Source organism: Lewinella sp. (genome assembly GCF_050633125.1).
In the GTDB taxonomy this organism is placed as follows: Bacteria; Bacteroidota; Bacteroidia; order Chitinophagales; family Saprospiraceae; genus Lewinella.
In genome coordinates this window covers 1-50,212 of record NZ_JBOEFX010000085.1, presented here as the reverse complement: position 1 = coordinate 50,212, position 50,212 = coordinate 1, and the positions used below count along the sequence as shown (strand labels likewise).

Here is a 50,212-nt window from a genome sequence, read left to right as displayed (position 1 = left end):
CGCTAGGGCTGTCAGGCGCATCCTTGTCTTGTAGCAAAATAGAGAGATACAACTGGGCATTATTCAGGAATGGGCGGATTTTATCCTTCACCAACAACACCGGCTGCACAAAGGGAAGCATGTGATCCCGGAAATAATCTTCCACGAAGAGTTGCTGATCCTCATCGAGGTCCATCCTTCGTTTGATGATAATTTTGTGCTTACGCAATTCAGGGATAATCTGAGTCGCAAAAATGCGGGCAAACTCCTCCTGCTGCTCATCCACAATCTTCTGGATCGTACGAACAGTCTGCTTAGGACTAATGTGTAATTGCCGTTTGGTTTTCCTCCCAATCCGGATCAGGTTCCGATGATTAGCCATTCGCACCCGGAAAAATTCATCCAGATTAGAACTGTAGATCGCCAGAAACTTTATTCGTTCAAAGAGCGGCACCGAAGGGTCTTTGGCCTCTTGGAGTACACGGTAATTAAACGATAACCAGCTGATATCTCTGGCTATGAAAGGAATATTACTGTCAAAAATATCCATACGATTAGAAGAGTAAGATTTGATCACCTTGCTGCGGCCCAGTACTGATTGGATCAGGCCCCCGAGTTGTGATAGAAGTCGTTTCATGAAGGTACTGAACTAAATAATGGGCTAAGTCAGGAGCCAGAATATTATCCGGTTCATGAGGAAAAAAATACACGGTCTTTAAGCCCAGTTCTTTCCAAGCTGCCAACTGCCGTACCCAGGCATGTATCCGATCATAATCAGTCGGATGCAGGCCATTCCCGACAAATCTAATCATTGTCTGTTGATTGGTCAAATGCTGATGCAAAACATCTCGACGACCAGCAACATCTGTTAGTACTACAGTAGTACCGTAACGAGTCAGTACCTCCGTCCATTCTGTAATGTTTGCCGTTGCTGCAAACCAACTTTCGTGGCGAAACTCTACCGCCAGCGGAAAATCTTTTGGCCAAACCGACAAAAATTGCGCTAATTGCGGTAATCGGTCTATCCCATAATACGGAGGCAGCTGCATAAAACAACTCCCCAACTTTTCACCAAAATTATCCAACGCTTCCCAAAAGAATGGCAACTGATCGCCTCCTAATCCCAGGTTTTTACTGTGGCTGATGGTCTGTGGCAGCTTTGGGCAAAACCGAAAATCATCAGGCACCTGGCTACACCATTTCGCCACCAAATCCGGATCAGGAATACGGTAGTGAGTAGTATTCAGCTCGATGGTATTAAACTGCTTGGCGTACACCGACAGAAAATCCTTGATCTTCGTTCCCTTTGGGTACCAGCGGCCTATCCATTCTTTCATGCTCCAACCGGTGCAACCGACATAAACAGCCATTGGTTGCTCATCCTTTGGAAAGGACGCCAAAAGTGCTGCGTTGCCGACAGGATCAACAGGCAACGTGAAGTCTACGCTTTCAATATTTTGTAGTTTGCCAAATTTCATTTTTGGACTGTTCTTAAATCGCAAAGGGATGCCTATGGCAATATTCAGCCTAATCCATCAAGGCCTTGGCATCCTCTGCAGTTTGCACAGGCAGCTTACAAATTTTATTTCGGCAAACGTAGATAAAGGTCTCTTCCTCAACGGCTTTATTCTCCAACAAAGCAAGGCTTCCTTCATCAGGTCCTCCCAAGAAAAGGGCATTAGGCAAGTAAGAAGCTTGCAGCTCATGGTTTAACGACTGCCACCTCTCCCCTACAATAGCGACTTCATAAGGTGGATAGACCATTTTCAACATCAACTCGCCCCAACTGGCATAAAAACTAGGTGTTTGTATCGCCTCTGGGCTCGCGAGCACTGCCGCCAACATCTTCTGGCTCTGCTCACTAAAGTCTTCCCGATCGAGAAATAACCCCAGTTGCCATAAAACCTGCGCAAACGCAGAGTTGGAACCCGCTATTACATTGTCTTTAATCTCTGTACGGCGGGTAATCAATGGTGGATCAAGATCTGACGTATAAAACAACAAATCACTTTCCGGATTCGAAAAATGCTCCAAGGCGTAAGTCGTCAACTGTTCTGCTTTGCGCAACCAGCTTTCATCAAACGTGAGCTCGTAAAGTCGCAGGTAGGCCTGACTGGTCAATGCATAATCATCCAAAAATGCGTTGATGGATGATTTTCCATCTTTATAGTTCCGCCACAAGCCTCCGTCCTTTCGCTTCATCTTGGTATCGATGAAATTCGCAGCGGTTATAGCTTTTTTCAGATAATCTTCGTTTTGCAGTGCGGCAGCAGCATCGGCATAACCTTTTATCATCAAGCCATTCCAGGCAGTTAAAACCTTGTCATCAAGACCTGGTCGTACGCGCTGCGCGCGCGCATCAAGCAATAAGGCCTTCGCTGCTTTTAATGTACTAAGTTCTTCCGCAGACAAAGGGTCAGCAGCAGGATCATAGTGCATGATATTCATCTCCTCCTCCCAATTGCCATGTTTGGTAAAACGGTAGTGCTTTTTTACTAATTCAGCCGATGCGGGCGATAGCAAGCTATCGATTTCCTGTGTTGTCCAGACGTAAAACTTACCTTCTTCACCTTCGCTGTCTGCATCCAGGCTGGAATAGAAAACGCCTTGCTTATCCATCAATTCCCTTTCAATAAAGGTGAGAGTCTCCTCTACAACTTCTTTATAGCGTGATGTTCCCGTTTCTGCGAAAGCATCTGAAAAAAGACTCACTAGCTGGGCATTGTCATAAAGCATTTTTTCAAAATGCGGCACCAACCATTTATCATCCGTCGAATAGCGAGCAAAACCGCCGCCCAATTGATCGTTGATCCCTCCTGCGGCTAGTTGATCAAGGGTAGTTTTCCAAACACCGCGAGCCTCTTCATTGCCTGTAAAAAAGGCATACTCTTGTAACCAGGAAAAAATATCCGGCATCGGAAACTTAGGGGAACCTTTGCGGCCTCCCCGTTCAGCATCCAGACCTAAGAGCATGGATTGGGCAAAATTGTCGGCATTCTCTGGCTTCAATTCTGGCATCTGGCCGACTGGCGCGAGGGCGCTTACTGCGTTAATGGTTTTCGTAAGATTAGCAGCGTAATCCTCCATTTTAGCCCCATTCTCCTCTTTTTCTTTGACAAAGTACTCCAGAATTTCCACCCACTGCTTGCGCGGAAAATAAGTACCTGCCCAAATCGGACGCCCATCTGGTAAAGCGATCGCATTCAAGGGCCAACCACAACCCTGCTCGGTGGCCAGCTGGCAAGCCGCCATGTACACATCATCAACATCCGGGCGTTCCTCGCGGTCTACTTTTATTGAAATAAAGTGCTCATTCATAATGCGCGCCACCAAGGTATCTTCAAAGCTTTCATGCTCCATGACGTGACACCAGTGACAAGCGGCATAACCAACACTGATGACCAATAATTTATCTTCTTCCTTGGCTTTTGCCAAAGCTGCTTCTCCCCAAGGATTCCAATTAACAGGATTATGCGCATGCTGTAGCAGGTAGGGGCTACTCTCATTAACGAGTGCATTCGTATACAAATGCCCCCCTTCCTGAGAGGTAGAAGTACAACTATAGATGGTTAGTAATCCTAGAATACCGACCCAATGTTTTAACATTACCTTCTTCATTATTAGGAATTATTCTTTCGTAAAATTGTCCTTAGGAACAAATCACTTCCTAACGGAGCCAATAAACAAACGGTGTTTCGCCTGCTTTTTACAGTAGTTCAAATAATTACCACCGGGAATTAACGATAAACCCTTGGTTTCACCTTGGTAAGTATAGGTCCATACCTCCCCATATTTAGGATGAAGTAATAACTCCCTTTTATAAAGTGGAGGCTCCTCATCAAGGCCTTCATATTTATCAAGACAATCCAAAGCACTCTCACGTTCAGAAAGACGATGTATTTCTCCAACAACAGCACCTACTATTTTTTCTCCAAGTACAAAACCAGGGTAAGACCCTAAATCATAAAGTACACCTGGAAAGCTGGCTTGCTCACACAACTGAGCATTTTCAGAAAGCCACTTACTGGCCGCTGAAGGAATCGTGCTCAACAAAGTACCATAAACGAAAACATGATCTGACAAAACTCCTTGTTTATATTCAAAAATCCCAAAGCGTAAACTTTGGGATTTTTGAATTCGTCTATATTAAATGACCTATGAAATTCCGAGAAAGAAAACCGTTCCTTTTAATCGGTAACTGGTCATACCTTCCGGCACTTCTTCTTCAGCAGAAATTTTTTGCCGGATCAATCGATAGATACCGTAATAAGTATTACCATCCATTTCGAGGGTTCCTTGCTTTCCTCCTACTGAATCATTTACACAGAACACAAGTAGGTACCCCGTGGTGCCAAATCTTGGCCTGACAGTAAAAGCGCCAGCCTGAATAGCATCAACCATCCCTAAGGAACGGATAGGGTCTTGGTATTTAGCATCCCCCGGAGGGCGTTGCGGGCTATGGGTTGAATCAAAGGTTCCATCGGTAACAATAATAGAAATACCGCTTTTCTCCATTTGAGAAAACTGGGCACAAACAAAGCCCGGAATAAGTAGGGCTAGAATAATGAATAAATTTTTCATGTCGCGTATCCTTTAATAATAGATGATGTGTACTTAAGCCAAAATACAAAAGTATTACAATACTACTCTTTCTAGCTTGCAAGATAAAAAAAAAGAGTCGTCTGTGCTTTTATACACAGACGACTTCTTATTCTTTAGGGATGAGAAAGTAAATAATCTACGCAAAGGACGTAGTATTTCATACTAAGCCTCCTGGCTGTTCATCACCTTCTCCTGGTGGTCAATCGACTCTTGGTGAATCGCACGCAGGAAAGTATTGACAAAGTTTTCGCTTAATCCTTCCGCGTTGGCTTTGACCATCACCTGATCAAGGATTTCATTCCAGCGAGAAGTTTGCAAAATAGCAATGTTGTTACGCTTTTTGTATTCGCCAATTTTCTCAGAAACCTTCATTCGATTGCCCAAGAGCTTTAGCAAATCATCGTCAATTTCATCAATCTTTTGACGCAGATCATCAATATGAGCGAGGTATTCAACATCGTCGCTGTTTTCCTGACGTAATACCAAGCTACTGACCAGATCGCGGAAAGTATCTGGGGTAATCTGCTGTGCGGCATCACTCCAGGCCTCATCCGGGCGAGGGTGAACTTCCGTCATAATTCCATCGTAGTTGAGATCCATCGCCTCTTGGGCGACTTCCTGCAACAAATCACGGCGGCCACAAATATGACTGTTGTCACAAATCATCATCAAGTCAGGAAAATTACGCTTCAATTCAATAGCCAGCTGCCACCTTGGAACGTTGCGAAATTTGGTTTCTCCATGAAAAGAAAAACCTCTGTGAATAACACCAATCTTAGTGATTCCCGCCTTGTAAATGCGCTCAATCGCTCCCATCCAAAGGGGTAAATCCGGATTGATAGGGTTCTTGATCAACACCGGAATATCCATACCGCTTACGGCATCAGCGATCTCTTGAACAGAGAATGGATTGACCGTCGTACGAGCGCCCAACCAGAGTACATCAATCCCGTATTTCAGGGCTTCGTAAACGTGATCAGCTTTGGCAACTTCCGTAGTCACTTTCAGGCCTGTTTCTTCCTTCACGCGTTTCAACCAAGATAGCCCTTCCTTGCCAACGCCCTCAAAAGAGCCCGGACGAGTACGGGGTTTCCAAATACCTGCCCGAAAGAGGTCGATATTCTGTTCTGCCAATGCTTTGGCAGTAGCCATTACTTGTCCTTCCGTCTCGGCACTACAAGGGCCGGCAATGATGAAGGGGCGCTTTGATTTCGGCGCGATAGGTTCAAATTGCATATTCATATTCTTAAGAAATTATTTTTCGAATTTGGTTGGCTTCTTCAATCCGCTCATAGAATTTTTCATAATCCTTTTTGATGAGCAGGCTACGAAAACGTGCCAACTGATTAATGTGTTCATCCAATACATCCAGGACATTGTCCCGGTTTTGCCGAAAAATGGGTATCCACATATCCGGCGAGCTTTTTGCTAAGCGAACGGTACTACTGAAACCACCGCTGGCCAACTGAAAAATGTGGTTGTCATCTCTTTCCTTCTCCAACACCGTCAGCGCTAACGCAAAAGAACTAATGTGCGAGATATGCGAAACGTAAGCCGTGTGTAAATCATGTTCCTGGCTATTCAAATACACAATCCGCATAGGGATGCTGGCATAAAGGCGCTTTACTATTTCATGGGCATCCTCATCACTCTTTTCTATATCACAAAGTACCGTACACTTATTGTCAAAAAGCGCTGGCACCGCAGCTTCTGGCCCACTGTATTCTGTTCCGGCCATCGGGTGAGTCGCCACTAAACGTCCTCGCTTGGGGTGGCCCTCCACCGCCTGAAGGATATTTATTTTAGTCGATCCCATGTCCATTACTACCTGTTGGTCAACTATATCTAAAATCATAGGCAATAAAGTAAGCATCGCGTCTACGGGGGTCGCTACGACAACAACATCGGCCTGCGCCACCGCCTCTGCAAGCTCCATATCCTCATCGATCAAACGACGACGAATAGCCTTATCCAAGTTTTCCTGACGCTGGTCTACACCAATGATACGGCTGGCAAAACCATTTTCCTTTAAAGTAATGGCTAGTGATCCGCCAATCAGTCCTATTCCTATTATGGTAACAACCACTCTGTTATTTTTTAAAGTTTTTCAATCGGCCAATAGCTTCCTCTAGCACCTCCACCGGGCTACACAGCGATATACGAACGTATTGCTCTCCGGCGCTACCGAAAATTCCGCCCGGTGTCAAAAAAATGTGCTTTTCAGCCAAAACGGCATCTGTAAGTTCGTAAGCATCAGCATGATGCTTGGGCGCACGTGCCCATACGAACATCCCTACCTGGTCACCTGAAATTTCACAGCCCAACATTTCCAACAAGGCTATTGCCTTAGCTTTACGTTGTCCGTAAACTTCATTCTGAGAAGCATACCAGGATGCTGGCAATTCCAGCGCTGCTATCGCCGCTAACTGAACGGGCTTAAACATTCCAGAGTCCATATTACTTTTGAAGCGAAGAACGATCTGCAAATATTCTGCTCCGCCCACCAGTACCCCTACTCGCCACCCCGCCATGTTGTGTGCTTTGCTCAAAGAATTGAGCTCTAGCGCTACTTCTTTTGCGCCAGGCACCACCATTAGGCTACTCGGCGATTCATTGAGTATAAAAGCATAGGGATTGTCATTAACTAACAGTATATCATGCGCTTTCGCAAACGCTACCAAGGCTTCAAAATGACCCGGCTGTGCAGGTGTACCCGTTGGCATGTGCGGATAGTTGACCCACATAATCTTTACACGCCCCAGGCCTTCGGCCGCTAGTGCATCCAAATCAGGAAACCAGCCGCCTTCCTCCGACAATTCATAGGAGCGCACTACCCCACCCGCCAGCTCAGTAGCCGAGCGGTAAGTTGGATATCCGGGATTAGGCACCAGTACCTCATCACCAGGGTTCAGGAAAGCCATACTTATGTGCATGATCCCCTCTTTGGAACCAATAAGCGGCAATACCTCGGTAGTTGCATCTAGTTGCACAGAAAAATACCGCTCGTACCATTTCGCAAATGCTCCTCGCAACTCCGGCATCCCCTGATACGATTGATAACCATGGTTTCCTGCTTGTGCACCTGCTTCCTGCAACCGGTTAATCACAGAAGAATGAGGAGGTAAGTCTGGACTTCCAATTCCCAAATTCAATACATCGTGCCCAGCTGCACGCATTTCGGCAATCTCACGCAGCTTTCGCGAAAAATAGTATTCTTCAACTTGCCCCAATCGTTGGGCTGGTGCGATGATGGTTGATGAGATCATTTTTTAATTAATTGATTGTTAGATGGTTGATTATTGGTGGCTATTCTAATCTTTAACTCCTTGAGGGTAAGCCCCCAGAACATGAAGTTCATGAGTGATTGGGCGGATAGCCTCAATGGCTTGTTCCCAACTCATGGCTCCATCAACCACAAAGTCTACGAAAAAGAGATATTCCCAAGGCTTCCCAATGATAGGTGCCGATTGGATTTTGGTCAGGTTCACATTGTAAGCAGAAAGCACAGCCAACACTTTATAAAGGCTACCTGCCGTATGGTCTACCGTGAAACTAAGAGACACTTTATTGGCAGAGGTAGCCGTAGTAGCCTGCTCTTCTGTACGCAAAACCAAAAAACGGGTATGATTCTGTTTGTTGGTCTCAATACCGGCGGCTAGTACTTCCAAATCGTACAATTCAGCTGCTAAATTCGATGCAATAGCACCTACCTTACGCCAATTGTTTTCTTTTACTTCGCGAGCACTTAGGGCCGTATCCACGGTCTCTACCAACTGAATATGAGGATACTGCTTGAAAAATTTACGACACTGCGCAATCGCTACCGGATGCGAATGAACTTCTTCCAGCTCCTCGATTTTCACCCCCGGTAAAGTCAGTAGGTTTTGTTCGATACGCAAGAAAACCTCTCCGACTATTTTCACCTCGCTATCCAACAAAAGGCGATAGTTACTCATCAAACTACCGGCCAGGGTATTCTCAATGGCCATCAACCCTACATCCATCTTCGCCCCTTCAAGCAAATCCTCCATCAAGTCTTCAAAAGTATGGGCAGCTATAATTTCCAATTCGCGATCCGGAAAAAACTGACGAGTAGCAATTTCGTGAAAGGCCCCACTGTAGCCCTGGATGCCTACACGTAGTTTCTTACCTACTATTGCCTCCGGGGCTAGTGTCGATTGATCGTCTGAAGTTGTTGACATTTTCTGAGTTGTTTAAATAAAAAAAGTCCCGCAGTTTCCGACGGGACTTTTTAACAGTATACCTGATACTATACCAAAGTTCCATCTACGGAATACCGTAAAAGAAATAAAAGCTATAAAAGCTATAGCTAATGGTGGTGGTATAATTTGGCATGGTTATAAACTAAAAATGGTCCCGCTTTTGGCGGAACCATCATTATTACTTTAAGTCTTGTTTTTGAGCAATAGCGTGATTCCTTTATGCTTAAGCATAAAAATAAAAACCACAGAAATAAAAGAAATTGCTACTCAACATGACTGTTTTGTCTTGTGTACAAAGCAAACCTAGAGAAATAATCTGAATGACACAAACAATTTGCCTAAAATCGAAAAAAACCAAACGAATGTTCGCTTCCTTTATCCTCTGAAAGACAATAGCATTTCCTGGAGTACTTCATTCAGGTTGTCAATCGCTTCTTTTAGTTCCCAGTTCTCACGCTGCCTTTTTTCTACATAGTTACTGATGGCGCGAATCTGCAATGCAGGCGTACCGTATTGCAAACTAGCATAAAAAAAAGCTGCTCCCTCCATGCTTTCTACCTCTGCAAAAGGGAATTTTTCCTTCATGGCCAAGATGCTTTCTTCGGTGCCATGCACCTTATTTACACTGGCACCATGCACACGCGGCAGAAAAGCCTCCCCTTCCTTTGGGCTATTCCATAGCCGTCCCTCTTTAAAAGGAAACACATCACCATCAATCAACCCCATTGAGGTAACAGGCGTAAAGGCCCCATCGGCTTCCTCTACCCCCAAGTCCGCAAAACAATCCGAGACGACCTCTACCACGCTCCCCAATTTCAAATTTCGATCAATAGCACCTGCCACTCCCGCTTGCACCAAAAGGTTATACCGACGAGTAGCTAGGCGATGCCCCAAAGCAAATGCTGCCAGAGGCAAACCTACACCAGTGGTCAGTACCTCGATACTTAATGCTTCTTTTTGAAAATGATTGGGTTCACGCTCCCAGCCTTCGCTGCGGAGAGCATCCAGGAGTGGCGCTATTTCAAAAGTTGTCGCGGTAACTAGAAGTATTTTCATGGTTGTTTGAGCGTTAAAATAGCTTTGATTATCATTCCATTGTACTTTTTGGGCCTCCCTTCGGGCGCTACGTTACGTAGCTCGTTATTCACTCGGCCCCAGGAAAACCCTGGGTCTGGCTGCCTATAGCAGCCACTACTCCACATCGCTAGGCCGAGAAACAGCTAAAAATATCATTCTCCTCCCCCACTCAACAGGTCATAGGCATACACCTCTCCTCTAAGTGTGGTCACCAAAAAATACGCCCCTTCGGTATTTCCGCTAAGGATCGCCTGCCCCTCACCGGGCAAAGGGAAACCTGGGGCAACCTCTCCTTCGCCGTCAATCAACCAAAGTTGGTCGGGTGATTGCTGCACCGCGATGGTGCCCAGCGGTTCAGCAGGTAGCAAGGCACGCGGAGTAAAGCCCAGAAGTTGTTGCCAGCGCTCTTTAAACTCCACACCTTCGTATCCAAACAGATGAACCAATGATCCCCGCTGAACGATATAATCACTCCGGCCATCTCCCCAAATATTGGCAAAAAGGAAGTTGTCTATTGGCCCTCGTCCCAGGGGCAACGGGAAGATATTCCCTTCCAAATCCCATACATTTATTTTTCCACTCGCTGTTCCGATTATCATTCGACTAGCGTTGGGGTCTTCTGTATTCAACTCCAAGCCTGGGGCACCCAATGGAGCCTCTGGCACTGCTGGCAGGCTCGACAGGAAACCGCCAAACTTCCCAAACATCTGCCAACTCTCTTTCCCCGTCCAGGCGATCAACAAATCTTCTTGTGGAAGTTGCCAGTGAGTAATGGGAAGGTTAGAAGTCGTTCGACCTGACAACTTAGCCGGCCAGCCTTCTACCGCCCGGCATTCTAAGTCAAGCATCTCTATCGTCCCTTCTTGGGTGGGGAAAACAAGGTATTCATCGCCCACCTGATCAAAAGCAACTACCGTAAGTCCGGCAGAAGGAGCGGCAATACCCGACCGGATATTTTTAGCAACACCAGCTGCTGACCAAGCATGAATCCCCCCGATAGAAGTTGCAAAGTATTGTGCTTCGCCACCAGCACTAGCAATTCGCCATACGGGTGAATACAGTTCAGGTAGTGTACGATCCGACCATAATATATCTCCCTCTTCATTGATCAACCAACAATCCCCATTAGCTGCTTGGGCTATAAACTGCTTTGGCAGGCTATTACCAAAATCCCGAACAGGAACTAAGGTCAAATTTTCTTGAGTTGGCAATGGTGTCTTCCAGCGTAGACTCGCAGTTTCTGTATTTTCAGGAGAACTTTTTATTGCCCCCTCTAGCAACCAAACGCCTTCTTTTTCAGTGGTACCTTGGTAATACAAGCTACCATTAGCGCTCCAGTCGTATTGTGGAAATAATAGTTTTAGCCAATTCGTTTCACCGTCACGTAGTGGGCCCCAGTTATAGTAGCCTTTCGGTCCTTTACCAGATTTTAGCATCCCTGCTAATTCAAGAAAATGATCTTGTTTATTCAACGTAGCTCCAAGCAGGTGGTAATCTAAATAACGCTCCATATCTTCTCTAAAAACACTCACCAGTAAAGCATCAGGTAATTCTACGACCCAAGGCTGCCAAGCCTTCCGATCACTAAGGCTAGCCACTCCGGCTGCTGTCCTTAATTGACACAGCTCAAATAATTGGTAGCGACTTTCTTCTAGAAGCTGGCCTCCTCCCAAGTAAGTACTCCTAAAGTTGGCAAAAGCTGTTGTATCGCCAATAGGCAAAACCCAGAGGCGCGGAGCAATTCGATTTTGCTGCCCAGGGTTGGCCAATTCCATCTGCCACCCCCCCGGCCCTAGCCAAGTAGCTAAAGGTGTCTTATCCTCCTGCTCCGTTCCATTTGAAAGTGGAAATAGTCTTTGGACAATTTCTGGCACCTTATCCCAGTCTGTCACTGTATCGTAAGCGGTCCACCCCTTGGTAGTATTCACCAAAACGCCTTCTGCAAGAGCTGTACTATCGGTTCCCTCTACCCGTAATGCCAGCCATTCCCCCAGTTCCCGGTAGGCAAGTAATGCTTTGGAGTTAAGCCAACTTTCAGGAATTCTATCTTCCAACTTCCCCGTTCTCAACAGGATTCGCTCTCCTGCTGATGGCCAATCCGCAATACCTGATTGTAATGCCTCAAAACCTTCCTCATTCGGCCATGCCTCCATTTGCCCAGAAAGACTCAATAGCGCATTTTCAATTTGAAAAGGATACCTACCAGCTAGAAAGATGTTGTGAAAGCGAGCAAAATATACTGGATCATCTGATGCGATTCCAAAAGTATAAATATCACCGCCAGCGAAATTTAATGTCGGTCCATAATTCGAAGGATTCCAAGCAGCAGATAATCCACTTGAAGCTGAACCTATAAAGGTGTAAGCAGCATCATGAGGGCCATTTCCCACTTCGGGGAGCAACCACCACTCTCTCCATTCAGGCCCCTCAGTCAATTTCAGAGAATCCAAAACTTCTCGAATCCTTTGAGCATCTAAGAACCACAAATGCTGATTGTTCAACTCAATTGCTCCATCAGCAATATCTGGAAGCCCTACCAACACACTGCTATTTGTACTCACTGCCTGGAAGGCGCTCACCTGATCAAAAGGCAAGCGATATTGTGAACGCAAGAGCCAATAGGAAGTGCCAAGAACACCAAGCAATAAAACAATAAAGAGGATTTTCTTACGCATAGGTAGGGGAACTAGTGATTAGAGATCAAAGATGGATAAGATTATTATTTACGCCAATTTTTTCAGACATTTGCATCGCCTTAATAGGTACTTTGAAAGTAGTCTACTCATAGGATTAGATCCCCCTCCCTTTCTTATTTGATCGGACACCTTATTAATATGTTCCGAACGAATAGCAATCAAAACCGTGTATCATAATTTACTAACGCATTAAAATCAATATAATGCGCAAGAATTTTCTACGCATCGGTGCCGTACTAATGGCATTGGGAGTTATTTTCGGAGCGTTTGGCGCACATGGCTTAAAAGAAATTGTCAGTGCTGAAAAACTGGGGATATTCGAAACCGGGACGCGATATCAAATTTACCATGCATTTGCCATCCTACTTGTCGGAACGCTACTGTATTTCCGTAAGACTAGCCTTATGCCAATTGCCGGCTGGTTATTCCTTGGAGGAATTGTTTGTTTCTCAGGATCGCTTTACTTACTTGCTTTTGCAGACCTCGTTGCGCTTCCAACTAATTTATTAGGACCTATCACCCCTGTTGGGGGATTGCTTTTTGTAGCGGGTTGGGTAGTACTTGCGGTTTCCACTTTCCAAGACAATGAAAAGCGCTATAGAAAAAGTCATTCGGAATAACTTTTCCTATTTCGTTTCTAATTCAACTTCATCGTCTTTTTTGCGATTACGCCACCATACGTAACCAATCACTCCTATAAGTAAATAAGGGGTAGCGAGCATATAGAGAATACCGTTGTTAAGGCCTTCTCCTTCCTGCCCACCATTCGCAAGGTTACTCTCTGCCGTCATCCGGCACATGGGGCACTGAGCTTCGACCAGTAAGGGCATGCAAAACAGCACTAATAATAATAATAAAAAAGGCAAATATTTATTAATCATCTTCATGGTAAGGAGCTTTAACATCAATAATAAGGCTTCAATAATAAATAACAGATAGGCCCCGTCAGGCACACATAAAACCAAATAGGCCAAACATAACGTGCATACTTTTTGTGCTGCTCGAATTGCTCGGTATAAGCCTTAATAAAAGTAAGCAGGATAAAAGGGAGGCTAACTGCTGCCAGCACAATATGACTCAATAGAAGTGCTAGGTAATAAGGCCTCACACCAGCGACGGATGCAGCTTCCACCGCGCTTAATATTTTATCGCCATCAATATCTCCAAAAATTGTTTCAGGTGTAGTGAAATGGTACAAGACGTAACAAATCAAAAACAATACTGAAAGTCCCAGTGCCAAAAAATTAAACTTCCGATGAAGAAGGATTTTTTTTGTCTTAACAAAATAGAGTGATGCCAATAAAGCTAAAGCTGCCAAGGCATTCAATAAAGAATAGAAAGGAGGAAGAAACGAAAAGTCTACTCCTTCTGGAAGAGGAACCTTAACCCTCCTCATTAAGCCAACAAGGACAAGCACCAGGAAGGTGACAATCCAGGTAAAGGTCTTGAGCTTTCGCTCTGTTGTACGCTGTGCTTCAGTCATCTTGATTAGCTTTACATCTCCGCCTCACGGCGTAATTCTGGTTTGGGTTTGTCTCTTTCTGGCAGTAAGATAGCTGTACGCTCTACCAATCGCTGCAATACTTGTTCGTCTGTATAAGGATAAGCCTGACGGATATAAAGTGAATCATCTAAAAGAACAATTAACCCCTCCTTCAAGCGAGCCTTTTCCTCTGGCACTAAAGCAATTTTTGCAATCAAGCGATCAAAGCTCTCCTGGTTACCTCCCCAATACAATAACTGAGCAGTATCAACCGGAATTTCATAATCCTTCTGAAACGCTGCAATCTGTGCACTGTCACCATCTACAAAGAGCGTCCATAATTCAAGGTTCTCAGGAATATCAAATTGAGTATGTAGCTTTTTGAGTACACTCGCGTATTTCTCAGGATCAGCCGATGTTGGCAGGAGTCCAAACAAATAAAAGCTTTCCCCTATTTCCATTTTCGGCATTTGACCATCCAGTAATTGCAGTCCTGCCAGATCGGTCAAGCGCTGATCTTTGCGAAGATCCTTCATGGCCTCTTTCTGGTATTCATAACCTTTACTCAGATAGATGTAACTACCTAAAGGTAAAACGATCAGAAAAAAAGTAAGCCCAAGGATAGAAGAAAGCCTTCCTAAAATTCCCGGACGCTCTTGCTTATTAGTCATAAACTCAATTATTATAAAATATAGAACAACTCCTTGTGCTTTGGGTTCAGCCCCAAATCGCATCCTCACCGAAATATGACAATCCCATTTCAGATGGTGCAAAAACTACACTAGTCATCCCGAAGCTACGAGATGACTAGTATAATATCCGGAAGGATGAGCTACAATTAAGTAACCTTTAGCTCAAAAGATAGGTATCCTCTGGAAGAAGGAAACTTTCTTGAGCAGGTGTCGCATTAGGATCTACCTGTTCACGTTTTTTCACATCTTCTCGGCGCTCTTTCCAGCTATTACCTTCCTGGAAGAAAGCAATCAATGCCCAAACCAGTAAAAGGATAGGAAGTAGTACACTCATTGCCAAGCCTTTCACCTCGTAGCCCATATGCATGAACTCATAGATGATGAAATATGCCTTATAGAGAGAAAGCCCTATCAATGCAAGAGCAATAATCCACAGTACTACTTTATAGTCGCTTACGTCGATACCGATGTGCCCCTTACCCAAGAGTGAGATAAATACCTCAACCAAGGTTACAGCCCCCAATAAAGCGAGGCCTTTGTATACGTCCTTAATCGATTCTTCGTATGTTTTATGTCCAGCCATTTCGGATAGAATTGAATATTATCTTAATCAACTAAAGGAGATCACTCTCCTTGGTTGATAATTATCAAATTGAATTAAAGGAGGTAGAATGCAAGGAATACAAACACCCAGACTAAATCTACAAAGTGCCAGTNNNNGTTCTTACGAGCAGCATAAACGCCACTTCCTGCATTGATCAAAATGATCAAAAGAAAAGCAACACCTGAAAGTACGTGAAAACCGTGGAAACCAGTGATACCAAAAAAGAGAGCTCCAAAAGCTTTAGGGCCATAATCCTCCATCATGATTTCACCAGGATTCTCGCCTTCCTTTACGACGAACTTGCGATGGATAAACCCTTCGCCATCAACGTACATAAAGCCATAGTCCTTGTCAAAAGCATTCACGGCATGACTAGCATGTCCTTCATCATCTCCATGACCGGAAAAAGAAGCTATAACTTCTGCATCAGTTAAGGAAGGATTAAGATCTGCTTTATGCAGCAAATAGGTTTGACCTGGTTCAACAGCTTCTTCACCTGCTTTACCATCTGGCCCCAGATAAACGCCTTCTTCCGTGTGCGTACCGAAAGGGTTACGCGTTACAGACATGTGCTCGGTAGCAATAAGGTTATTCCACTCCCAAGCCTGACAGCCNNCCTACTTTTTCTACCATTTCGTAGTGTCCTCTTTTCTCTAATTTACCTACTACCGTTTGGTAGAAGATGATGAAGTTGATCACTACACCACTAAATACGTGGAATCCGTGAAATCCAGTAATAAAGAAGAACAATGCTGCAAAGTTCGGAGGTCCGTATTGGTTCATAGATAAATTGGCTCCATAGAAGATTGAACCATCCAAAAGGCTGCCACCATCATCTGTACCTACAATAAAGTGTGTCCATTCCCAAGCCTGACAGCCTAAGAAGCCAATACCACCAAGTACAGTTAGAAGCATCCAGAATACAACGCCTCTTTTGTTTTCGCGATGACCTTCCTGTACCGCTCGCACCATCGTAACGGAGCTAATGATCAATAAGAAGGACATGAAAGTTACGAAGATCAGTGGAGCTCCGTGAAGACCAAAAGGTGCTGTTGAAAATACAAAATCTGGTACTGGCCAAGTCGGGCTACTAAACCGCAATGAGCCGTAAGCAATCAGAAAGCCAGAAAAAGTAAAAGCATCTGAGAGTAGGAAATACCACATCATCAGCTTGCCGTAACTCGCCTTAAACGGTTCTGTGCCTCCATCCCAAGCTCCTTGTTCATGGTGGACATCATGTTCCATTACGGTAGTGTCATGTTCTGCCATCGTGCAGCGTTTGTTTTGTCTAACATTTAATATAGAACTTGTACTCAGCAGGAGCAACAAGCTCTTAGCGACAAAGCAGATTATCTCTTTAGGATAAAAGTGCTTTTCGTTTTGTCTATTTACCCTTATTAGCTATTTGTGGGTTATCGCTGAAGCGCCATAAAGACGACAAGATACAGCCATACTCCTCCAACAAAATGCCAATAAGTCAAAGTCAACTCGAATCGTAGCTTCCGTGCAGGTGTCACTTTGAACTTGCGCGAAAATGCGATGATTAGAGCGATAACCAAAGCCGTGATTCCTCCCAAAACGTGAGCCAAATGGATCCACGAAAGGGCATAAACAAAATCACCACTAGGGTTTAATTTCAAAGGAATTCCCATTGCTGCCAATGCTTCCCATCCTTGGTACTGAAGCACCACGAAGGCAAGCCCTAAAAGCAGACTTATTAGTAATAATCCTTTATATAAACTCTCTCGTTCTCTTTTGAACGCTAGATAAGAACCATGCAAAGTTACACTGCTAATCAAAATCACCAGTGTATTCACAAAAAAAATATTTGGCAACGGAAACTCTAACCAGTTTCCTGCTGCCTGCCGTACCATATAAGCACTGGTAAGTGCTGCAAAAAGCATCGACATACTTGCACAAGCCACCCAAAGTGCAAATTTCTTAGGGTGGATTTTGTTTCTATTACTCCCGGTTTGCTCTGCCATGATAGAATCTGTCATTTCTTTAAATCATTTTATCCCCCCAAAAAAGCAAAAGCGATAGCGGGATATAGCCAAAGGAAAAGAACATAAGCTGCAAAGCGGTTTTTCGTTCTGGTTTCTGTAAAAAACGCCAGGCGAAATAGCTGTAGAATACTCCTAATACTGCCACAATTCCTGCGGACCACCAGCCAGTATACCCCAAATAGGTGGGAAGTATGCCAAGTGGTATAAGTACTAAAGCGTAGCCTAAAGCTTGTTGACCCAATTTTTTCAAATCAATCTGCCCCTCCTCTTCTGGAACGAGCTGATAACCGGCTTTGGAATAATCTTCATAACCCAGGAAAGCAATCGACCAAAAGTGGGGAAATTGCCAACAAAACTGAATTGCGAAGAGCGTTAGCCCCAACCAGGTTAATTCTCCTTGTGCGGCTACACACCCAATAAGGGTAGGAAGTGCACCAGGTACAGCGCCAATTAAAACAGCTCCCGGAGAAACTCTCTTCATTGGTGTGTAAACAAAAGCATAACTTACTAATGCAAAAGTTCCAAAAAAAGCAGTCCATGGATTAAAAACAGCCAAGAGACTAATGCCAAAAAGGCTCATAAACCCAGCTGCTAAAACTGCTTCTGATGTCTTCATCCGTCCTGCTGCCAAAGGGCGATTAGCAGTACGTTTCATCAATCGGTCATAGTCTTTTTCAAGTACTTGGTTCAGCGTATTTGCCGCCCCTGTGGTCAAGAATCCTCCAGCAGCTAAAATCGCTAAGGAAGTAAAACTGATCGTACCTGTTGCAGCAATCAAATAAGCGATTACTGAAGAAAAAACTACTGTTGCCGATAGCCGGAATTTCACCAGCAGAAACAAATCCTGAATCCGAAGTCGAAGTGTAGCGAATGGCTTATCAATAGATACACTATCAGCTGCCGGATTCAGAGATGTTTCTTTATGCTTAGAAATTGAATACTTCATTTATCTTAATGACCACCATCGTGCTCACCTTCTTTTAGGGGCATAATCTGAGGGATAAAATCCTGACCGTCCTTACCATAATCATAAGGCCAACGTTGAACTGCAGGAATTTTTCCAGGCCAGTTTCCGTGTCCTGTCTTGATAGGAGTCGTCCACTCTAGCGTTGTTGCACCATAAGGGTTCTGTGTCGTCATTTTCTTACCACGCCAAATACTGTAGAAGAAATTGATAATAAACAACACCTGAAATGCAAACACCAAAATTGCGGCTACAGTGATGAACTTGTTCATTTCTGCAAAGTGGCTGAACGTCTGGAAAATATCAAAAGAATAGTAACGACGAGGAACACCAGCCATACCAATGTAGTGCATAGGCCAGAAAATAGCATAAGCTCCAACCATCGTACCCCAGAAGTGAATCTTACCTAAAGTAGCATTCATGAAGCGGCCGTACATTTTAGGGAACCAGTGGTAAACACCAGCAAACATCCCGAAGAATGCGGCAACACCCATCACAATGTGAAAGTGAGCTACTACAAAGTAAGTGTCGTGCATCTGAATATCAATAGCGGAATTACCTAGGAAAATACCTGTTAAACCGCCAGAAATAAACATTGATACGAAACCAATGGCAAATAACATTGCTGGATTAAATCGAATGTTACCACCGTATAAAGTCGCAATCCAGTTGAATACTTTTACTGCAGAAGGTACCGCAATAATCAGTGTAAAGATTACGAAGAAGTTCGAAATGAATGGGTTAACACCAGACATAAACATGTGGTGAGCCCATACGATAAACGATAGAAAGGCAATCGCAAGAATCGAGTAAACCATCGCTTTATAACCAAAGATTGGTTTACGCGCATTCACTGAAAGTACTTCAGATACAATACCCATCGCAGGAAGGATAATGATATACACCTCGGGGTGGCCAAGGAACCAGAACAAGTGCTGGTAAAGTACAGGACTACCACCTACGTGATCAAGTGCCTGACCGCCAATGAAAATTTCACTGAGGTAAAAGCTTGTACCCAACTCCCGATCACACATTACCAAAAAGAATGCAGATGCCAATACAGGGAAAGACAACAGACCGATAATTGCAGTAATAAAGAATGCCCAAATCGGCAATGGCATACGCCACATGGTCATCCCTTTGGTACGCAAGTTAAGAACCGTAGTAATGTAATTGATACCTCCTAAAAGTACAGAGACAACAAAAAGCACCAAACTCAATGTCCACAAGGTCATACCCGCACCTGAGCCCGCTGAGGCTTCAGGTAGAATACTCAAAGGAGGATAGGCAGTCCAGCCCCCAGAAAAAGGCCCCGTACTTAGGAACAAGGAGAAGAACATGACCAAACCAGCCAAAAGGAAAAACCAGTAGGACATCATATTCAATAATGGGGAAGCCATATCACGAGCTCCGACCATTAACGGAATAAGTAAGTTACTAAAGGTACCACTCAATCCTGCGGTCAATACAAAGAAGACAAGAATGGTACCGTGCATCGTCACCAATGCATAGTAAAATTCCTGGGATAATGACCCCATGCCTTCACCATTGATCTCAATCCATTTTCCTAATACAGGCTGTAACCATGCAAGGCTTTCCTCAGGGAAACCAAGCTGGAGGCGAAATATCAGGGACATCAAACCACCAATCACAGCCCAAAACATCCCCGTAATCAGGAACTGCTTAGCGATGATCTTGTGATCTTGACTAAAAACGTAAGTAGTGATAAAGCTAGACTGATACTTATCGCCATCATGATGCTCGTGAAAATGATCATCATAACCCAGCTCGTCAATCAGCTTTTCTTCTACCGTATTCGGTTGAATTACTGCGGTTGCCATTCGCTATTTAATTTTTTTTCTGTTTCAAAAGTTGTCCTAATGCAATTATTCACCTGCCGGAGCGGCCTCTTCTGCTGCCGGAGCAACAGTAGTGATCGCCTGGCCACCTGCTAGAACAGTAAATGCTGTCCTACGGTTTTGTTCACGGCCTTTTTCTGTACCATTATCCGCAATAGGATCATTTTGTCCGTAGCCATTAGCTACTAAACGACCTGCATCAATGCCGTTTGCCACTAGGTAGTCTTTTACTGCTTCTGCACGTTGCTGAGAAAGCAACATATTAGCGTCAGCATCACCTGTATTATCAGTGTGTCCGCCAAGGCCAATAACCAAGGCTGTATTTTCTTTCATAGCTTCGATAACATTGGCCATTTCGTAAGCCTTAGACATTTCTGTCAATTCAGCGGAACCAGTTTCGAAGGTAACATACTTGAGTACGAATGTACGATCTTCAGGAGTAGAAGCATTTAATGCACCATCCAAAAGGGTCGTAAATTCTTGCTTGCGGCTCTGTGACACAATAGAAGGCAATTTGCCATCAATTGGCCAAGGGTCATTCTCTGTCTGATGAATAGCCGTCATATAGTAAGACTGCTGCTGGTCTAACCAATCTTTGTATTCTTCTTCTGAAACGATCCGTACTAAACGGCGCATACTCCAGTGTCCGGTACCACAAAGCTCGGCACAAGCCAACTCATAGTTGAAGTTTTCCCAAAGCTGCTTCTCAGGATCATTTGGATCAGGCACCTGGTATTCAGCATATTTACGCAATTCCTGACGGTACTGTTCCGTCGTTTTCTCAGGCGTAAAAACAAAGTAAGTAGGCATCCCTGGTACAGCATCCATCTTTACCCGAAACTGAGGCAGGTAAAAATCGTGCAATACATCACGAGCTAAAATACGTACTCTCACTTTTTTACCGACAGGAAGAACAATCTCACCAGGGTGAATATCATCCAGGTTGGATTCGTCCGTCCAGTCTTGACCTACAGGGTTAGTACCAGAAGTAAGGCGGAAATCACGCGATCCCAATTTGCCGTCAGGTCCAGGGTAACGGAGCTGCCAAGCAAACTGATACCCCATTGCTTCGATCTCAATGACATCTTCATCGGTGCCTACATCGGCCATTACATCGTTCCATGCATCCAAGCCACCTACAACCAGAAAGGTCATTACTACGGCAGGAATTACAGTCCATACTACCTCTAAGGTATTGTTATGAGGAAGGAAAATCGCTTTTCCATCTTTCCGCTGACGATACTTATAAGAAAACCAGAACAAGGCAATATGAGTAATAAAGAATACAATACCCGTAACAATTACGGTAATATTGAACATCTTGTCTAAACTCTTGCCATGGGCCGAAGCCGATTCATGTGGGCCATAACCCAACATGTAATTCTTATAGTAATAAGCCGAAACAATGCAAAATACCAGGAAGAGAACCATAAAGATCAACAACCAGCGGCTGGTGGTGCGATTACTTCTTTCCTGACTATCTTCTTCGCCACGGATTTTAGAAGCCAGCTCGGTAACCTTACCGATCTGCACTGCTACTACCGCAATTAAGATGATACACAATATGGCTAATAAAGCAGTCATTTGCTATGATTATTTTAAAAAGTCAAAATTTGTTCCACAATTTACGCAGGTAAAACAAAGACTTAGTAGAAAAGCGCTCTACAACTCTTTATTTAGATTTGTTCTTGACAAACCTACGTATGGTGGTGTTCGCTTTCGTGAACAAATGGGTGATTCTCTGGAACCAGCTTCACTTTGGACAAGCGGGTCAAAACAACAAACAGGAAGAATGCCAGGAAGCCTAACATGGTTCCGATCTCTAACAAACCAGGGATGGTCATCCCCATCTGGAAAGAGCTGTGTCCATGTCCACTATCACCGTGGCCTTCAACAGCGTGTTCATCGCCGTGTCCAGCTGCTGTACCATGGTCATCTTCACCGTGCTCTGTTGCATGGGCTTCACTTGCGTGATCATCTCCCATACTTAAAGTAGCTGCGTCGTGATCATCACCTCCAGCATGATGCATTTCATGAATTTCATGAGCGGTATGCGCTACACCTGGCTTGATCATCTGGAAGTAATCGAACCAGTGTCCGAAGAAAACGATAAATGAAACAAAGAACAGTGTACCAAATTTCCGCTTGGTATCATTCCGCATAAGAATGAGGAATGGTAGAATAAAGTTAAGAATCAAATTACCCCAGTACAACACTGGATACTCGTGCATCCGTGTCAGGAAGTAAGTCGTTTCTTCACCGTTATTAGCGTACCAGATCAGCATGTACTGACTGAACCACATATAGGTCCAAAAAACACTGAATGCAAAAAGGTATTTACCTAAGTCATGAAAGTGCTCGCTGGTAACATTTTCGTAGTAACCTTTAGACTTCAACCAGATCAATAGCATAATGGTAAGCGCCATTGCTGCTACAAACAACGATACTGTTGCGTACCAAGCGTAAAGCGTACTGTACCAGTGAGCATCAACACTCATAACCCACTGCCAAATCATTGCCGCACTGGTAAAACCAGCGATAGGAAGGAAAATAGCAGAGATTTTCTTGATTTTCTTGTACTGAAGGTACTCTTCCGTTCCTACCTCGTCTTCTTCCTTTGAAAGTGTGCGGTAGCGGTAGGCAAAGTATGCCCAAGTACTTACAATCAATATGGTGCCTAAACTGTACCATGTATTATTAAGGAAGGAGCTCTTACCTTGAAGGATAGTATCACCAGCAACAGATGCATCATCTGCCCAATGGTAGATGTGGTTGAGGTCGAATACCACTCCTATCACCATGATTATCATCAGGATCAGGGCTGGTACCAGGAATACGGAGAAAGCTTCCCAGACTCGCTGAATCATCAGGTGCCAACCGGCATAAGCCGTGGTGAAAGCCGTCAATACAAAAATTGACACAAAACTGATTCCTAAGAAGAAAACGGAATTGTGTAGGAAATTAGACCAGGTCCGGGTGAGAAAACTATCGTCTCCCAAGGCGGTTAAGGCCAAGCAAATAGCACCTAGTGCCATAAATGCTCCTAGTACGGTCTTATGTTTGGCCTCAAACGTAAATTGGTTCATCGCGTATTATTTGTGCGTCTGCGAATTTTTTACTTGTCTGTCTCGTCCTTTAGGACGACTTGCTTAGTGCTGATCAGTATCATGCTCCCCTTCAGTGTGGGGTGCTTCCATATCGTGGCCCTCCACTCCTTCTTCCATCATCACCGGATGAGGGGTATAAGGTGTAACGGATGCTCCAGGTGTACCGAACGCAGCATTAAAAGTATTCTCATCTTCATTATAGGTTGCTCCTGCTGCTTTCGCCTGTAAAGAACGAATGTAGTGGATAACCTGCCAGCGTTCTTCGTAGCTGATTTTATCTTTGTAAGATCCCATCACATTTTTACCATACATAATCGCGTGGTAAAAACGGCCATTGCTAGAGGAAGAAAAATCTTCGCTAATCAGATTAGCAGGTGCTGCTAGGTATTTAGCATTTTTGTTTTGGTCGCCATCATAAAGATAGCCCAATCCATCTGCTTTTTCACCGTGGCAAATACCACAAAAAATATTGTAAAGCTCTTTTCCTCGTGCCAAACCATCAGCAGAAATCGGGAAAGGGTTTTCAATAATTTCAGCAATAGCCTGTGCTCTTGATTCTTCCGTATCTACGTAGTAGTAAGGTACAGAACCATTTGCAGGAATTGTTATATCAGTTACTCTTGCTTCCTCCATACCAGCATTGCTGTTCAGGAATTGCCCAGCGTAACCGCGAGGAACAGTACCAGTAACAGGAAGATTGGAACGCTTCAACAAAGCGTTGAGCGTGATCGTGCTCTCCTTGTCCCAGGTATTATAATAGTAGTAGTTAGACGTGTTTGCCTCCAAGGCCAAAGAATGCCCCATATCAGGCATATACTCTGAACCCGTGAATTCTCCATCCGCAGGTGCACATGCGTACATCAGCAAGGATACAGAAAAGGCAATGATGATCAGCTTAATATTATTCATCAGAAATTTCTTGCTAGCGTGGTTAATGATTATATCACCTTTGTGTTCACTTCCGAAGCTCCAGAAGTAGAAAAGAAACTGCGCAGTTTGTCTACATGAGACTCCGATGCGTCGTTTGTTTCAAAGGCAATGCAAAACTTATCATCCGTAATCCGATCATCCAATGTTGGGATCGTTTTCCCGGGTGCCATTCCACATACCGTATAAAAACTTACTACCATTCCGATAGAAGCAAAAAGTACGGTTAACTCGAAAGTAATCGGAATGAAAGCAGGTACCGACCAGTATGGCTTACCACCAAAAATGATCGGCCAATCGCGGGTAAATACCCAACTCATGAATAAGAATGCCGTAAGGGTACCAATAGCACCGTATATGAATCCCGCAATGTGAAGACGGCTTTCTGCCAACCCTAACACAGGATCCAAACCGTGCACTGGAAATGGAGTGTAAACATCCATGATTTCCAAGTGATCCTCTTTGGCTTGCTTGACCGCCTTGATGAGTACTTCCTCATCATCGTACAGGCCAAATAAAACTTCTTTATGCGTCGCGCTCATGATAAGCTAATTATTCTCGTTAATAATTTTTCCCGTCCTAATGGTGATCTGCGTGAGCATTTGCTTTCTTAGCATTCTCTCCAGCATATTGATCACCAGCAACCTTCAGAATACTCTTGATTTCCGCTACGGCAACTACCGGTGCTACTCGCACGAAAAGTAGATAAAGCGTAAAGAAGAGTCCTAAAGAACCAATGAATAAACCAATCTCTACCCATGTTGGTACATAGTAACTCCAGCTTGAAGGCAGGTAGTCACGGGCCAGGGTGGTAGCGATAATCACGAAGCGCTCAAACCACATCCCGATATTAATAAAGATCGACATGAAGAAGGTTACGAAAATGCTGCGACGCATCTTCTTGCTCCAGAACAACTGTGGCGATAATACGTTACAGGACATCATCCCTACGTAAGACCACCAATAAGGTCCAAGTACTCGATTATAGAACGCAAACTGCTCGTAGATGTAGCCAGAGTACCAAGCAATGAAAAGCTCTGTCAAGTAAGCAACACCCACAATGGTACCCGTAAGCAGGATAACCTTGTTCATACTTTCAATGTGGCCTATTGTAATATAGTCCTCCAGTTTCAGCACCTTCCGCGTCATGATCATCAACGTAAGTACCATAGCGAAACCAGAGAAAATTGCCCCTGCAACAAAGTAAGGAGGGAAAATCGTCGTGTGCCAACCAGGAATTACCGAAGTAGCGAAGTCAAAAGATACGATGGTGTGTACAGAAAGTACAAGCGGTGTCGCCAAACCAGCAAGTACAAGAGAAAGACTCTCCCACCGCTGCCAGTGCTTAGCAGATCCCGTCCAACCAAATGAAAGGAAGTTGTATACCTTGCGGCGCAATCCCTTAGCTCTGTCACGTACGGTTGCAAAATCAGGCACTAAACCAGTATACCAGAACAAAAGCGATACCGTGAAATAAGTGGAGATCGCAAAAACGTCCCACAATAGTGGTGAGTTAAAGTTCACCCATAATGGCCCTCTGGTATTGGGATACGGGAAAATAAAAATCCCTAACCAAATCCGTCCCATGTGAATCAGCGGAAATTGTCCCGCACAAATTACAGCAAAGATGGTCATGGCTTCCGCAGCCCGGTTTACCCCCGTCCGCCAACGCTGACGGAAAAGTAAAAGGATCGCTGAAATCAGTGTACCGGCGTGACCAATACCTACCCACCAAACGAAGTTGGTAATATCCCAACTCCAGCCGATAGTACGGTTAAGGTCCCAAGAACCAATACCTTCCCAGATCGTCCAGGCTACACAGAAAACGTAAAGGGCCAGCCCTGTCACCGCAACCAAAAATGCGATTACCCACGATGCCGTTGGGGTTCGCTCGGTTGGTGAGCAGAGATCCTCAGTAATCTGGTGATACGTTTTACCACCGTTTACTAAAGGCTCCCGAATGTGAGATACAACTGCGCTCATATCAATTTTTATTGACTCGTTTTTGAGTAACTGGATTTTCTTAAAGTTTTACTCGAGAAAATCCAGTCATGGGCTCAAAAATTTAGATTTATGCTTCTAATTCTTCTTTACTATTGTTTACGCGAGCTGCGTAGAATACACTTGGCTGAACGTTGATTTCCTCCAGTACCAAGTAATTCAGTGGGTTTTCGATGCGCTCTGCAACGTCTCCTTCCGGATTGTTACGATCACCGAAAACGATAGCTCCTGTAGGACAAGCCGTTTGGCAAGCCGTGCGTACATCATTATCAACCAGGTGGCGAGTTTCGCGCTTAGCTGATAATTTACCTTCCTGAATACGCTGCACACAGAAGCTACACTTCTCGATCACACCACGTGAACGAACGGTAACATCTGGGTTCAAGACCATCCGCGTGAGGTTATCTGCACCGTAAGGTAAATCTTCACCACTTACGGTAGGCTCATTGGCTGCGAACAAGTCAGCAGTAGTGTAATCCAACCAGTTGAAACGACGAACCTTAAACGGACAGTTGTTGGCACAGTAACGAGTACCGATACAACGGTTGTAGGTCATTTGGTTCAATCCCTCCGCGCTGTGGTTGGTTGCTGCTACCGGACAAACATTCTCACAAGGAGCGTTATCACAGTGCTGACACATCATTGGCTGATAAACAACCTTAGGGTTTTCGTAATCACCGTAGTAGTAACGGTCAATACGTAACCACGTCATTTCATGGTGACGGTGAACTTCGTGCTTTCCTACAACGGGTACGTTGTTTTCAGCAACACAAGCTACCTGACAAGCGCCACAACCAATACAAGCGTTGAGGTCAACGTGCATGGCCCAATGGTGGCCCTGGCTGTAAAGCGTTTCACTATATTCTTCGAAAGGATAAAGCGTCTGGTCGTTCAGGTGCTTAGCTTCTGCCCGACGTTCTGCGATATGCTCCTCTAAATCAGACAGTTCGTCCAATTTACCTTGATAGATAATTGAACGCTTGGTGAGGCCTCCCTGGAAACCTGCACCTAAAGTCATAACCGTCTTTTCATCCACATTTAGTGGCTCGCCGGTTGCTTCATCTTTAACAACTTCGCCATTTTCACGAGCGGTAACCCCCATCGTGTGGTGGTACTGCACACAAGCGAATTCGTCTTCTACTTCTACAACATCAGAAATCGTTGCGCTGGTAGAATAGTATTGCACGTTGCCGTCGCTATCAGTTTTCAACCATTCGAAAACGTTGGTGCCTACTTCATTACCCAAGGCACGGCCTACCATACCTGTAACGGTACGTCCGTAACCCAGTGCAAGTGCGGTAGTACCTGTTGGTTGACCGAACTGGCGTACACAGGTTGCTTTCATCTCTGTGCCGTCAACACCTAGCATTACCTGATCGGCTTTGCCTTTGAATTCCCATTCGTTAAGGCCTTTCATTGCTGACCAAGAGTTACCTCCATCCCAAGTAACAGGAATAGCGAGGTAGTTGCCCCATACACAACGCGTAATTGGGTCAGGCATCTCTTGCAACCAAGGATTGTTAGCGTATTCGCCACCACCCATGTTTACGGTCTCGTAGAAAGTAACTTCCATCTCTGAACTGGCAGGCTTACGCACTTTAGCAGCAGCAGCATTCACATCACCAGCAAAAACGACAGGAGCTTCTCCGCCGTGTGGCAAATCAATTACCCCGTCATGCAAGACAGCATCCCAGAAAGTCTGGAAGGTGAGGTAACGTGCCTGAGATTGGAAAACGGTGTTTTCCCAATTTCTCTTCAAGTACTCCAGATATGGCTGCTCTGCAGTGGTATCCAAAGCGGAGCTATTGGCCCAACGGAGTAAGCTTTCTTCTCCAGCACGCGTTCCGGCACGACCAACAGAAGCGAAGATCGGCGAGATAGTTGGCTGAATCAAAGAATATACCCCACTCTTAGGCTCGGCATCACCCCAGCTTTCAAGGTAGTGGTGGGTAGGTGCTACGTAATCACATAACACAGTAGTTTCGTTTGGCGTTCCGCTGGTACTGATTCTCAGTGGCACTTTTGCTAAAGCGGCACGGAAGGCAGCAGCGCCAGGGAAGTTGTAAGCAGGGTTAGCATCATCAAGCACAATCAGTGCGTCTACGGCACCACTCTGCATGTCTTTTACCAACTTCATCGCTGCACTGTCATCACCCTGACGGGTCATTAGCGAGCTAACGAAGTTCATGGTAGCGCCGTAATTGCTCAACATCTCGTTGATGCCGTTTACAAGCACCTGCTCTCCCATGTTGTTAGAGGCTGAAACAACAACACTCTTACCACGGGCAGCCAACAATTCTTTTGCAATGGCAACCATTTTCTTCTGCTTGTCAGCAGGAAGTTTAGGGCCATTTACAGCACTTTTTCCACTGCCTTTTGCAACTTCGTTATACAAAGCAACAATCGCAGCGCCAATTTCAGAAGGCTTCACCGGCACACGGTTATCTGCATTAGAACCAGAAAGGCTCATGTAGCTTTCTACCTGAATGTGGCGAGACATCTTAGGGTGCTTGGCATTCACCTTACGGCCTGCAGCGTACTGACGTGCAAACTCGATAGGAGAAACCCAACTCCCCAGAAAGTCACAATCGATAGCAACAATGACATCTGCTTTGTCAAAATTGTACTCAGGAATAGCCCGAGTACCAAAGCTAGCTTCATTTGCCTGCAATAAAGCAGAAGAAGAAACCGGATCATACATGACTACTTCCGTATTAGGGTAAGTAGAAGTAAAGTCTGCAATCGCTTGCTTGGTGGTAGGACTGAGGATAGTATTCGCCACGATGCGGACCCGAGAACCTGGCTCTAATCTGCCGGAAATCGTTTTGTCAAAATCTTCCCAGCTCATCGCATCAGAAAACTGACCATCCACAATGGAACGGGGAGCATCAAAGCGACTGGTATCGTACAAGCCTAAAACACTGGCCTGAGCACGAGCACTGGTACCTCCATGAGTAACAGGAGATAAAGCATTTCCTTCAATTTTGATAGGACGCCCTTCACGGGTTTTCACCAGAATAGGACAATAGTCTCCACCCTGAACGAAAGAAGAAGCGTAGTAAGTAGCGACACCCGGTACGATACTATCCGGCTTAACAACGTAAGGGATAGCCTTACGAACAGGAATGTCACACGCTGCAATAGTCGCAGCACCAATACCAAAACCGAGGTATTTCAAAAAGTCACGGCGGTTTGATTCCAGGCGGGTTTCTACTCCACCTTCCGCTGCCAACTCTGCAAATTCAGACTTTTCCGACTGGGCCAACTCCTGATTGTTATTGAGTTGTTCTGTTCCTATCCAGACGTTATTCTTATGATTCTTCATTATGCTGATTTGTCTGTCTCTTGATTGCTGTTCTTAATAATGGCATTTCTGGCACTCCAGACCACCGATGTCTTCCACGGTAACTTTGTCCCGTGTTCCGGCCTGAATTTCCTCGTGGTAATTTTCGTACGCTTGGTAGTACTCGTTACCCGCAAACTGCACTTCCGTCTGGCGGTGACAGTTGATACACCAACCCATAGATAAAGGTGACCACTGGTAAACCTTTTCCATCTCTTGTACAGGGCCGTGACAAGTCTGACACTCTACCTTACCTACCGACACGTGCTGTGCATGGTTGAAGTAAGCGTGATCAGGCAAGTTGTGAATACGTACCCAGTTAATAGGACCAGCAATTTTATCATCATCCAAATCTTCGCTGGTCAAGGCACTAACGATACCTTCCCACTGCTCTTCGATTTGGTCTTCTCCTTCATCATCCATGCCACCGGTCTCCTGCACATACTGATCAGCGATCCACTTTTTGTAGATTGTCTCGATCTCGCTGCGCTCCAATTGGTCATAGTTCTCGATATAACTATCTGATCTCGGATCATAACCTATAGAAGCATAGATTTTAGTCAACTCGGCAGTTCCATATTTAGAACCATTCTTAATGGCTCTGTGACAATTCATACAGGTATTGGCTGCAGGAATGACAGAATGCTTAGAACGGCGAGCACCATCGTGACAAAACTGACAATCAATCTCCTGAATACCCGCGTGGGTTTCATGCGAGAACTTGATAGGCTGTGTTGGTTCGTACCCTTGCTGGCGCCCCAAGGCAATGGCGTTATTTACCGTAGTATAACCACCAAGTACTACCAGTGCAAAAATCACGAAAGCGATAACACCTCGGCTCGTCAATACTTCCATCAGCGTGCGACGCTGTACTGCTGCACCTGTTTCCTTTACCTTAATCATATAGTTAAGGTTAGAAACTACCCGTGCTAGCACGACTGCCAACAAGCCGAGCAATGCTGCCAGACCGACGAACATCCAGGTATTGTCAGTTTCTACTTCAGCTACTGCTGGACCTTCATTTGGATCAACCTTCGGTCCATAAGAACCATCATAAACTCCCTGGATATAAGCCAATGTATTGGCGATATCATCATCAGAAAGATTGAGGAAAGGGTTCATTACGGTAGGGCCCCATTCTGCCCACAACTGAGTTGCGTATTCGTTTTCCCCGCCGTCGATCATCGCCTGCGAGTTACGAATCCAAGAATATAGTGCTTCATCGCCGCCATGATCGACCCAACGTTCTGCCGCTCCGCCTAGGGCAGGACCAGTAAGTTTGGTTTTCATATCGCCAGCGTGGCAAGCCGCACAATTGTTACGGAATATCGTTTTACCTGCATCGAGGTCTTGACCAAACATGCCGAGGCTGCTCAGTACGAAACCAAGAAGGAGTAAAAAGCGGTGTGTCAAAGACTTATACGTCATCGGTAGTGACCTTTATTACTTTTTCTATTCAAACACAAAAATTCCAGCTGCCTGAAATCGGGGCAAAGATAATTTTGTGACATTTCTTTAACAAACTAATTGCAAAACAACTGCTCTATTTAGATAAATTCTAAACAACAGGCCTGGTTTGGCCATTCCACAGAATTTTCGGGCAGACGACCGTTGTCATCTATAATATTTGCAAAAAGATCATTTAATTCGCTGACTAACAAGCCTCTCCTGATATCAAACCGCAATTGCAGCTTTGATGCCTGGATGAGGATCATAGTTTTTCAACTGGATATCATCATAGGAGAAGTCAAAAATATTTTTGATCTCCGGATTCAATTTCAACTCAGGTAAAGGACGAATTGCTCTGCTTAACTGCAATTTCGTCTGTTCAAGGTGATTATTATATAGGTGTGCATCTCCAAAAGTGTGGACAAAGTCCCCGACCTCCAAATCACATACCTGTGCAAACATGTGCGTCAACAAAGCATAGCTGGCGATATTAAAAGGTACCCCCAAGAAAACATCTGCTGATCGCTGGTACAGCTGGCAGGACAAACGGCCTTCTGCCACATAAAACTGAAACAAGGAATGACAAGGTGGTAAACCCGCTTTGACCATACCGGGAATATCCGGCGGGTTCCAAGCTGAGACAAGGTGTCGACGTGAATTGGGGTTGCGCTTGATCGCTGCAATAACCTCCGTTATCTGATCTACGCCACCAAAATCGCGCCACTGCTTGCCATATACCGGACCTAACTCGCCCCACGTAGCCGCGAAAGCATCATCTTCTTTCACTTTACTCACAAATTCTTTCAGTGCCGTCTTCCATTCCAAACTATGCCGACTGTATTTGTCTGCTAATCCGTTTTCTGAAAGGTAATGCTGAAAAGGCCATTCATTCCAAATATTGACACCATTACGTACGAGGTATGCAATATTGGTATCCCCCTGGAGGAACCAGAGCAATTCGTGGACAATACTTTTGAAATGAACCTTCTTGGTGGTGAGGAGAGGAAAGCCTTCGCTGAGATTGCAACGAAACTGATAACCAAAAACACTCCTAGTACCGGTACCAGTGCGATCACCTTTATCGGTACCATTCTCTAAAATATGCTGGAGTAGTTGGTGGTATGCTCTCATGAAAAACTAACAGCTGTTTTGCTGTTTTGTGCATCGGCGAAGGTAGGTATAATTTTGCTTTTCTGTGACACAAGTTTTCCACAACTAATTCAGCCGAGGTCAAATTGTGAATTCCCCCTGGCTGGTTTGGGCTTTATAAGCCCTTATATTCCCTCGTATGGTTCAAAAAAACCTTTGTCTCCTTGGCGGTTTAAATCATCCATTGAAATAACCCCGGTAAATCGACTGCACCAGGTTATCCAAGGCTTCTTCGGCCAAGTCTTCATCACTGGTGTGCTCTTCTTTAAAAGAGTTTCTTTTAAAACGATCAGGAATCGCCCGTTCATCACCGCTCAAACGGTAATATTCTATGGTAGAGGTCACCTCCTCACGGTAGCGTTCACTAAAAATATGGCAATTGGCCGTACTCCGACGCACATCCACTCTCACTTCCCAGCTACCAATTTTAGTACTGGTTACGGTCTCCACCGTTCCCGTAACATCTGCGTAAACGGGCTCTTCAAATTCATTACCAGAGGTATCGGTCTGCACTAGATAATCGATAATGAGGCGTTCCTCGAAATCCTTTTTGCTACTGGATTCGCGGGAATTTGCTTCAAATTCTCCAAAATTAATATCTATTGCACAATCGCCACCAGTGGCAATAAAGACCTCTTCTACATCAATAAACAGGCCCCCTTTCCTATTCAAATCCATGAAAGCCTGCTCTACTTTCATCCTCAAACCAATATTGAAGCCACCATTTATGGCCACCTTATAATAGATGGTTCCTGCTTGCTGAGCTTCTGATAAATAATTTTGCAAACTGTCTACTTCTTCAAAATGATCTTTCTGGTAACGAATTACTCTCCTTAAATTGAAGTATGCATTTTGTCCTACCCTTGGATTATCCTCTGCCAAACTCTGTTTTAGCTGGTTTTTTCCTAAGGCCAAATAATGATAATAAAGCTCTTCCTCCAACGCCAGAGCATCCTTCCACCATTGCGCTTGTTCCTCTAGATATACATCTGGAAGATGTGCACGGGCTTTTGTCAAATATTTGTCCATGCTGGCCACGGCATCCAGTGCTTTTTCCCATTGTGCAGGTTCCGATTCACCACTCAAGGTTGCAAATTGTTCCTGTTGGGCGGTGATCAACGCCTCAAGGGATTGCTCCAACAAGACCAGCGTTTTCTCTTCTTGGGGCTTTTGTCCCAATCGTCGATCAGCAGCATTGAAAGCCTTCTCGTACTCCCCTGCCTGGAAAAGTTCTTCAATTGATTGGCAACCGACTAATACCATTAAAACTAATATCCAGCCCAAGGAGGTCACGCGTATCTGTTCCATAATTGAAATTTTATTCTTGATACCTGCCCGTTCCGCACAGATTAGACTTGTTCTTTGCCCAAACCAGCTAGGGTAAATTCGTGAATTCACCCTAACTAGCCTTCCCCCTTATAATCCCTAATATTTCCTCATATGGTTCAAAAACATTTGGTGTTCTTGGTGATTCAATTCCCGCTCATCACTCCTACCCCGCCAAATGCAACCCTAATATTTGAATCTCCCGCTGCTAATATTTTAGACACCAGGTAAAATGGCTCATCAGTAGCTACCTTCACCTCCTTATCAAGCAGGCTTTCTAAATGGAGACGATCATTCTTCCGGCCACTCCCGTCATCCTTCCAGCTGGCGAGCACAGGCCCCTCTGGTGATCCAGACCTTAGCTCAAAACTATAATTCAAAGGCGAAGAATCGCTGACAAACAGGTCCAAGCCAACCTTCTCCACGCTCGTCAAATCAAAACCAGGTATTTTTAGCCATCCATCTTGCGGCAACAGTTCCCATACTTCTATTTCTTTCCAATCACCTTTGCGGAAACCTTCGCCCTGATCCCATTCATTAACGTTGAAGTAGTTGTCACGCAGTACTTTGGCGACGCTCGTCGTCAATGGTTTGATGCCCTCCTGTGGCACATCTGTATAGGTGGCCCACAATTGCAGCGTTGATTCCCAAGAGGTAGGGTTCCCACCAATAATAGTACCATTGGCTGGCAAGGAAGCCACCGTAGAGGCTGGGGCATCTACGGACATAATCCACTCAACGATCAGTGCTGCCTCCGAAGGAGAAATCGTAGGATGCGGCGCCATAGCCGCTTCTCCCCATACACCTCCTCCCCCTCTGATGATCTTTTCGCTCAGGTAGGCTGTTGCTGTTTGTTCGTCTCGGTAGCGATTTGCTATTTGCTGATAGCTTGGACCAATTGATTTTTCTCGTTCTTTATGACAGGAAGCACAATCCAGGCTCGCAATAATGCTCTCTCCTACCTTATCGCCCAAGCCTTGTAAGTGGCCACCGGCAATTTTGACGTCCTGGGTATATTTGGTTTGTACCATCAGGTTCTCGTTGATCACCGTATCGTCATCGGCAACAGCTACTCGGTAAGTAATCGGCTCTCCTTTAAAATAGATATCCTGATTACCTTCTACAAAAACCTCTACAGTAGGCGCTTCATTACCAGCGTAGACCAGCAGGGTTTCGCTTTTGCGCAATGCTCTCTCCGCATCTTTTACCCGGCAGCTAACCTGATAATTCCCCTCCTCTTCAAGCGTTAGTGCCAAACGGGGCTCCGTCGTTTCGTAAACCTCGTACCCTACCTGCCACTCATAACTCAATGACTGCCCCTCTGGATCAGAAACCAGCAACTCCGCCTCTAAAGCAAAAGGAAGCTTTCCTGATAATTTATTGACAAAGATGGAATCTATCTGTGGTGGGCGATTACCCGCATAGAAATCAATTCTTGAAATCCCAGCATCTGGATTTCTCGAAAACCATCCACTGCCATACTCCAACAGGTAAATTCGGCCATCTGGGCCCACTTCCATGTCTATGATATTATTAAATGTTTCTTCTGGTAGAAATGGCTCCAATTTATCAAGGCTGCCATCTTCGTGCATACTGGTTAGGAGTATCCAATTCCGAATCCAGTCGTAGATAAAGAGTTTCCCCTTGTAATAATCAGGATAGCGAGTAGCTTCTGGATACAAATCGGGATAATACACCGGCCCTGCCATCGCATTGCGCCCACCACTCCCTACGGCAGGAAACTCATCAGATTCTGCGTAAGGATACCATATAAAGGCAGGCTGCGCGGGCGGCAATTCCTGCAAACCCGTATTGTTTCGAGAATCATTGATGGGTGCTTTCGGATCATAAGCGACACCTGTGACTCCATTATGATAATTGTATTGGTGGTAAGCATAGTTATTCCCCACAAACAGGGGCCAGCCAAAGAACCCAGCCGCTTTTGCCTGGTTTACTTCATCATACCCACGCGGCCCTCTGGTCTCTGTATTGTCTATGCGGGCATCCGGGCCTACTTCCCCCCAGTAGAGATTGCCATTCTTGGCATCTACCGAAATTCGGTAAGGGTTTCGATTACCCATCACGTAAATTTCCGGACGTGTTTTCGGGGTTCCTTCCGGAAAGAGATTACCTGAGGGAATGATATAGCTACCATCGGCTTGAACCTCAATCCGCAGGATTTTGCCTCGTAGGTCATTGGTATTCCCAGAGCTTCTTCGCGCATCATAGGGCTCGTGCCCTGGGCGTTCATCCAGCGGAGCGTAGCCTTTGTTGACAAATCGCTGGCCGCTTTCATCAAAAGGGGTAGAATTATCTCCCGTAGAGAGAAATAAGTATTTGCCATCACCACTAAAAGCGATAGAACCACCTGTGTGGCAGCAAATATTGCGGTCAGAGGATACCTCCAATATCATTTTTTCAGTGGCAAAATCAAGACTATCGCCACGAAAGGTAAAGCGGGAAAGTCGATTGACCGAAACATCCGCTGGACTATAATACATAAAGACGTGCCCCGTTTCCGCAAAATCCGGCGAAGCTTGGATGCCCATGAGGCCTTCTTCTGCGTTCACACCCTCTACTTCTGCTTTGAAATAAACATCCAATTCACCTATTGGCCGCAGTTGATTTGTTTTGGCTGAATAGTGTAGGATGCCACCACGTCGCTCAACGATCAACATATCCAGGTTGGGCAGGATGGTAAATTCTGTAGGTTCGGTCAACTGGCCTTCGATGAGCATAGTACGCTCTACCCTATTGTCTTCAGGACGTCGCTGTGCCGTAATATTTCCTTGCTGATAGGGCTTGTTTTTACCAATGGCGTACTGAATACCACCCAATAAGTGCTGTAAGAAATCTTCTTCTTCATAGCTCTCATCAGTATGGCCCAGCGCCGTATACCAGGCACGGCCACCATCGTATTCATGGTACCAGGCGATGGGGTGTTCCTTACCGTTCTCGCCCCCTGAATAGGTTGTTTCGTCCAGGTTCAGTAAGACGTTTATTTTTGGATACAGGTTTTTGAAATTGTACCACTCGTCTGTCCGCACCCAATCTTCCGGCAGGTGACGAGTAGAGGCATGCGTACTGTCCACACATGTGATATGAGCCTCTTGTATTTTTGGATGGCTGGCAAACTGAGCGCCCACCAAGCGGTTGAACCACCCCCAATGGTACTCGGTATCCGTAGCAGCATGAATGCCCACGAACCCGCGGCCAGCCTGGATATATCGTTGAAAGTCGGCCTCCTGGTTGTCATCCAGTACATCACCTGTCGTGCTTAGAAAAATAACTGCTGCATATTGCTGCAAGTTCTCTTCGTTGATCAGCGCTGCATCTTCGGTGGTATCCACCAGAAAACCGTTTTGTTCGCCAAGTTGACGAATAGCCTCTTGGCCTTTGGGAATAGAGGCGTGGCGATAACCCGCCGTTTTGGAAAAAATCAACACGCGTGGTGGTTCACTCGGAGCATCGCAGGAATAAAAAAACAACACAGCTAAAAACAAGATGAAACTGCTTCCTTTTAGGAGCGATGGAAAGACCCTTTTCATGAAGATGGCGATTGATGATGTAGGATTGTGTGGCCTAAATTTAAGGTAAGTTTTTGGGATTGTAATTATTGTACAGAATGGTTTTCATTACGATCCGTAATACAATTGAACATTTTTAGTTAAATTTTAGAATTCCTTTCGCAAATTGATTTTAAGATTGCATCTTTAAAAACGTTTAATACAATTTTCTCTCTACTAAAATCTTAGCGCATGAAATCTCTCCTCCTCAACACAAAAGTTGCCCCCCTCTTATTTTACCTATTCTTTATACTAGCATTCACCCTCCAAGCCCAACAAGAGTTTGTCTGCGGCAATGAACTTGATCCTCAAACTACCCCACAAGGGTTTTCTCCAACGGAGGATTGTTTCACATCTGTAGCTCCTGCAATTATCGAACAATACAAACCTGACCTGAACACCCCCGTTAAGCAAATCAGAGTGAAGCTTTGGGTAATGGAAAAAGCTTTGAATGATCCACAAAATTTCTCTGACACACCGCAAGACAGAGCTTATTTTCAAGGGTTGATTGACATTGTGAATAATTTACTGACAGACATCAGACCACCTCTACTAGGTTCCCCTGTATCCGTGGGGTATCCAGGCGATCCATCTGGACTTTCTCACATTGCTGATTCCCGTATTCAGTTAGCTTATGACCCTGCAACAGATATTGAATTCGTGATTGATTCAGATGGATGGAATAACGGAGGATTTTACAATAGCCCCTACCTTAGTGACACTTATGTTGACAACAAGGACTGTGTTTTTGATATCTTTTTCATCAAAAACTTCACCGTAAGCGGTTTTGGGCCAAGCCATTACAATATTCATTATGGTTTTTGGAATGACGTTCAAGCCCTAGGCCCTAATCAACCCATTACTGATATACAATATCGTCATGCATACAACCTTTTACATGAATTAGGTCATACCTTAAATTTAGGACACTCATGGATTGAGTCTGAATTTATTCGGTTTCCAGATCTACAATGTCCTCACTGTGCTAATGGCAATTCAGCCTGCGCAGCTTCTTGTCCAACACCTTGGTGTAGACCTGATCAAGACGCCAATTGCTATAATAATGTAATGAGTTATGCTAAAGAAGCAAAGCGTAATTTCACGCCCTTGCAAATTGCCAGAATGCACCAAATGCTCCTTCGAGGCAGTCACACCCAATACCTGGTTCACGAACTTGACCACAATCAGGACATTATAATAAATGGCCAGCAAACCTGGGATATTGCACGACTGGTAGAGGGGGATATTACCATTCCCTCTGGGGCAGAACTCACTATTTCATGCAAGGTACTCATGGCTCCCAATAGTAGCATATTTGTCAAAAAAGGAGGTCGATTAAATATTGACAATGGCCATATTACCGTTACGTCCCCTTCATGCGGAAGATACTGGGAAGGTATTATTGTAGAAGGTAATCCTGCTGCTTCCCAAAGCGGAACCCAGCAGGGATGGCTCGTTCTTGAAAACGATGCGCTGGTAGAATATGCACGAACGGGTGCCTCTATTCAAGGTGGAGGAGTTATCCGCATGACAGACAGTGAAATCAAGGATTGCCGATACGGGGTTGCCTTTTTCCCTTACCAACACCCTATCCCTATATTGCACTGGATTAATAGTAGCACTTTTGAGAACAGTACTTTCTCTATAACAAATGACCATAATGATGGTGTAGAAACATTTAACTCTTTAAATGGAGTGTCAGGTATAGAATATATCAATTGCCAGTTTCTGGATCAAAGAACACCTACTACTACTTTTCCTAGTCACTTTGGTTATTTCCAAAGTAGAGGCATTCAAAGTTTTAACAGCCATTTTGAAGTTACTGGCAATCAAACCCTGTTTAGCAATTTATGGCTAGGGGTGGAAGCTGGAAACAGTAGCTCTATCAGAAACTTTGTTGTTGAAGAAGCCACTTTCACGAATTGCTTCGGTGGCATTGTCAATCGGGCCGTCAATTTTGCTGTTATGCGGGGGAATACCTTTGAGATCGGAGGATACGAGACAACCCCCGTATTTTATAACAATACCCCTCCTGGAACCACCGCCTGGAATGGGTTTGGCATTAGTATGCAGAGTGCTACTGATTTCAAACTCTCAAAAAACAACTTTAAAGCATTGCCACTTAACCAGCAGGGTGATATGCCCACGACGCTCGGTGTTTTTGTCAATGACCTTGGTGCAGGAGACCATCGGATTCAAAATAATGTTTTTGAAAACCTAACCTATAGTAATTACGCGCTCGGTGCCAATACATACACCAATTTCAGCCCCACAGCCCCTGGTGGATTACAATACCTTTGCAATACAAATTCAGGAAGCTTAGTCGCAGATTTTTACGATTTTTACGTGGCCGACCAAAGTCGAATAGCAATTTCCCAAGGCTACTCCTCTAGGCCTGCCGGCAACACTTTCCGAACATCAGGACAAACCTCTGGCTATAGTTTCCGAAACGCCCCACCTGCTATTCGATATTATTCTTACCAATCAAATTCATCTGAATATCCTGTTAGTGTAGTTAATGTTAACAGGTTTACCACACAGTTTTTGAATTCCTGCGAATTAGATGACGATGGTTTCACTTCCGAAACAGATAAGGAAACCTATGCCAATAATTTCGAAAATAGTCGAGGCCAATTTTTACAATTTTTAGGAGGAGGAGGCACTTTTAATCCTTCCTCTACTCAACAGGGTGACGCCATTACCCAAGCCTATGGCGATTTTCAGTCTCAAGGCCAACGTCTGGTAAGAGCAGCGATGCGCACCGGCGAAAATGTATCCGAAACAGAGGTGATTAGCTATTTCAATGACTTAGGGGGAAGAACGGCAAACTACGGCGTGGCCGACTGGCACTTTGAGAACGATAACTTCACTACTGCCCAAGCTATTATCAATGGTTACACTCCCGACTTATCGGACACTCATCTGCAAAATGAATACGCAGGAATCCTGAGTATCAAACAAATTCAAACAGCTGCCGCCTCGCTGGGTAGAGATTGGAACAATCTGCTTCCTAATGAGGTCATAAACATCGCATTACTGGCTGACAATGGCAAAGGTATTCCCAGAACACAATCAAGACAAGTCCTCAATCAGTTTTATGGCTATCATTACTTGCATCTACCTCCTTTTGCAGGGGCCAGCACGCAAGCTTTAATCCAAGATGATGACGATTTTTGGCAGGTTAATCCAGCAATGGACATCGCTGTTAAAACGACTACAATTGAAGGCCTAGAATCAAAAACCTCTTTAAACATTAGCCCAAACCCCGCCAGTGGGCGCGTTCAATTTGATATTGAATGGACTGACAAAGCGGTTACTTACGTCGATTTACTCGTAGTAGACTTGAATGGAAGAGAGATTTATAATAAACGACTAGTGCCCGGACAAAGTACGACACAATGGTATCCTGACAACCTGGAAGGTGTCTACTACGTTTATCTTCGCGCACCAGGTTTACTGAAACATCCCCAAAAGCTACTGCTTTTCCGCTAAACAATCAACCGCATACTCCTTCGCCATCCCTAAGGAGTATGCGGCTTTTAATAAAAAACTATCCATGCGATCCTTATTAATCCTGGTTATACTTACCGTTTTCACCAACCCCGCCCACACCCAATCCACCTTTTCCAAGCGCTACGATTTTGGCTTAAACTCCGTAGTTATAACGGGCATTGAACAAGTGAGTGATTCTACTTACCTACTGACCGGGGTAGTTACAGACACTATTGCACCTTACCTGGGAGCCACTGTTTCTGTACTCATTGATGAGGCCGGTAATGAACTGACACATAATATCGTTCGTAACCCGCTCCGTCACGTTGAAGCATGGGCTAAAGAAACACGTATTGATGACCGCATGTATAAGCTTGGCTATAACGTAGAACCCGGAGTTTCTGTTCGTGCACTCCTAATCAGCTATGCAGTAGACGGGGAACCTTTGTGGCAAATAGAACAACCAGACTTTCGTGATACCGCTGATTTCTTCAGGTATAATGATTTAATCAGCATCAATAATAAGCTATACATAGTCGGAAACAATTCTTACATCGGAGAAGGTGACAACTGGTGGGGTGCTGTTTTAGCCATTTATGACACAGAAGGCCAGCTAGTGGGGGGCTACGTTTATGAGGACCCTCTTTTGCGAACGGGGGCACTAACCATCAAACAACAAGACAGCAACACCTTGTTAATGGGTGGTATGGTAGACAACTACAACCGTACCTGGAACAACTACATAGTACGGAGCAAACTCTGGGCGGTAGATACCTTGGGCAATTTGCTCTGGACTTGGCAATCAGATGAAAACGAACTGCAACAGGGCATTCAGGACATGACCTTGGCGCCCGACGGCGGGCTGGTGATCGCCACCGCCATCGGCGAAGAGTTTCCGATCAACGATGAAGATGGCATCATTTACTGGGATCACTGCATCCTGAAACTCAATGTCAACCAGGAGGAAGAATGGCGCACCTTGATTGGTAGTCAGGTGCCCTATGCTAACAACTATTATCATCGCATCATCGGGCTAGCAGACAACAGCGGCTACGTAGCTGCTGGCTTTGGTTTGCAGTACTACCCCGATGCCGACCCTCTAACTGGCAATGTCTGGGACTACGGAGGGCTGGTCTCCAAGGTAGCCGCCAATGGCGATAGCCTCTGGGCACGCATCATCATTGATCCTACGGTAGACAGTCTTTCAGAGTACCACGATTGCTGGGACTTACTAGAAACCTCGGATGGTGGCTTTTTTGTGGTTGGCGAAGCTTATACCCCCCACCCTACTTTAGCCAGTCAACAAGGCTGGCTGCTCAAGCTCGATGAATGGGGCTGCCTGGTGCCCGGCTGCGAACTGGTAAGCGCCGTCACGGAGCCAGATGGGCCTCGGTTCAAGCTCCTGCTCTATCCCAATCCGGTACGCGACCAACTCTCCGTTTATCTGGGGCCAGGTGAGTTGCCCGCTGGTAGTATCTGGACGATCTACAACACCGCAGGTCAGTTGCTCGATCAGCACCCTGCTCGGATGGCCGATGCTACTTACCTCTTGCCCGTGGTCGGCTGGCAAGCGGGTAATTATTGGTTACAGTTGCGCGGCCCCGCTGGTGAGCTGCTGGCGAAGGAGCAGTTTGTGGTGGTGAGGTGATTTTTCTGCCTCAATACAACACCAGCACATCGCCATTTTGCTGCTGCGTACTACCGTCTACCACTTGCAAAGTCATGGTATAAACATAAATGCCCGCCGGGGCTACTTTCCCCGCAATGGTACCATCCCAAAGGCCGGGTGATGAATTAAGTGGCTGATCATAAGCCTCGTAAACCAAACCGCCCCAGCGATCGAAGATGCGAATCTCTCGAATACCGGAATAACAGGGCTTGGTAAATACCTGAAAGCGATCGTTTACCCCGTCCCGGTTGGGACTAAAAACGTTGGGAACGAAAACGTTTATACACGGCAACACCTCTACTTCAAACAGAATGCTATCGGTACAGCCTGAGGGCTGATCGATCCCTGTAAGCGTATAGGTGCCACTTTGCAGGGGTTGAAAGATGGGGTTGGGGCAATCACTACAAGAAAAAGCTGCTGGTGGCGACCAGGAAAACCCAGGATCAGTACTCAAACTGCTCGTTGCTTGCAGCGGTATGGTTTCTCCCAACTCCAGTGTCAGGTCGCTCACATTGAGTTGCACCTCGATACCTGCGGTTTCGATATTGGTGATGACCACACTATCACAGCCCGCTGTAGTCAAAAGGCTATCTACGTACATACCAGCCTCGGTATAAATGCTTGGCCCTACTAAGAGGCTATCACCAAAACACAAAAAGACATCATTGACAATGGTTTGTGGCTCCTGACTGACAATACGGTAAGGCTGCACCGTCGGACAAGGCCCTGTCATATCAATGGTATCAACAAAATTGATGCTATTGAAATACACTTGTCCATCTATCGTCACGCTATCTCCTGCACAAAAGATAAAATTGATGGTTGGTAAGACAGGATTTTCGCCCGTAAGGGTAGTAATGACGGTACTATCATTGCAAGAGTTAAACAAAGGAATCTGATCTTCGTAGGTACCCGCAGCGTTGTAGGTATTCCCTCCTACTGTAATATTACCGCCAGGAAGGTCACACAAATCAAATACCTGCTCCGTCAAAGGATTACAAAGGCGTAGACTAAAATCGTCGATCACCAGATCATTGCCACAACCGCCGGGAGCATTGTTGGTTACCACAATCTGAACACTTGTCTGCATCTGCCCGGTAAGAAAGGTGATCCCGTATTCGTTCCATTCCAGCGACGCACTCACCGGAATACTCCCCGTCGTTACGGTTTCCAATGTTGCTCCTGTACCTGGATCAACAAGGGTAAAACGAAGATCTGGTTCGCGGCTACCGCCACCACAAGCAGAGGGCACTACAATATTGGCAACGAAGCAGCTAAAAACATAAGTCGTATTGGGGCACAGTTCATCAAGCGTCGTCTGAAAAAAAACGCCTGCGTCAGCCGAAGCATCAAAGAGCAGCATGTACCCATCCGTATCATCGGGCGTATGATCGGGGGCGCTGTGCCAAAGGGTACCATTTTGTCCACTGTCATTGGTGACATAATAACGACCGCCAGCACCTAAGCCAAAGGTGTAAGTCGTTGATCCAGCAGGGAGTTCCGGGCCAGGATTAGGCCCACTACCAAAATCTTCAGAAAAGATGATCGCGCCAAAACTACCATCACAAACTTGGGCATGACCAACAATTGGGGCAAGTATACCAATCAGAAAAAGGAAGATTGGACCACTGAATTCCAAAAGAAAAAAAGAACTAACTGAGCGCATAAAAAGAGGATTAAGAGCGCAAAAATAACGCTCCTTATCAGTCGCTTAACATTTTCACTTTCGATTGACCACAAAAATTGTCAGAGAAGGGTTTCTTTTAACAGAAATTACTGAAGTAAGTCCAACTCACGACCCCACCCTAACAACCTGCTCTTTTTCAAGCAATTGCATCAAATCTTCTTCCGTAAAATAGTGATAATCAACACTCAAGTAGCGCGCTATTTCCGAATCCCCCCTTTGCATAGAATAATCCTCTCGAGTGACCAACCCAGCAGCATCGTAAGATCGAGTGACCACCATATTTTTGCCGCCATACTCCTTCCATCGCCGTTCAACAATACGGTTTTGATCATCATAAACGAGCACCATATTTTCATTCACCTGCCTTTGGTTCAGGTATGTAATTCGCAAATCCGTCGGCCATTCGTAACGATCATAACTTATTCTGACCTTGGCCTTTGTAGCAACTCCTTGACTTTGCACGCGAATAATATCATACAAGTTACTGGGCGTACCTATCTGCACCTTGGTGAAGCGCCAGTCCTGCTCACTTTCCATTAAATATTCCAGAGAATGATTGTAGACATACTGCATCCACTTATCGCTTACAGGGGCATCCAAGCTGCCATCAGGCGCTATATCTATCACACCGTTTGCCGATTTTGTGTTAGCATCTAATCCTGTAACCTCCAAATGAGAAAGGACATTTTCTTCAAATTGCAAATTATCCAGATAACGGATCGCTAAGCCCCACATGTTTTCAGAAGGAACGGAATACGTATTGTCTTCCCCCACAGAGTGTACCCTTTCCGTATCGCCCGCCCCCATAATGATGATCGCGTCTGCCCCCATCTCCTCTGCCTTTGTTTTCAACCTATCAAGCAGCGACTTCAAGTTGGTATTGTAGCTGGTGCGCGCCTCCTTGAGCATCCCCAGGCGCAAATAATCTTTTTCGGGCATGCTTTCGCCAGCGAAAAACAATTCCAATTCTTTGTCTTGTTTAGCCAGCGGCACTTCCGTCAGTTGTCCCTCAAGTTGGTTCTCGTAAGGGCGATAAACATAGCAGGAAGTGCAGGCAAGCGTTAGTAATAAGAGTAGAGCAACGTTGCGCATAATATTCATTTTGAGAGTTATAAATCAATTAAACTCCCCTAAAATCGACAATTAAATTGTACCAAAAGCTATTACAGCCAGCTATTTAACAGCACTTTAACGCTTTGCGAAATATATTTTGAAAGAGATGAAATTTTAACGTTTTTTGGGGCCATGCCGGCAGTGGTGTTGCTCCGCAAACACCGCTGCGGCACCAGGCTATCCGGTCGCTATCGCTTCCTACTATCCTTTGGCCTGCTCGTCCCTGCGCAGAGCTACAGGCTACGCCTTTCGCACTGATACCAATGGTAATCTTTGACTTCCCTCTTCCGGTTTTGTAGTGCGGAATGCGCTAAATACTTCCGATTTCGGTGCGGGGTGCGACTTTTCGTGCGGGGTGCAAGAATAACCAACGTTTACACCCTTATACTTTTCCAACCTTTACACCTCTACACCGTCTCAAAGTAAGTATACAACCCTCTCACCTCCTCCTCCATTTCAGGAGAAATCCCTGCTAGCGGAAACTCTAAAGAATGGGGCTCATTGCGCCAAAAGATGGTAAACTGAGGAGCGTAATTTGCAAATTTTGAAAATCGCTTAAAGAAAGGTTCATTCAAAGTCCCACCTCCACGGGTCGGCTGCCCCATTGTAGCGGAGGGTTCATCGTCCTTTAATAATTCGTGGTAGCGGAGGCCCAACTCCGTGAAACCGACGGGCTTGTCAGGGAAGGCTCGCCGCAGGGAGGCAATCACTTCCAAGCCTTTCATCAAAACCTCGCGGCGATGGCTCAATAGTGCCTCCTTTTTGGCGCTCAGGTTATTGGAATAGCAGTCGATACCAAGTATTTCTACCTCATCAGGATGGATTCCTCTGGCATAAAGGCTCACTAAATCAGCGTCTTCCTTGAACCAGCTGCCAGCAATATTGGGCGACCAGGCGTAGACCAGGTTGTAAACGCCGCAGGTTTCTTCCAGATAGGTGCGCGTATTTTTCCATAATTTCCAAAACAACTCAGCTGCTTCGGCAGGCGTATCCGAAAAGCAATCAATGGCCCACCAAAACCAGTGACCATTCGCTTCGTGATAGGGCCGAAAAACAGCTGTAATTCCTTCCTCCGCTAAGGCATTGGAAAAATCGGCAATGCGTTGCAACTTGGCTTGCATGGTGTGCAAAACCTCCTGTTGCTCATCCGTGAGGCTGGCCGGCCACGCTGCCGGGGGTAAATGGATGTGCTTTGCTAAAGCTTCCAGCAGCTCGCGTTCTCCTTCGGCTTTGGTAGCTGCAAAGGGATCAACACCCGGCATTTCGTAGATGCTCTTGTCGCCATGCAGCGGATGAAAGGCATGCCAGACCAATACAGGCACCGCTCCCTCTTGGTGATAGGCCACCAGATGTTCGATTAACACTTCCACCGCTTGCTGGCGATGTAAAAAACTGTGCTGCCGATCCTCTGAGGCTCGCGCTCTAGTCTCAGGAAGCCCCTCAACCACGTGTGCTAAATCATACTGCACCAAGCGAGGCAAATGGATTTTACCACTTGCTTGGGCTATCCCCAAAGCCACCTGCTCCGCAGCGTATTCTGCCTTAGTAAAGATCAAATCGGATGTACTTTCCTGTTCAGCTTCCTCGCTGGTGGGGTCTTTTTCGTGCAAGCGTACCCCTGCTCGGCCACAGAGCGTAGGTTCCGTAAAACCGAGCCAACTGGCTCCGGGTTGCTGCATTCTGGCTAAAAGATCTTGGCGGCGAGCTTGCCAAATAGCGGGAGATTGTTTCATTGGTGTAAAATACAGTCTTATGTGGACAAAAATCACCTTTGGGTTTGTAAATTTGCGGCTCTTCTATGATTTGGGAAACCTACTGGCCTAGCGATGTGCAGTAGTGGCCCGCAGGGGCAGACCCAGCTTTGCTGGGGCCGAGCGAATAGAGAGCTACGGAGCGTAGCGCCCGCAGGGAGGCCCCTGATTATACTAAGTATTGCGCAAAAAGCTAACATTTAGACATGACTGATTCTATTGCTAAAGTTTTTAATGGTGAAACCAAATTGGGTATCCTCGGAGGTGGGCAACTCGGTAAAATGATGGCGCTGCCTGCGGCCAACTGGCACCTGCCCTACTGGATACTCGATAAGGATGAGTCGGTGCCAGCAGCCCCGTACGCCACGAAGTTTGTGGCCGGTGATTTTCGCAAAGAAGAAGATGTCCTGCGCTTTGGTCGTCAGGTGGATGTGCTCACCATTGAGATCGAGCATGTGCATACGGGGGCTTTGCATCAGTTGGTAAAGGAAGGTGTGATTGTGCATCCTGCGCCCAGTGTGCTGGACATTATCAAAGACAAGGGCGCGCAAAAGCTGTTTTACGAGGAGCATCAACTGCCTAGCTCGCCATTTATGCTGCTGGAAGATGAGGGTGCGATTCGAGCAGCCGTAAAGGAAGGAAAAATCCAACTTCCCTTTGTACAAAAAAGCAGAACGGGCGGTTATGATGGTCGTGGCGTAACGGTGATCAAAACAGCCGATGACCTGGCCAATAACTTGCTCCCCGGCCCAGCCTTGATTGAAGAACTTGTGGATATAGATAAAGAATTGGGGGTGGTAGTGGCCCGGAATGCCGACGGAGAAATGAAGTCGTTTCCGGTAGTAGAAATGGCCTTTGACCCGGTTGCAAATTTGGTTGACTACTTATTGGCCCCTGCTCAAATTACTCAGGCACTGGAGCAAAAAGCCATTGCATTGGCAGAGCAGACGGCAGCAGCCTATGGGCTAAGTGGTCTGCTGGCCGTAGAACTATTTCTCACCAAAAGCGGCGAACTGCTGATTAACGAAGTAGCACCACGGCCTCATAACAGTGGTCACCATACGATAGAGAGCTGCCTGACCAGCCAGTTTGAGCAACATTTGCGGGGCGTATTGAACTTGCCACTGGGGGATACCCGACTGTTGCAAACTGCCGTAATGCTCAATATTCTTGGCGAGCCTGGTGCTAGTGGCCCGGTCAACTATCGTGGTATGGGCGAAGTGCTGGGTATACCGGATGTGTTTGTGCATTTATATGGCAAAAAAGAAACCAGGCCCTTCCGCAAGATGGGCCACGTGACCATTATGGCCGCCAATCCGCAGGAAGCATTGCAGAAAGCGGAGAAAGTGAAGGCCGTATTGCGATGTGGGGTATAGAGAGATTCGGGGCGATTGCATCGCCCTTTGAAGTAGAGGATAGAGTGTCAAATATTGAGGAAAAAATAGGTTCCGCGGGCTTTAGTCCGCATGTCCAGGGTAGTGAAAACGCATGCGGACTGAAGTCCGCGAAACCTGTTACAACATAAACAAAAAACGATCCACAATGATCAGCATAATAATGGGTTCAGATTCGGATTTACCGATCATGCGGCAAGCTGCCGACGTACTGGAAGAGCTGGGGCTCGCCTTTGAATTGACCATCGTTTCGGCTCACCGGACACCCGAGCGGATGTTTGAGTTTGCACAAGGTGCGCATGAGCGCGGCATTCAGGTGATTATTGCCGGGGCTGGCGGTGCCGCGCATTTGCCAGGCATGGTGGCCTCTTTATCGCCGCTACCCGTGATTGGGGTGCCAATCAAATCATCCAACTCTATTGATGGGTGGGATTCTATGCTTTCGATATTACAGATGCCAAATGGCGTACCAGTAGCAACGGTGGCCGTAAATGCTGCTAAAAATGCAGGAATTTTGGCAGCTCAGATTTTGGGCGCACAGGACACCGTCATCCGTCAGCGTTTGATTGACTACAAGAAGTCGATGGCTGCGGGCGTGGCGGTAAAATATGACCAGTTGGAGGCAAAAGGCTACAAGGCTTATCTTGAAGAGAAAAAGTAGCGCGTGTTCCGAATAGGGTGCCTCACGTAGAGGCGCAGAGACGCAGAGATTTTTCACAACGACCCATCGAGTAGTTACACTTCGACGAAGTGTAATCAGAAATCGTTGAGTCGGCTCTCTAAAAAATAGTTTCTTATGTGGCGTTCAATACTCTTTCTGCCGCTTATTGTCATAATGGCGAGTGCCTGCCAGGCCGATCCGGCACCTAGCGAAGGAGAGGTGGCTCCCCTACCCGACCCTGCTGCCGACTACGAGGACAATCCTTACACCTGGGGCTTTGCTGATCGTGATGGAGAGCTGGTTATTCGCAACAGTTTTGACGAGGTTCGTGCGTTTTCAGCGGGACTGGCTTTGGTGCGCAAGGATGGCCGCTGGCACTACATCAATAAGTCGGGGCAATACGCTATAGACAAAAGTTTTAGAGCAGCGTGGCCTTTCTCGAATGGGCGGGCACGCGCACAAGCCGATGGCGGTAAATTTGGCTACATCAACACACAAGGTGAATGGGCTATACCTCCTGACTATGAAGAACTTAAGGAATTCACAGATCAACGTGCGGCTTTTCGCCAGGGCAATCAATACGGCTACCTCAATCCAGAAGGGGGCATTGTGATTGAGCCTCAGTTTACCAAAGCAGGCCCCTTTGCTAGTGGGCAGGCGGTCGTCCAAAAGGATGGTAATTATGGCATTATTGACCAGCAGGGGAAAGTCGTAATTGGTTTTCAATATGAACAAGTAAAACCATTTGCGGAAGGCTTGGCCCGAGCCCGAAAAGAGGGCCGCTACGGCTATCTTTCTCCAAAAGGTAAATGGATCATTCCAGCACGTTTTCGCCAAGCTGGCGATTTCAACGAAGGCTTGGCCGCTGTAGCCGAAGAAGAACGCTGGGGTTTGATCAACAAAAAAGGAGAATGGAAAGTAACACCACAATACGAACAGCTTTTCTACGCTGGTGAAGGCCGCTGGGTGGCCGCCAACACTACTCGGTATCAACTGCTGGACCAAGAAGGAAATGAACTCTTACAAAGACCACTGGACGAAATCCACTCCTTTAGCCAAGGACTCGCCGCTTATCGCGACCTTGAGCTTTGGGGGTACCTCCGCCCTGATGGGAGTATCCTCACCTCGCCTCATTACTACCTCGCATGGGCTTTTACCGATGGGCTCGCCCGCATAGCAACTGATCGGGGGCTTTCTTACATTGATACCAGCGGATTTCTGCTGTTTAGCCCTAAGTCCTATTACTTAGAGATACGGGATTATAGCGAAGGGCTGGCTCCGGTGCAGGTGTATGAGTAAAGGGTTGTTCAACCTCACCGTTTTCCTATGCGACAACTTTTAGCTTGAATTCAAGACCCACCCCAACCCCTCAGGGCTAACGCATCTCGAAAT

General features: G+C 45.7%; 37 protein-coding genes and 1 pseudogene. 6 read left to right on the top strand and 32 right to left on the bottom strand.

What is annotated here, in order from left to right; translation table 11 throughout:
* The 11 genes and pseudogenes from ACRBG0_RS18930 to ACRBG0_RS18880 all read right to left on the bottom strand — a co-directional run.
* A pseudogene (locus ACRBG0_RS18930) lies at window positions 1-529 on the bottom strand (polyphosphate kinase 1); the annotation flags it as partial.
* A gap of 4 nt (window positions 530-533) precedes the next feature.
* Window positions 534-1,457, bottom strand: coding sequence for a DUF72 domain-containing protein (locus ACRBG0_RS18925; RefSeq protein ID WP_431488426.1), 924 nt, complete (start codon window positions 1,455-1,457; stop codon window positions 534-536).
* 49 nt (window positions 1,458-1,506) lie between these two features.
* Window positions 1,507-3,597 (bottom strand): thioredoxin domain-containing protein, encoded by a 2,091-nt coding sequence (locus ACRBG0_RS18920; protein ID WP_431488425.1) that lies wholly within the window; start codon window positions 3,595-3,597, stop codon window positions 1,507-1,509.
* Between the two features lie 42 nt (window positions 3,598-3,639).
* Window positions 3,640-4,062 carry a gamma-glutamylcyclotransferase family protein gene (locus ACRBG0_RS18915; RefSeq protein WP_431488424.1) on the bottom strand — a complete coding sequence of 141 codons (423 nt, stop codon included), beginning with the start codon at window positions 4,060-4,062 and terminating at the stop codon, window positions 3,640-3,642.
* A 72-nt stretch (window positions 4,063-4,134) separates the two neighbouring features.
* The gene (locus tag ACRBG0_RS18910; RefSeq protein WP_431488423.1) at window positions 4,135-4,560 is read right to left on the bottom strand and encodes a hypothetical protein; all 426 of its coding nucleotides are present in this window, start codon (window positions 4,558-4,560) and stop codon (window positions 4,135-4,137) included.
* Between the two features lie 183 nt (window positions 4,561-4,743).
* Window positions 4,744-5,823, bottom strand: coding sequence for a chorismate mutase (locus ACRBG0_RS18905; protein ID WP_431488422.1), 1,080 nt, complete (start codon window positions 5,821-5,823; stop codon window positions 4,744-4,746).
* Window positions 5,824-5,827: 4 nt separating this feature from the next.
* Entirely contained in the window at window positions 5,828-6,667 is an 840-nt protein-coding gene (locus ACRBG0_RS18900) for a prephenate dehydrogenase (RefSeq protein ID WP_431488421.1), read from the bottom strand.
* A 4-nt stretch (window positions 6,668-6,671) separates the two neighbouring features.
* Window positions 6,672-7,847 carry a pyridoxal phosphate-dependent aminotransferase gene (locus ACRBG0_RS18895; RefSeq protein ID WP_431488420.1) on the bottom strand — a complete coding sequence of 392 codons (1,176 nt, stop codon included), beginning with the start codon at window positions 7,845-7,847 and terminating at the stop codon, window positions 6,672-6,674.
* 45 nt (window positions 7,848-7,892) lie between these two features.
* Complete coding sequence (locus ACRBG0_RS18890; RefSeq protein WP_431488419.1) at window positions 7,893-8,783, bottom strand: prephenate dehydratase; 891 nt, start codon at window positions 8,781-8,783, stop codon at window positions 7,893-7,895.
* Between the two features lie 396 nt (window positions 8,784-9,179).
* A complete protein-coding gene (gene mqnB / locus ACRBG0_RS18885) occupies window positions 9,180-9,860 on the bottom strand; it encodes a futalosine hydrolase (protein WP_431488418.1) in 681 nt (226 codons plus the stop codon).
* 173 nt (window positions 9,861-10,033) lie between these two features.
* Entirely contained in the window at window positions 10,034-12,556 is a 2,523-nt protein-coding gene (locus ACRBG0_RS18880) for a hypothetical protein (protein ID WP_431488417.1), read from the bottom strand.
* Window positions 12,557-12,780: 224 nt separating this feature from the next.
* Here ACRBG0_RS18880 and ACRBG0_RS18875 point away from each other — a divergent pair, with 224 nt between their 5' ends.
* Window positions 12,781-13,197: a DUF423 domain-containing protein gene (locus ACRBG0_RS18875; RefSeq protein ID WP_431488416.1), complete on the top strand. Its 417-nt coding sequence runs from the start codon at window positions 12,781-12,783 to the stop codon at window positions 13,195-13,197.
* Between the two features lie 6 nt (window positions 13,198-13,203).
* Here the strand turns inward: ACRBG0_RS18875 and ACRBG0_RS18870 are convergent, their stop codons facing one another.
* From ACRBG0_RS18870 to ACRBG0_RS18785, 18 genes are all read right to left on the bottom strand, one after another.
* On the bottom strand, window positions 13,204-13,464 hold the full coding sequence (locus ACRBG0_RS18870) for a hypothetical protein (protein WP_431488415.1): 261 nt from the start codon (window positions 13,462-13,464) through the stop codon (window positions 13,204-13,206).
* Window positions 13,465-13,481: 17 nt separating this feature from the next.
* On the bottom strand, window positions 13,482-14,060 hold the full coding sequence (locus tag ACRBG0_RS18865; protein ID WP_431488414.1) for a DUF420 domain-containing protein: 579 nt from the start codon (window positions 14,058-14,060) through the stop codon (window positions 13,482-13,484).
* 11 nt (window positions 14,061-14,071) lie between these two features.
* Window positions 14,072-14,731, bottom strand: coding sequence for a hypothetical protein (locus ACRBG0_RS18860; protein WP_431488413.1), 660 nt, complete (start codon window positions 14,729-14,731; stop codon window positions 14,072-14,074).
* 178 nt (window positions 14,732-14,909) lie between these two features.
* The gene (locus ACRBG0_RS18855) at window positions 14,910-15,335 is read right to left on the bottom strand and encodes a cytochrome C oxidase subunit IV family protein (protein WP_431488412.1); all 426 of its coding nucleotides are present in this window, start codon (window positions 15,333-15,335) and stop codon (window positions 14,910-14,912) included.
* A gap of 637 nt (window positions 15,336-15,972) precedes the next feature.
* Window positions 15,973-16,625: cytochrome oxidase subunit III (locus tag ACRBG0_RS18850; RefSeq protein WP_431488411.1), on the bottom strand; the 653-nt coding region annotated here is incomplete at its 3' end.
* A 143-nt stretch (window positions 16,626-16,768) separates the two neighbouring features.
* Window positions 16,769-17,356 (bottom strand): cytochrome c oxidase subunit 3, encoded by a 588-nt coding sequence (locus tag ACRBG0_RS18845; RefSeq protein ID WP_431488410.1) that lies wholly within the window; start codon window positions 17,354-17,356, stop codon window positions 16,769-16,771.
* 4 nt (window positions 17,357-17,360) lie between these two features.
* On the bottom strand, window positions 17,361-18,308 hold the full coding sequence (cyoE, locus tag ACRBG0_RS18840) for a heme o synthase (RefSeq protein ID WP_431488409.1): 948 nt from the start codon (window positions 18,306-18,308) through the stop codon (window positions 17,361-17,363).
* A 5-nt stretch (window positions 18,309-18,313) separates the two neighbouring features.
* Window positions 18,314-20,167: a cytochrome c oxidase subunit I gene (locus tag ACRBG0_RS18835; RefSeq protein ID WP_431488408.1), complete on the bottom strand. Its 1,854-nt coding sequence runs from the start codon at window positions 20,165-20,167 to the stop codon at window positions 18,314-18,316.
* 45 nt (window positions 20,168-20,212) lie between these two features.
* A complete protein-coding gene (locus ACRBG0_RS18830; RefSeq protein WP_431488407.1) occupies window positions 20,213-21,769 on the bottom strand; it encodes a preprotein translocase subunit SecG in 1,557 nt (518 codons plus the stop codon).
* A gap of 113 nt (window positions 21,770-21,882) precedes the next feature.
* Window positions 21,883-23,271: a hypothetical protein gene (locus tag ACRBG0_RS18825; protein ID WP_431488406.1), complete on the bottom strand. Its 1,389-nt coding sequence runs from the start codon at window positions 23,269-23,271 to the stop codon at window positions 21,883-21,885.
* Between the two features lie 63 nt (window positions 23,272-23,334).
* The gene (locus ACRBG0_RS18820) at window positions 23,335-24,201 is read right to left on the bottom strand and encodes a c-type cytochrome (protein ID WP_431488405.1); all 867 of its coding nucleotides are present in this window, start codon (window positions 24,199-24,201) and stop codon (window positions 23,335-23,337) included.
* Between the two features lie 29 nt (window positions 24,202-24,230).
* Window positions 24,231-24,761: a DUF3341 domain-containing protein gene (locus tag ACRBG0_RS18815; RefSeq protein WP_431488404.1), complete on the bottom strand. Its 531-nt coding sequence runs from the start codon at window positions 24,759-24,761 to the stop codon at window positions 24,231-24,233.
* A gap of 37 nt (window positions 24,762-24,798) precedes the next feature.
* Entirely contained in the window at window positions 24,799-26,202 is a 1,404-nt protein-coding gene (gene nrfD, locus ACRBG0_RS18810; protein WP_431488403.1) for an NrfD/PsrC family molybdoenzyme membrane anchor subunit, read from the bottom strand.
* 88 nt (window positions 26,203-26,290) lie between these two features.
* Complete coding sequence (locus tag ACRBG0_RS18805) at window positions 26,291-29,545, bottom strand: TAT-variant-translocated molybdopterin oxidoreductase (protein ID WP_431488402.1); 3,255 nt, start codon at window positions 29,543-29,545, stop codon at window positions 26,291-26,293.
* 33 nt (window positions 29,546-29,578) lie between these two features.
* Window positions 29,579-30,991, bottom strand: a complete 1,413-nt coding sequence (locus tag ACRBG0_RS18800; protein ID WP_431488401.1) for a c-type cytochrome — start codon at window positions 30,989-30,991, stop codon at window positions 29,579-29,581.
* Between the two features lie 246 nt (window positions 30,992-31,237).
* The gene (thyA, locus tag ACRBG0_RS18795; protein ID WP_431488400.1) at window positions 31,238-32,143 is read right to left on the bottom strand and encodes a thymidylate synthase; all 906 of its coding nucleotides are present in this window, start codon (window positions 32,141-32,143) and stop codon (window positions 31,238-31,240) included.
* A 195-nt stretch (window positions 32,144-32,338) separates the two neighbouring features.
* Window positions 32,339-33,469, bottom strand: coding sequence for a hypothetical protein (locus ACRBG0_RS18790; RefSeq protein ID WP_431488399.1), 1,131 nt, complete (start codon window positions 33,467-33,469; stop codon window positions 32,339-32,341).
* Window positions 33,470-33,633: 164 nt separating this feature from the next.
* Complete coding sequence (locus tag ACRBG0_RS18785) at window positions 33,634-37,035, bottom strand: ThuA domain-containing protein (RefSeq protein WP_431488398.1); 3,402 nt, start codon at window positions 37,033-37,035, stop codon at window positions 33,634-33,636.
* A 210-nt stretch (window positions 37,036-37,245) separates the two neighbouring features.
* Between ACRBG0_RS18785 and ACRBG0_RS18780 the strand changes: the two genes are divergently transcribed.
* Together ACRBG0_RS18780 and ACRBG0_RS18775 are read left to right on the top strand one after the other, a co-directional pair.
* Entirely contained in the window at window positions 37,246-40,545 is a 3,300-nt protein-coding gene (locus ACRBG0_RS18780) for a hypothetical protein (RefSeq protein ID WP_431488397.1), read from the top strand.
* Between the two features lie 64 nt (window positions 40,546-40,609).
* Window positions 40,610-42,193: a hypothetical protein gene (locus ACRBG0_RS18775; protein WP_431488396.1), complete on the top strand. Its 1,584-nt coding sequence runs from the start codon at window positions 40,610-40,612 to the stop codon at window positions 42,191-42,193.
* Window positions 42,194-42,203: 10 nt separating this feature from the next.
* On the opposite strand, the gene ACRBG0_RS18770 is transcribed toward ACRBG0_RS18775, so the two are convergent.
* The 3 genes from ACRBG0_RS18770 to ACRBG0_RS18760 all read right to left on the bottom strand — a co-directional run bounded on the left by ACRBG0_RS18770 (window position 42,204) and on the right by ACRBG0_RS18760 (window position 46,747).
* A complete protein-coding gene (locus ACRBG0_RS18770) occupies window positions 42,204-43,880 on the bottom strand; it encodes a gliding motility-associated C-terminal domain-containing protein (protein WP_431488395.1) in 1,677 nt (558 codons plus the stop codon).
* A 126-nt stretch (window positions 43,881-44,006) separates the two neighbouring features.
* Window positions 44,007-44,993, bottom strand: coding sequence for a hypothetical protein (locus ACRBG0_RS18765; RefSeq protein WP_431488394.1), 987 nt, complete (start codon window positions 44,991-44,993; stop codon window positions 44,007-44,009).
* Between the two features lie 428 nt (window positions 44,994-45,421).
* Window positions 45,422-46,747 (bottom strand): glycosyl hydrolase, encoded by a 1,326-nt coding sequence (locus tag ACRBG0_RS18760; RefSeq protein WP_431488393.1) that lies wholly within the window; start codon window positions 46,745-46,747, stop codon window positions 45,422-45,424.
* A 224-nt stretch (window positions 46,748-46,971) separates the two neighbouring features.
* Here ACRBG0_RS18760 and ACRBG0_RS18755 point away from each other — a divergent pair, with 224 nt between their 5' ends.
* From ACRBG0_RS18755 to ACRBG0_RS18745, 3 genes are all read left to right on the top strand, one after another.
* Entirely contained in the window at window positions 46,972-48,141 is a 1,170-nt protein-coding gene (locus ACRBG0_RS18755; protein WP_431488392.1) for a 5-(carboxyamino)imidazole ribonucleotide synthase, read from the top strand.
* A gap of 166 nt (window positions 48,142-48,307) precedes the next feature.
* Entirely contained in the window at window positions 48,308-48,820 is a 513-nt protein-coding gene (purE, locus tag ACRBG0_RS18750) for a 5-(carboxyamino)imidazole ribonucleotide mutase (RefSeq protein WP_431488391.1), read from the top strand.
* Window positions 48,821-48,955: 135 nt separating this feature from the next.
* Window positions 48,956-50,119: a WG repeat-containing protein gene (locus ACRBG0_RS18745; protein ID WP_431488390.1), complete on the top strand. Its 1,164-nt coding sequence runs from the start codon at window positions 48,956-48,958 to the stop codon at window positions 50,117-50,119.
* Window positions 50,120-50,212: the final 93 nt, after the last annotated feature.

Coding starts and splice junctions, on each gene's coding strand:
- ACRBG0_RS18925 (WP_431488426.1), bottom strand. CDS start 1,457: ATGAAATTTGGCAAACTACAAAATATTGAAAGCGTAGACTTCACGTTG.
- ACRBG0_RS18920 (WP_431488425.1), bottom strand. CDS start 3,597: ATGAAGAAGGTAATGTTAAAACATTGGGTCGGTATTCTAGGATTACTA.
- ACRBG0_RS18910 (WP_431488423.1), bottom strand. CDS start 4,560: ATGAAAAATTTATTCATTATTCTAGCCCTACTTATTCCGGGCTTTGTT.
- ACRBG0_RS18905 (WP_431488422.1), bottom strand. CDS start 5,823: ATGAATATGCAATTTGAACCTATCGCGCCGAAATCAAAGCGCCCCTTC.
- ACRBG0_RS18895 (WP_431488420.1), bottom strand. CDS start 7,847: ATGATCTCATCAACCATCATCGCACCAGCCCAACGATTGGGGCAAGTT.
- ACRBG0_RS18890 (WP_431488419.1), bottom strand. CDS start 8,783: ATGTCAACAACTTCAGACGATCAATCGACACTAGCCCCGGAGGCAATA.
- mqnB (WP_431488418.1), bottom strand. CDS start 9,860: ATGAAAATACTTCTAGTTACCGCGACAACTTTTGAAATAGCGCCACTC.
- ACRBG0_RS18880 (WP_431488417.1), bottom strand. CDS start 12,556: ATGCGTAAGAAAATCCTCTTTATTGTTTTATTGCTTGGTGTTCTTGGC.
- ACRBG0_RS18875 (WP_431488416.1), top strand. CDS start 12,781: ATGCGCAAGAATTTTCTACGCATCGGTGCCGTACTAATGGCATTGGGA.
- ACRBG0_RS18870 (WP_431488415.1), bottom strand. CDS start 13,464: ATGAAGATGATTAATAAATATTTGCCTTTTTTATTATTATTATTAGTG.
- ACRBG0_RS18865 (WP_431488414.1), bottom strand. CDS start 14,060: ATGACTGAAGCACAGCGTACAACAGAGCGAAAGCTCAAGACCTTTACC.
- ACRBG0_RS18860 (WP_431488413.1), bottom strand. CDS start 14,731: ATGACTAATAAGCAAGAGCGTCCGGGAATTTTAGGAAGGCTTTCTTCT.
- ACRBG0_RS18855 (WP_431488412.1), bottom strand. CDS start 15,335: ATGGCTGGACATAAAACATACGAAGAATCGATTAAGGACGTATACAAA.
- ACRBG0_RS18845 (WP_431488410.1), bottom strand. CDS start 17,356: ATGACAGATTCTATCATGGCAGAGCAAACCGGGAGTAATAGAAACAAA.
- cyoE (WP_431488409.1), bottom strand. CDS start 18,308: ATGAAGTATTCAATTTCTAAGCATAAAGAAACATCTCTGAATCCGGCA.
- ACRBG0_RS18835 (WP_431488408.1), bottom strand. CDS start 20,167: ATGGCAACCGCAGTAATTCAACCGAATACGGTAGAAGAAAAGCTGATT.
- ACRBG0_RS18830 (WP_431488407.1), bottom strand. CDS start 21,769: ATGACTGCTTTATTAGCCATATTGTGTATCATCTTAATTGCGGTAGTA.
- ACRBG0_RS18825 (WP_431488406.1), bottom strand. CDS start 23,271: ATGAACCAATTTACGTTTGAGGCCAAACATAAGACCGTACTAGGAGCA.
- ACRBG0_RS18820 (WP_431488405.1), bottom strand. CDS start 24,201: ATGAATAATATTAAGCTGATCATCATTGCCTTTTCTGTATCCTTGCTG.
- ACRBG0_RS18815 (WP_431488404.1), bottom strand. CDS start 24,761: ATGAGCGCGACGCATAAAGAAGTTTTATTTGGCCTGTACGATGATGAG.
- nrfD (WP_431488403.1), bottom strand. CDS start 26,202: ATGAGCGCAGTTGTATCTCACATTCGGGAGCCTTTAGTAAACGGTGGT.
- ACRBG0_RS18805 (WP_431488402.1), bottom strand. CDS start 29,545: ATGAAGAATCATAAGAATAACGTCTGGATAGGAACAGAACAACTCAAT.
- ACRBG0_RS18800 (WP_431488401.1), bottom strand. CDS start 30,991: ATGACGTATAAGTCTTTGACACACCGCTTTTTACTCCTTCTTGGTTTC.
- thyA (WP_431488400.1), bottom strand. CDS start 32,143: ATGAGAGCATACCACCAACTACTCCAGCATATTTTAGAGAATGGTACC.
- ACRBG0_RS18790 (WP_431488399.1), bottom strand. CDS start 33,469: ATGGAACAGATACGCGTGACCTCCTTGGGCTGGATATTAGTTTTAATG.
- ACRBG0_RS18785 (WP_431488398.1), bottom strand. CDS start 37,035: ATGAAAAGGGTCTTTCCATCGCTCCTAAAAGGAAGCAGTTTCATCTTG.
- ACRBG0_RS18780 (WP_431488397.1), top strand. CDS start 37,246: ATGAAATCTCTCCTCCTCAACACAAAAGTTGCCCCCCTCTTATTTTAC.
- ACRBG0_RS18775 (WP_431488396.1), top strand. CDS start 40,610: ATGCGATCCTTATTAATCCTGGTTATACTTACCGTTTTCACCAACCCC.
- ACRBG0_RS18770 (WP_431488395.1), bottom strand. CDS start 43,880: ATGCGCTCAGTTAGTTCTTTTTTTCTTTTGGAATTCAGTGGTCCAATC.
- ACRBG0_RS18765 (WP_431488394.1), bottom strand. CDS start 44,993: ATGCGCAACGTTGCTCTACTCTTATTACTAACGCTTGCCTGCACTTCC.
- ACRBG0_RS18760 (WP_431488393.1), bottom strand. CDS start 46,747: ATGAAACAATCTCCCGCTATTTGGCAAGCTCGCCGCCAAGATCTTTTA.
- ACRBG0_RS18755 (WP_431488392.1), top strand. CDS start 46,972: ATGACTGATTCTATTGCTAAAGTTTTTAATGGTGAAACCAAATTGGGT.
- purE (WP_431488391.1), top strand. CDS start 48,308: ATGATCAGCATAATAATGGGTTCAGATTCGGATTTACCGATCATGCGG.
- ACRBG0_RS18745 (WP_431488390.1), top strand. CDS start 48,956: ATGTGGCGTTCAATACTCTTTCTGCCGCTTATTGTCATAATGGCGAGT.